A 51,545-nucleotide genomic window follows, 5' to 3' on the forward strand; every position below is an offset into this window, starting at 1 on the left:
CAATCATGGGTAATGGATTAGCTGAGTTTGCAGATTAGGTACTCAGTTACACCTAAAAATGATTCGTTATGGGTATACATATAAAAATAATGGTGCCTAAAGATTAAAAACCTAACTATGTAGTTTTTTAAAAGTGACCAATTTTGTCACTCTTAGACCACCACAATAACTATTTGAAGTAGATCACATAATAATATGCACTATATCACATCATCATGTATAACCAAGGCGAAGAGTATTCATCACTGATTTACTGATAAAAATCACTGAAAATGAAGCATCCTAATACCTATATAAAGAAAGTTGTTGTCTATACTTGTCGGTTAATCACTCCTATTGAGTACCTAGGAAAATGAGGCTTATTCATTGCACACTAGTACTAAGCATCACTATTGCTAATTCTACTTGGGCAACAGATCCAGGCGTTACAGATTCACAGCTTATTTTTGGCTCTGTACTTGCTTTAAAAGGCAAGGCAAAAGGACTGGGCCTAGGCATGCAAAAAGGGCTCAATGCAGCATTGGAAGAACAAACAGTTAAAGGCAAAAATATCATAATAAAATACCTCAATGACTTTTATGAACCTAGAAAATCAAGAAACGCCACAATTACCTTAATTGACCAGGGAATATTTTTAATGATTGGCAATGTTGGTACACCAACAGCCAAAGTCACATTACCTTTACTTGCAAAAGCTAATATTCCTGCTGTTGGTTTTTTTACTGGTGCCGGTATTTTGCGGCCAGCACCCGGACCTGTCGTTAATTTTCGAGCAAGTTATATTCAAGAAACAGCCGCTGTAATAAACCAGGGAATTGCTAATGGACTAAAACCCAATGAAGTGTGTGCCTATGTACAAAATGATGCCTATGGGATGGCAGGTTTAGTTGGTATTCGTCAAGCACTTGCTGAACATAATGCAGATACTGATGTGTTAACCTTATACGATAAAATAATCAAAATGGAAGGAGTAATTCCAGCCAGAAATGGTATTGGGCCTATTGGCGTTTACCAAAGGAACACTAATAAAGTTCGTCCAGGTTATCAGTCACTCGTTGATTGGGAACAAAAAACCGGAAAAAATTGTAAGCTTGTCGTTACTGTTGGCGCCTACGGAAATATTGCTCATTTCGTTCGGGTGGCAAATGTTGTCAATAAAGAAAAATGGATTATTTCGGCTGTCTCATTTACTGGTGCTGATAATTATAAAGCAGACTTAACAAAGTACAAAGCAACAGAATGAGTATTGATGACCCAAATAGTTCCTTTACTCAATTCCAAACTACCAATTGTTGCCGAGGCTAAAAAAGCCTTAAAAAATGACTTTGGCTTTGTATCACTAGAGGGTTATATTGTCGGAAAAATGACACTGGCTATTCTTAGTAATATTAATGGAGAACTAACTCGTGAAAACTTTATGAAGCAAGTGCAAACCACCAAATTAAGCCTCGGGGGACTAACTATCGATTTTACCAGCAACCCTTATCAAGGTTCCAACCTGGTTATTGTTAGTCAGCTTAAGGATGAACATTATATACCTGCCACACCTGCTACTTGGCAAGCAATGATGAAATAGATAGGACTCTTGCTGTATATAATATGAATATATTAACCAAGGTCACTCTCTATAGTATTTTAAATATACTCATTATTCTTAGTGTGGCTGTTATTAGTTATACCCTCTCATCTAGATCAACTGAGAAGACTGTTGCAATTATTGAAGAAGAAGTTGATCCTATTCTTTCTGCGCAAAACCTTGATACTCACTTTACTCAAATCATGCTCTATGCCATTACTCATATGACATTAACTGAAGAGCAAAGCATGTTAGAGGTAGAACAAATTATTGAAGAGGAACGTCGTCTTTTTGAAAATTATGTAGATGACTACAGAAGTAATATAAAAAGTAGTCTCTTGCAAAAAAAGATAGATCATTACGTTGAAATAATTCATGAGATGGATACAACCATAGATCAAGCGATTCATTACAATAAAAATTTCGATCAAGAAGCAGGACTGAATTTATTACTTGGAAAAGGAAAGCTACAACTGGAAAGTGCTGGCGATTTAGTGTTACAAATGAAGAATATCCATCGCCTGAAAATTGATGAAAACAAACAAACGGTGTTAAACAATAATAAGGTTCTGGCCAAATCATTAGCGTTAATTGGCTGTATAACGTTAATTATTTATATTTCTCTTTTCATTTATATAAAAATAGTTTTTATAAAGCCAATAAAACAGCTGTCAAACATGGTAAAAATTGCCAAACAAGGCGACTTGACTTCAGTCGTTTCTGTATCAACAAAAGACGAAGTTGGCATGATGACTCAATCACTTCAAGAACTGTTTCATGATCGAATATCTCCTGTCATACGGAATACCCAATCACTAACAAACAGCCAAGCCCAACAAGCGAGTGAGTTTGCTCAAACCTTTACAGACATTGCTACAAGCTCAGAATCCCTTAAAATGCAATCAGGCAAAATATCAGATAGTTCTAATGTCATGGCAACCAATGTCATGTCAGTTGCCGATGCAACAGTCAGCACTTCTAAAAATATTAGTGAAGTCAATCTTTCAATAGAAAAGTCTGTGTCATTACTTAATAATCTAGATAAATTAACAAAAAACAGTGTAAAAGATATTGATGAACTAAGTGAAATATCAAAAAGTATTTACGATAGTATTCACCAAGTGACAAGACAAATGAACCAGTTTTCAAATGATATAAGTACGATTAATGCCTTGTCAGAGCACTCCAGTCAAGCAGCTACCCGTTCACAAGCAAGCGTCCAGTCAACACTTAAGGTACTCGGCGAACTCGAAAATGTAACAGATGAAATTTTTGGCTTCATTGACCAAATTGCTGAAATTTCCACACAAACCAATGTACTTAGCTTGAATGCAGCAATAGAAGCTTGTCAAACAGCTGATGATATGGGCGGGTTTAGAGTGGTTGCGGGCGAAGTAAAAAAGCTGGCAACCCAAACTCAGCAGGCCAATGTAAAACTGGCTACCCTGGTAAAAACAGCCCAAACCAGGTTAACTGTTGTCATGAAAAACTGTGATAATGCCTTTGACCGCTCCACAGAAGTCAATGAAAATAACCAAAAAATAGCTGAGATGATGGCACAACAAGCTGAAACCATAACCGTTGTTTCTAGAAATATAGAATCTATCTCAACGTCATGCACTAATGCAGACACAATTACCAATAGAGTAATTAATAATTTTAAAGAAATATCTCAGTCAGTCGAGAATAACTTTTTAGCCACGAAAACTATGAGTAAAAATGCCAGAGAATGTGAGAGCCATGTGATGGCAATAGTTGAGCTTATAAAACAAGCGTCTGAAGAAGCAACTTGTGTCAGCAAAAACCTAAAAAGTATTAATAAAGAAATTGTTGAGATTGATAGCAATGTTGTAGAAAGCCAACAAAGTGCTCAAGTCATGTTTGATGCCGCTAAAGAGTTAAATGTATTAATGGCTTTTTTTAAAGTTTAATCATAACCCAGAAATAGCTCTCTGAAATATCTTTCAAGCGATGCTATAAACTGGCTAAAAATAGAAAAAGACTAAAAATCATTCACAAATCGTATAGTTTCAGGCTAAATATTTTTCTAGCTGTTGCCAATGATTTGGAACCCATTTACTAAATAATTTCCACTTTACATCAATCCACCTTTTTTTTCGTGGAGAAAGGTTTTTCACATGTAAGCCCACTTTATAGGTAATTTGTCTCGGGCTATACCAACCAATGGGTGGCTGATTCATAGTCATCCAACGCTCTCGCCAAAAGCAAGGAGCTACTTCATAGCGATAAATGGTATATAGTGTTTGCCGTTCGACTTGAGCGGCTTGTAGCTCATTAGCGATACTTTCCAGCACGTGTTCCGATGGCATCACCTCTGCAAAAAGCTGTGCCAAAGCCACCCATACCTGTAAACGTTTACTCTCAGACAAATATAAATCCAACTTATTCATTACAACCGAATATGAAAGCATACTATATTCTTCGCGAATCATTTCTATAATTGCCAACCTAGCTTACTTTCGGCTAGCTAAAACCCATCTCACGGGAAAAATCAACATGCTTACGACTAGTTTGCGCGGCTAGATTTTAATCCTAACGTCCATTTTTTTAAAGGCTTTAACTAATATATACCGTGTTAATTAGGTTAATACCATTCTAACCGATCGGTAGCCATGCAATGACGGTAAATAGAAGTATTGAAACCAAAGCGCTTTACAGTAAGTAATTTTACACTCTCAAACAAGGGATTGGAATATGGCAGGTAACTATTAAGCAGTGTAAAAGCACTTCATAACGGAGCACTTTTACATTCAAGCGAATAAATAGCCTTATACTTTAACACCAAATGTAGTATTCATTGTGGGAGCTTGGCTTTGCTCTAATGATGGTTCATTACCCGTTTCTACTGTCTGTACCTGTTCTTCCACTTTGTTAATATAAGCTTCTAACAGTTGGAAGAGCTCAGCGTCATCCGTATTCCCTAGGTTAAGCTGAGTCCATAAAATAATATCATTGCTCATATCATCAATGGCCGTTAGCATGGGAGGAAACTGCGCATTGAATAAATTGTTGCTCAGCAACTGTTTTGCTTGCAGAAAATCACCTTCCACTAATTTTCCGACACTACTAAAAAAGGTAATAATTTGGCTATTATCCGTCATACCAATGTTAATGGTGAGTTTATCATCAATACTTAAGCTCACTACAGGTTCATTTGGCAGCTCAACATCACCCATACCTAACATATTGAGCAGGGCTTTTATACGTAGCCTTACTTCAGCATTCATATAATTTCCTCAGCACTTGGCCTTGAATTTTTCACTTGTTGCTAAAACTTTAACATATTCAAAACTTTTTACTTATCATCAACAGCGGTTTTTTTTAAGCAAAGCTTGCGGTTACAGCTTAAGCAAACGTCAACTCAGACAAACATTGACTACCCAACCATAGGCTATTCAGCTTACACTATTTATCACATGCCTTTTCATACCGTAACAGGTCACCAAATCAATGGACTATTGGCTTACGACAACTTTCGCCTTTGTGATTATTTTGATCGGCTCAGCAGTGCAAACGGCTATAGGCTTTGGGATGGCTATCATTGCTGCACCATTATTATTTCTGATAAACCCCGACTATGTGCCTGGCCCCATTATCCTGGCAGCACTATTTAATTGTTTAGCAAATACTTATTACTTCCGACATTCAATTTCAATGAGAGGATTAACAGCTGCAATGTTAGGACGTATTCCCGGTTGTATCGTAGGTGGTGGTATATTACTCATACTATCCCCATCCTTAATTGCAGCTTCACTCGCCATCCTGATCGCCTTTGCCTTGCTAACAAGTCTTGCCAATTGGTCTTTCCAGGCTACCCCTAAAGCGCTGTTTATCGCTGGGTTTGCCTCAGGTTTAACCGGTACCAGTACTTCTATTGGTGGCCCTCCAATGGCACTGATTGTACAAAATGAAAGCACTGACTTTATCCGAGCCAACCTTGCAGGGTTTTTCCTTTACAGTTGCATCACCTCATTAATTATTCTAGTAATAATGGGCAAATTTAATTGGCAACACTTGCAACTGGGTCTACCACTGGTTCCTGCAACTTTATTAGGTAACTGGCTTGCCTATCGATTACTTCACTTTATTAGTAAGGCGCAAATTCGCCAATTCACTCTCTGCTTATGCTGTATTGCGATTATTAGCTTACTATTTGAGGTGTTTGCCTAACCTGGATGAATCGATTAAGGTAAACTTCTTGATTAGTCTAGAGTGATATTCCATGTCTCAAACTGCCCGTTTATCTGCAATCACCGTTTACCCAATCAAATCAACCGCGGGACTCTCTATCAGCCAAGCAATGGCTAATCGTGAAGGACTAGCATTTGATCGCCGGTTCGTCTTAGTAGATGACAACGGGCTGTTTATAACTGGACGCCAATACCCTCAACTGACCTTGGTTAAATCGGCCATTGTTCCTACAGGTTTGCAAATTTCAGCCCCTGGCATGCCAACCTTAACCATTAAATATTCTCAATTTACCAGCCAATACCAGCCGATTACTATCTGGAAAGACACCATTCAGGCTCAATATTGTTATCCAGAGTATGACCAATGGTTTAGTAAATTTTTAGGTAAGGCTTGCCATTTATATTTTTATGGTGAAAATTCACAACGCCCCGTCAGAACACGTCCTAATGATCAGGTTAGCTTTGCGGATGGTTATCCTTTACTACTCATTTCAGAAGCGTCATTAATTGACTTAAATTGCCGAACCGCAGAACCTATTGAGATGGCTCAATTTCGACCGAATATCGTAGTCAATGGTACTGGGGCATTTACTGAAGATAGCTGGCAACAGATCAAAATTGGTGGAGTACATTTTGAGGTTGTTTCCCCTTGTGCCCGCTGTATTTTTACAACTGTTAATCCAAATAGCGCCACTAAAAGCCCATTGAAAGAACCCGTCACTACGTTATCTAATTATCGCAGCGATGAAAATTATAATATTTTCTTTGGACAAAACCTAATTGCATTAAATGAAGGCCTAATTACCATAGGTGACTCTGTTGAGGTGATCAAAACCAAAACACCTGCAGTTTATATTGATAACGCACCAATCAAACGAAAGCCAACCCAATCCACCCGGCAAAGTAACCCTACAACTGACATACAGCTCACCTGTCAGCAGGTTATTGAAGAAACGCCTACGACTAAAACATTTTTATTTACGAGCGCAAATAGCTTACCAAACTATTTGCCTGGCCAGTATTTGGCCATAAAACCGGTTATTAATGGTCAAACGATTACCCGCACATATACCTTGTCCTCTTCACCTAGTAGACCAGAGCACTTCGCTATTACAGTAAAACGCGAGGAAAGCGGCGTAGTATCTAATTGGCTTCATAACCAGTTCGCAGAAGGAGATCAGATCACAGCTCAACTACCCAATGGTGATTTTCATCTCCACCGCACCACTAACAATAAACTACTATTATTAGCAGCCGGCAGTGGCATTACCCCCATGCTGTCGATTCTCCGCTGGCTAGCCGATCGTTTGGAAAAAGTTGATGTAGTGTTAATTTACTCAGTACGCAGTCAAGCTGACATCATTGCTTATCATGAGCTGCTGTTACTTGCCCAACAAAACCCCTGCTTTACTCTTCATATAACATTAACTCAACCTACCCAAAAACCAGCATGGCCAGGTTATCAAGGTCGGCTCAACCAGGCTATGCTACAACAATGTGTACCTGATTTAGCCGAGCGCGCTATTTTTGTTTGTGGCTCTGCCAGTTTTATGGAGCACTGTAAAACTCTAAGCCAACAATTAGGTCATGATGTAACTGATTATTATGAAGAACACTTTTTTACTCCACAACAAGTCCCAGCAGCGACTACTCCCAAAAAGCCCGTATCAATACTCTTTGACTCCTGGGATATAATGGTTGAAGGCGATAACCAAACGTCTCTCCTAGAACAAGCTGAACAGGCCGGTATTGCCATTCCTTATATGTGCCGAGCCGGTATTTGTGGACAATGTAAAGTAAAAATCGTATCTGGCGATTATCAACGCCTAGCTGACACGCCTTTATCAGAGACAGAAAAAACAGATAATATAGTGCTTGCTTGTAGTTGTTTAGCAAATAGCAATTTAGTCATTAATGCGATATAACGGACACCTCTAATACTCTTTTTTTGAGTATTTTTTATAAATGCCTCTTTGGGCATTTATAAAGCCCTCTGCTCCTAATGCCTACCTCCAAACACACTCTTCACGATTTTTACTATTGACAAACATCAGGCCGTTACCTAGTTTTCATACATAATTATAGGTAACTATTTATCTATAAACCCTCCAAACGAAAGCTGTTATATTCTATGCACGGAGAATTCATCACCTCTGCCAAGGTATTAATCGTTGATGATATGGCAACCAATCGGGAGCTTGCTAAAACTGCGTTATGTAGTGCAGCTTATCAAATTGACGAAGCAGAAAATGGCCAAGAAGCGTTAGAAAAAATTAAAAATAATCATTATGATGTGGTACTACTAGACGTTCTAATGCCAGATATTGATGGCTTGGATGTTTGCAAAAAATTACGCCAAGAAGCAGACTTTGCACTATTACCCGTTATTATGGTAACCAGCCTTGAAAGCCCTGACGATGTTATTCGCGGCATGTCTGCAGGCGCTACCGACTATGTACAAAAGCCATATTTTCCAGCCGAATTAGTCTCTCGGGTTAATGCAGCAGTCAGACATAAACGTATTATTGATCGTCTAGACGATATTGAAACAGCTTTTTTTACCTTAGCCCGTATTATAGAAGCAAAAGATGCCCATCAAAATGGCCCTTATGATCGCTTAGCCCACTTATCATTAGTCTTTGCCCAAAATTTAAAGCTTACCTATCAACAAATCGATGCATTATGTCGAGGCAGCATTCTGCATGATATTGGAAAACTGGGAGTGCCTGACCATATTTTATTAAAGTCTTCCCAACTCAACGATAGTGAATGGGAAATCATGAAACAACATGTCATCATTGGCGAACAACTTTGTAAACCTTTTAAAGCCCTTCAAGATACCGTCGAAATTATTAAATATCACCATGAAGCCTGGGATGGATCAGGTTATCCAGAAGGTTTATCAGGTAAAAACATCCCCCTATTAGCACGTATATTTCAAATAGTCGATATTTATGATGCACTTAGTTCCAAACGCCCATATAAAGAAGCATATTCAGAAGAAACCACCATTAATATTTTAAAAGAAGAGTCCAAGAAAGGTTTAAGAGATGCCAAGCTAGTAAAAGAATTTATTGCACTATTAAAAGCAGAGCCAAAATTATTTCAAACGCACAAAGAGCCAGTCACTTTATCAAAAAGTTGTGAGTTAACAGAAAAGGTAATGAAACTTGGTATTTCTAGTTGGTATCAAAAGATCATCAACTCCTCATAAGCTGATTATTATGATTGCTACTCACCAACCCGCTGTACCAGCACACACAACCTTAGTAACCCTAACTGAAGGTGGCTATGTTCTTCATTTTATGGTTGCAGATGTACAGTGCTGTTTACCTGTTGATCACATTAAACGTATTATTACATTAGCCGACTTATTTAAAACCCCAAAAGCTCCTTCTTACATGGTGGGCATGTTGAATCTACATGGGCAAGCGATTCCAATCATTGACCCTTGCATGTATTTACAGCTTGGAACGCCCACACCCTATAGCATTGAAACGACTATTATTATTTGCCGTTATAATAAACATTTATTTGGTATAACTGTTGGCCAAGTAATGGATATTGATAGTATCCGCTCAGAAAACTTACAATATGTTGAAAGCAATCAATCTCCCTTTATTGGTACCGTAAATTTTAATAAAACAATATCATTTATACTCGATGTCAAATACTTAGCACAAAGTTGTGAAACAGTTTAAGTATAAATAGGTATACTCACCAAGAAGGATATTACTGAATTTTGAGTAGCGCTGTTTTAGCAGGTAATGCCATTATTTTCTAATAACTTCATATCACTATGAAAATTACAAATCAAACTGAACAAGCGGTTACTGAGTTTATTGCTAACAAGTTCGGTATTCACTTGCAGTCATATCAAATTCCTTATTTACATGATGCTATAAGCAGTGCTTGCGAAAAATTTAATTATCAATCTCCCAGTGAATACCTAATGAACTTGACCAGTGCAAATTATGATGCACCCGAGCTTTCTCATTTGATTAATGCTATTACCATCAGCGAGAGCTACTTTTTTAGAGACACAGAACAAAACCAATTACTAGAAGAAGAGTTATTACCTCGACTCATTCGTCAACATCGAGAAAACCAACAGCTAAGTTTACGTATCTGGAGTGCTGGATGCGCCAAAGGGCAAGAAATATACAGTATCGCGATTATTTTACATAAACTATTACCCGATATAGAGAGTTGGAATATTCATTTATTAGCGACAGATATCAATCAAACTAATTTAAGTGATGCGATTAAAGGACAGTACAATGCTTGGTCAATGCGTTCTACACCAGAATCAATCATTAATCAATTCTTTCATGTAAATGCATCACCAACCGAAAAAGTTTATCAAATTAATGACCAACTAAGAGAATTAGTCAAGTTTAGCTTTATAAACTTATCTGAAGACCATTTTCCAAATATTTGGAACGAGACCAATAATTTAGATTTAATTATTTGCCGAAATGTTTTTATCTACCTGAGTAAACTAGCTAAACCAAGAATTATTGAAAAGTTTATAAGCTGTCTCAGGCTTAACGGCATCCTAATATTTAGCGCGTCAGACCTCATTAATTACCACTCTCCCTGGTTAAATAAATACCAATTTTTAAATAGAGAGTTTTTTGTTAAAGTAAAACAACCTGACTTAACAAATGAATTTATCAAAGACTCCCTTACCAGCTCAGCTAGTTACTATTCCCCAGAACCCACCATTGAAGAGCCACCTTCGGTTCAAAAAGAAAATAATAACCAAACACTGCTGACAACAGTTCAAACCATGATGAAATCTGGACATTGGGTTGAAGCTTCAAACCTATGTGATCAGTTACTTAATAACACGTCACTATACCCAGTTGCTATACAGTATAAAGCAAAGGCATTGGCAAATATCGGTAAGCTAGATGAAGCTAGTCACTTATGTTTAACCTATATCAAAACTAAACCTCTTGATAAACATGGTTATTTAATTTATAGCTTGATATTAATTGAGCAAAGTAAGTATCAACAGGCCGTTGATCAACTTAAAAAAGCAATTTATATCGATAGTAAATTTTTGGAAGCTTATTATCACTACGGCCTGCTACAAATCCGGTTAGGGAAGATAAAACAAGGCATTGAAATTTTAGAGTGTGCAGCTAATCTAGTAAACCAACAAAATGCTCATTATATCGTCCATAATACTGTAGATGAAACCTATGAACACCTTGCTCATACTATCAAAGAAGAAATTAGTATGTACCAATCACTTCATAAAGTAGCTAAGAGCTAATTGGTTGGCAGGCATTGACTCTTTCAATCAATATAGAAGAACTCAATAACCTTGTTGAATATCCTGCTACTATTGCCTAGTTTTATAAGATAGCCTTCACTTTCTCAATATAACATGCCTCTATACTGCTATGATTACTTCCAGAAGCAGTAGAAGTGTTATCCATTTGAATCAAAACTAGCATGAAAGCAGTTATGCCTAAAAACAATAATAATAGTGACAACCCTCTTCCCTCTTCGTCCCCACAACTGACTTATACAAGTGCCAATGCATTATTACCTGCTGATGATAAGCAAAAGAAGATTCTTAACAAAAGAGCAGCTGAACTCGCTGAAACAAAAACTGAAATCGCATTTAAAAGCACCGATCAAGAAGAGTATATCCGGTTTAAACTGGGTAAAAGCGAGCAGTATGGAATTCCATACCATTATTTAGAAGAAATTACTTATGCCAATAACATATCAAAAGTGCCTTGCGTGCCCTCTCACATCGCGGGTGTTATTAATTGGCGAGGCAATTTACTAGCAGTGTTGAATCTAGCGTTTTTTTTCAATATAGAAGCAAATGAGGTGAATGATGAAAGTCGGGTAATCATTGTTACAGCAAGTAACATGACTGCTGGTATTTTGGTCAGCGAAATAGAAGAAAATAATACGTATTCTCCCAATATGCTCGCCCCTCCTATTTCATCTGAACGGGTAACCAACATTGACTATGTTAAAGGTATCTATAAAGGAACTATCACCATTATTGATCTTACTGCTATCTTTAGTGATAAAGCTTTAGAGGTCAATCAATAAAGATTTTCATCACTATTTTGAGGTAGTTGTAATGGATACGAGGGTGCAGTCTCTCAACGAGCAAATGGGAATAGATACAAGGCAACAGCTTGCTCGAAAGCAGTTTATGGGCTTTTCAGACACAGACGAAAATATACTATTAGATATGTTACCAGAGGTAAAAAGCCGGCTTGATATAATTGTTGATGACTTTTATCAAAACTTTCAACGCTATCCTGAACTAAACAATATAATCACTAACGCCGACTCTAGTATTGATCGACTAAGGCAGTCCATGCGTAAATATTTGCTTGAAATGTTTCAAGGCAATTATACTGCTAGCTATTTTGAAAGCCGTTGTCGTATTGGCTCTATACATAGCCAAATTGGTGTTACCCCTCGCTGGTTCATCGGCAGTATGCCAATTTACCTTCATCATTTTCATCATATCATTGAGGAAAAGTATCACTTCCGATCTAAATTACGCCAACAGGCAATGGCTGCAGTGGGAAAAATATTCTGCCTTGACTTGCAGCTCGCGATGGATGCCTATACCTATAATTTAATAGCCGATCTTAGCAAGTCCAAAATACATATAGAAACTCATGTAAAAAAATATGGTTCTTTTATAGGAAAAGTTGCTGCCGGAAATTTAAAAGATCGCATTGAAATCAGAGGTGATGATGAAGTAGCTATTTTAGGACAAAACCTTAATAATATGACCGCTAAACTTGCAACCATGGCAGGTCAAACCAAAGAAGCTAGCCAAGCAATTATTACAACCCTTAATCAAGTCAAAGGTGCCATTACTTCCCAGTCTTCAGGTGCATCTGAACAAGCCGCTGCCGTTATTCAAACCACCGCAACACTGCAAGAAATAAAAGCGACTTCTAGTCAAACGCTAGAAAAAGCAAAACTGCTTGGAAAAATGGCAGAGCGTACTCATGAGGAAAGCGAGCAAGGTCTGGAGGCAGTAAAACGCTGTGTTGAAGGCATGAATGCTATTCGTGAGCGAGTAGAAGGAATCGCCCATACGATTTTAGCGCTTAGCGAGCAAACCCAACAAATTGGTGATATTACAGCAGCGGTTACTGGATTAGCACAGCAACTCAAAATGCTAGCACTCAATGCTTCAATTGAAGCAGCTAAAGCAGGTGAGTCAGGCAAAGGTTTTGGTGTAGTTGCTTCTGAAGTGAAAGAACTTGCCGAGCAATCACAACAGTCAACGGCCCAAGTACAAAAAATCCTTCAGGATATTCGCCATGCCACAGACCGAGCCGTAATGGCCACAGAAGAAGGAAGCAAAGGAGTAGACCAAGGGGTTGAGCTGGTTGCTCAATCGGGAGAAACGATGCAAAAGCTAGGTGAGGTGATTCGTGAAACCACAATGGCAAGCCAACAAATAGTGGCAGCTGTCGGCCAAGAGGTAGCAGGAATTGATCAAGTCACCATTGCAATGAGGGAAATAAAGGAAGTCACTAGCCAGTTTGTCAGCGACACTGAACAAACCAAGCAGGCTACCAGTAAATTAATGGAACTGGCTGAACAACTCGGGCAAAATGTAAGCGCTTTTAAACTCTAGGTAGCTTTATGCCACTAGATAAAGACCTTATCCAACGTTTACTTGTTACATTTGCCATTGAACTTGAAGAGCAATGTCAAATAATTACAGATAAACTGCTGTTTACCGAGCAAAATCCATGTAATGAAGAAGAACTGAATAACAATTACAATATTATTTTTCGCGCTGCTCACAACATAAAAGGGGCTGCAACCGGTATTGAGCTACAAGAATTAGCAGATATTGCCCACCATATCGAATCAATCATTAGTCAACTTAAAGAAAATAAACAACCACCTCAGTCTGACACAATTGACTTATTTCTTAAATCGCTGGATGGAATGAAAAATATTTTATCTGCAAAGCAACAGAATACTGATATAGCTGATAATATTACACCACTTATTGAACAATTAACTCAACATAACGTATCAGCAGATGCTTTATTAACCAACCCAGAAGCAAGTCAACCAACTGAAGAGACTGATCGTCCATTGCCGGAGGAGCTACCAGCTACTCTCCAACCAGAACCGGCGCTTATTGAAAAGCTAACCAATAGCATCACTAAAAACAGCGCAACATCTTCAATTTTTAAAAAAAATGAAATTGTAAAAATAAACTTAGACAAACTAACAAAAATAGATGCATTATCCGAAGAGTTACAAGTTACTAAAATTGAGATGGAGAATAATCTTGTATTACTGAACAATTTTCAAGTAATAGTAAGGGATTTTTTATCTGTTTGGAAAAAAGCTCAGCCTGCTTGGTGTAGAATGGCCACTGAAAAGCTACCCGTCGAGATATCTCAATTACTTTGCGATGGTAATAAAACTATTTCACTGATTAATAATATCACATCAGCCCTATATAAAAATTTTCGTTCTACCAGTAATCAATTAGGAGTCCTTTCAACAGCACTGCAAAGTAATGTACGGATTATGCGGTTAGTTCCTGCTGCTACCCTCTTCACACCTTTAACAAGAACAGTTCGAGATATTGCCAAAGAGCTTGGCAAAGAAGTGAATTTATCTGTAACAGGAGATGATATTGAAATAGACCGAAGTGTATTGGAAGGTATTCACGACCCAGTGGTACACTTACTGCGAAATGCTATTGACCATGGTATAGAACTACCCGCTAATCGAGTAAATAATGGTAAGCCCAAAGCAGGTCAATTAACGGTAACCATCCAAAGTCATGGAAGTGAAATTATTATTGTTATTAAAGATGATGGTACTGGATTAAATGTAACAAAAATTGCTAGCGTAGCTTTAAAAAATAAAATCATTTCTGAAAAAGCATTAGAAAAGCTAAACGACGATGAAATTATAGACTTAATTTTTTGCCCAGGTTTTTCCACTAAGGAGACCGTTACAAAAATTTCTGGTCGTGGTGTTGGACTTGATATCGTTCGAGAAAATATAAAAAATTTAAAAGGCAACATTTTAGTTTCAACAGAGGAAGCTAAAGGTACTAGCTTCACACTACACTTACCCGTAACACTTGCCACAGAACATGGATTATTAATTCGAACCAGTGAAACCATCTTTGCCATTCCCACTACCGCAGTCGAGCGAGTGAGAGAAATTGATCAACACCAAATCATACAAGTAGAAGCCTGTCTTGCAATTTTATATGAAAATAAAGCTGTACCCTTGCGCAAACTCACAACGATTTTAAACTTGCCAGAAAAAAATTCAGCCCAAGATGACAATCACTATTCAGTCGTGATTATTGCCAAAGGCTGGAGTATGGTCGCACTCATGGTAGATGAAGTCATTGGTGAGCGAGAAATTATTATTAAACCCTTACAACCTCCTTTAATTTCTGTCAAAAATATCATTGGAGGAGCCTTTATGGGCAGTGGCAACATTGTTATGGTGTTAAATCCTGCAGACTTGGTTGATTCTGCCTTAAGCTCAATCATACACATTTCCCATATTACAAAACCCAATATTCAAGAGAAAAAAAAGCAAGCACGTATTTTAGTTGTCGATGATTCCATTACCACTCGGACCCTGGAACAAAATATCTTGGAAAGCGTGGGCTATAAAGTCAGTGTGACTGTAGATGGTTTACAAGCCTGGAAACTACTACAGCAGGAGTCATTTGACCTAATTGTTGCAGACATTCAAATGCCAGAAATGGATGGGTTTCAACTGACTGAAAAAATTAAATCTAATGAAAAGTATGCCTCAATACCTGTTATTATTGTTAGCTCGTTAGCCAATGAGGAAGATCAACGCCGTGGCTTAGCCGTTGGTGCAGATGCTTATATCGTTAAAGGTCAGTTTGAAACTAAAATATTATTAGAAACTGTATCCAGGGTCTTAACAACTTATGGATATCAAGCAGCCTAGTCATTTTTCGTATAATAATTGCTTACTCAGCATCTCTTTAAGTAGCACCATAAATAGAGTTTTTACCAATGATCAAGGTACTGATTTGTGATGATTCTCAGGTAATTGTCGAGCTACTGACAGCTATTTTAGAAAGCACAAATGACTTCCAAGTAGTCGGAAAAGCTTTTAATGGCAAAGAAGCAGTTGCTATGGCGAAGCAACTAAAACCCGATATTATTACTATGGATATTCGTATGCCAGTGATGAATGGGTTTGAAGCGACTCGCCTCATCATGGCTGAACAGCCTACGCCAATAGTGGTTGTTAGTGCGAGTGTAAACACTTCAGATTTACAAATAACCTTTAAAGCTTTAGAAGCAGGTGCTTTATCCGTTATCGAAAAGCCTCAACTATCATCCAATAATGCCTATCAGTCCATCAACCGGGAGTTACTAGACACTTTGCATGCAATGGCAGAAATAAAAGTCATTCATCACCATTTGCATTTAAAGTCACTCATAAACAGTCCACATTATGGGCCAGCAGAACTAGGCACTTTACAAGTTGAACATTATGAACTCATTGCCATTGGTTGCTCAACAGGCGGGCCTATTGCACTAATTCAGCTATTAAAAAAACTGCCTGTGAACTTTCAGTTACCTATCCTCATTACGCAACACATCTCCCCAGGGTTTCTAGATGGTTTGATTGAATGGTTAAATAGTTATACAGCACTATCTGTATTAAAGGCTGTAGATGATGAAAAAATAGAACCAGGTTATATTTACTTTGCACCTGACCATTACCATCTAACAGTCATTAAAAAAAATAAACATTTATACTGTCAGCTTATTGATGCTCCACCAGTTAAGGGGATCAGGCCTTCTGTGAACTACCTATTCAATTCTATTGCCGCTTGCTGTGGTCAACATGCTATTGCCATCTTATTAACAGGTATGGGAGATGATGGCGCTATTGGGATGGAGGCTATTCATCAAGCAAATGGTTATACGATAATTCAGGATCGACCCAGCGCTATAGTATATGGTATGCCTGAGGCAGCCTTATCAAGAAAGGCTGTAAGCGCTGTCGTCAAATTATCTGAAATGACCGAGTTTATCATCCGTCTTTTATATCAGGATTCAAAGTAAAACTAATCAAAAAAATGCTTTGACAACACAAGAATCAACCCCATTATTTGAAAAAACAACGCAATATTACTTAAGTCATTATTTTTCTGCTCTAGCCCCCTAGCCTGAGCTAACAAATCTAGTTTTTCACCATAAATCGTATTAATTTGATCAGTAGTATGTTGTTTATACTGGGCAATACTATTTAAAAACAAAGTGTATAGTTGCTCACTATTATTCTGCATGTTTGAGGGGATTGCTACATTAATGGTGTTTAACACATCTGAAATAAAGTTAATAAGATACTTCTGTGAGGTTTCCTGAGCAACCAATAAAGTTGCTGTATCTTTTTTCAACTCAAACAACTGATAGTCCTGCCAAAGTTGCATAATGGTTTGTTCTATCGCCTCAGCTTGATCGTGAAGCGATTTAATGTTGTCATTATTCTCTGTTACTAAATAATTGTTCATTACTGCTGAAATGACCGTCATCATTACTCCTGACAAAATGAGTACAACGGATGTCAGGTATTTAAGTCGTTTTTTCATTATTTCCTATCCCACGCATCCTTGTTGATATCTAAGTATAAAGCCAGGTAAGCTTAACGGCTTCATGCAATGGAAAATAACAAATGGACATGACAGCCACTTCTCACTTGTCACCGAGCCACTCCCAATCAACGTCAACCATAGAACATTTGGCTTTACTTGACAGCGCTTACTACAATCCTGACATTGCTCCTACCTTACCTTATCAGCGCACCTGGACAAAATGGCATATCGCTGCACTTTGGGTAGGTATGGCCATTTGTGTACCCACCTATATGCTAGGAGGCGTTCTTACAAGTTATTTTGGCCTAAGCATAAGCGAAGCATTACTGACAATATTGCTTGCCAATATTGTCATTCTTATTCCTTTAACACTAAATGCTTGCCCAGGCACTCAGTATGGCATTCCATTTCCTGTCGTATTACGCTCTTCATTTGGCATAGTGGGTTCTAATATACCCTGCTTAATTCGCGCTTTAGTTGCCTGTGGCTGGTTTGGCATTCAAACTTTATTTGGGGGACTTGCTATCCATATCCTGTTATCTACGCTTTTTGATGGTTGGGCAAATTTAGCATCAGTAGGGGAAGTTATCGGCTTCTTTATTTTCTTACTATTAAACCTGATTGTCGTGATTAAAGGTGCCAATTCCATTAAATGGTTAGAAACCCTTTCTGCACCACTGCTATTACTGGTAGGTATCGGACTAATGGTCTGGGCAATGCCCCACATCTCAATGGCACAATTGCTCGAAGAGCCCGCTAAGCGTCCAGCAACAGACAGTGTTTGGCACTATTTTTTTGCAGGATTAACTGCGATGGTTGGCTTTTGGGCAACCCTATCGTTAAATATCCCTGATTTCAGCCGTTATGCCCAAAGCCAAAAAGCACAAATTACTGGCCAAATTATAGGCCTGCCACTTACAATGTTTTTCTTTGCTGCACTGGGTGTTGTCATGACAGCCGCATCTCCCACATTGGTCGGGGAAAGCATTGCCGATCCAATCCATTTAATTGGCAAAATAGAAAACCCTGTCATTGTTGCGATTTCTATGGGTATTTTAATTATCGCCACACTTTCTACTAATACAGCCGCTAATGTGGTTTCTCCCACCAATGATATTCAAAATATAGCGCCAAAATATATCAACCAAACCACAGGCGTACTACTAACAGGTTTGATTGGAGTGTTACTAATGGGTTGGGAGTTATTAAAAAAGCTAGGCTTGACTTCTTCAACAGTAAGTTTAGAAAGCCTGTATTCCAACTGGCTGATTGGTTACTCCTGTTTATTAGGCCCAATCGCCGGCATCATGATCGTTGACTATTTTATTATTAAACAACAACGGCTTGATATTCACTCACTGTATACAGTAGACGGCCATTACCCTCGATTTAACAAAGCAGGCTTTATAGCCTTGATAATACCCACGCTCATCACGTTAGCTGCCATCGTTTACAATGTCATACCCTGGTTTTATGACTATGGCTGGTTTACTGGGTCGCTAACCGGTGGGCTAATATATTACCTGGTTAGCCCCAGTTCACAATCCCATTATCAGTTAGTAACAAAATCATCATAAAAATAAGGCTAACTCGCTAGCCCAGCAGCAACTCGTAACTGATATTTTTCTTCTTCTGAAAAATCATCCCAATGCCGGTCTTGCAAAGCACCTTCTAGTGAGTACAAGTAATAGCAAACCGGCAAACGTTGTCCGGCATCCGAAGATAACATTTGGTAAGCCGTGGCAGAGCCTATTTTTGCCAAATCGTCTGGGGTCTTAATATTGATGCTGGTTAGCCGTTCAGCAACTGTTTTTCCTATATTACGTAACTGGGTTAGCTCACTTTGTTTCATATCGTTACCTGCTCCTTATTTCACCAGAATAATCTTGGCCTATAATTTTATAAATGCCCAGCACCTGAAGGAAATGCTTACCATTGTCCTCCACGACTCCCCAGCTGTTCTACCAAGCAACCAAGTTATTTACCATTTGTCATATATTGCCGATTATCTTTTGCCACAACCTTTATGCAAATGAAACAGTCAAAATCTGTGATGATGATGGTGAATGGCCTCCTTTTATTTACTACCAAAGAGTGAATGGTAAGCCAGACAAAAGCAAACTCACTGGCGCCTCTGTTGAACTAATTGATGCTGCTTTTAAACTAACCAGTTTTACTTATAGTTTGCAGCTACTCCCTTGGCAACGCTGCCTTGATGAAGTGAATCACTTTGGAAAACGAGGCAACTTTGAAGCACTCACTAATGCGAGCTTTAGCATGGAGCGTGCGAAAAAGTACTATGCAACCACTTCAATCTATGAATTACACAGCGGTGTATTCTACTCAAAAGAAAAATTCCCTGATGGCCCTGTCATTAATAAGCCATCTGATCTTAATAACTTTAAACTCTGCGGAGTGTTAGGTTACAATTACGAATACCTATACACAAAATATGGGCTTAATAAGAACAAAACCATTGATACAGGCGCTAATAATATTTTTTCTGTACTTACAATGATTGCTAATAATCGCTGTGATATTTTTGAAAATAGCCTTGAACCAATATATGGCGCTGTACTGGTAGGTAAATACACTTTACCCAGTAATATTGCCAGTGCCCCATTAGCCAATGTTGATAAGATTTACTATCATATCCATATTGCTAAAACGTCTCCACGTGCTTATAAAATACTCACTGAGCTTAACCAAGCCATTTTAATTTTACAACATCAAGGGGTATCCAAAAAAATATTTGATAAGTATTTAAAGTCTCTCAGGCGTTAACTAACTAAGCTAAATTTGTTCTTAAAGCTTACCCCTTTAATATTGCTCTTTTACTGGTATGCTAATTTTTCTAAAATACTTGCTAATTCAATCTTGCTTTTGAAGACTATTGCAACTAGCCCTTCCTCCTTGTGGCCAGGACGTTCTTTTACTACTACCATCAGTCCAGTCTTTTGATTAACCGCTTTACCAATATCTTGATACGATTTATCAATAACACTGAATAAGCCATCCTTTTTTTCTTTTAAGTGCTTAACTTCCATTTCCAGTTTTCTCACTGACCAGTGATTTTGAGCCGCAAGGCGAATCAGTTGCATCTGTATTTGTGGCTCCTTTAAAGTCACGATATGCCTGATATAAGAAGATTTAAATCGATGAACTTTAAGCAATGCTTTTACCATCGGATTTAATGTAGCAAATCTTGACCAGTGAGATATTTCCGACCTGGACACCCCTAGCTGGTTGGCAATTTGCTTTTGTGTCAATCCTTGAGCTTTGAGCTTTTTGCACTCATCTACCCGTAACCAAAAATCATCCATAGCAGAACCCCAAAACTCTGTGTAGCAAATGCTACTGAGTGTAATACCGAATGACTAACTTTTAAAATAATGGATAGTTACAAGCAGTGATCACGACAAAACAGCACGCTATCAAAAAAGTAAGCACTTATATCTATCTATAAATTTCTTTAATAATGCTACAGCGCATGATCATGACTTAAAACACATTTAAGTTATTACTTACTTTTTAAGTAAAAATTTATATTCAACTTTAGCATTTATTGCTTTATATCAAACATACGACATTTGCTTCTAAATACACGTACAATATAAAAATTAATATTGTAAATTTTGTCAAGATACTTTATAAAGTGCCGCGATAAATACTCAAATGAATATACCGGATGTATTGAGTATATTTTTAACCGTATTGTGAGACTCAATAAGTGAGTTGAACATAGGAGGTTCATTTATGGCACTTAAAAAAATGCTGGCCCTTGCATTGACAACCGCGTTATCTGCTTCCGTCTCAGCTAACTCCACTGATCCCTGGAGTGAAGACTTCACTAAAGACTTTAAGCCAGAAGTCGCCACTTACTTAGCTAGATGGTATAAGAATAACTATAACGATTATACTTATATTTACCGCTATTTTTGCTTCTGTGCAGAAGCAGGTAAGTCATTTACGGTTGATGTAAGAGATAATAAAGTTAAAAAAGTCACCTATACAGATACTAACCAAGAAGTTCCTGAATCCTTTATGAGTATGTTTAGTACCATTGATGGACTTTTTGTTGACTTAGTCAAAGCCAATAAAAATGCTCATAAAATTAATGTTCAGTTTAATAAACGTCACGGCAACCCAACCAATGTTTATATTGACCAAGACCCTCGCATTGCTGATGAAGAGACAGCTTATGTGATCGATCGAATATTTCCAATACTACCGTAAACAGCTCATTTATATACCTATCATAAATCATTTATAGGTATATAAATTAAGCGAAATATACTCAAAATGAAGGGTTAATTCCCAAACAAATATAATTTTTTCACTAAAGGGCACCTCTAATTATTGTTTATCTTTAGTGAAAGATGTAACCATGCCAGCTAAGTTTTAGGCATTTTCTTCTCAAGAAAATCAGTGCGTTCCTAAGCCAACATTTATTCAAGGAGAAACGTATGGCTAAAATATCAACGATTATTAAAACGATTGGCACTTGCTTTATTGCATTACAACTGCTGCTGCAAATGACACCTGCCACTGCACAAGAAAATATAGCCGCTGTTGTTAAACCCAAAGGTATTTGTACACTCGATTACAACCAGTGTGGTAATTCAAGTATCTGTACTTGCCCTGATGGTTACAACTATGAAGCAGCAATTGGCTACTGCATTATTTCAGATACAAATAATGCTACAGTAGCTGGAATAGATAAAAGAGCAGTCAGAAGCGCGTGTTCGATTATGACATCATCTGTTGGAGCAGCTTGTACCAGAGACATCAACCGTTTCGGTAATCCAAGCGTTTGTAACTGCCCAGGCAGCACTGAATATAACGAAGTACTAGGGCATTGCGTAGATTCTGCACGTTAATTTTAGTCTTTCGATAAGTGTTTAACCACAAGGTGAGTGGCATTCTTCACTCACCTTGTGGCCTTTCCCTTCCAGATTACTCTCGTGACAAGCGTCTCACTTACCCACCCCTTTTAGTGATCCACATTAATAAAGTGTGAGACTAATCAAACAACCCATCATTTTTAGTTTTTGTAATACCGTTATGATTGTAAATAAGCCACACTATTAAATGAGTTAATAATTGATTATTACACATTAGGGTTATACTACTTTGAACGATCAATCACGATACTAAAAAACCAGCAGCTAAAAGGCAAAGCAATGAACATACGCCCTACCCAGCCACCTCTACATGCCGACATCACAAGTAGCCACTCACACACCTCTAATCAGAATTTAGACTCCCCTGCTCACACTAAACCTAATGAGTTAAACACCGCTAAGCTGGCCAAATTACTCTGGCTTATCGCAGGAGAGCTGGCTAAAGCTCCTTCAACTCGCTCAGACCAAACTGATACCTAAAATACGATGGGTGCTTTGTACTTATCAAATATCCGCTTAACTTCTCCTGACTTAATCAGTAACTTTAACGCTGCATCAAACTTGTCTCTATCAACATAATGTGGAGAGCGTTTGGCAATAGCAAAATAATTTGGAATTTTGCTTTCATGCTTATAATCTAAATATCGATAAGGTAAATTTTGCTCATTAATAGGCAGCTCAATTTGGTGTTTATCTTGCTCTAAAATAGCAAGTATGTTTACTTCCTTGCTTGCCAAACCCGCTACCATAGCAGAAAAGCTACGGTAGGCTGTTTTACTGATCTCTGAAGACTGATCTAAGGCTTCAAAATAGGATGTTTCAAGTTTAACACCCAGTTTAAACCGTTTTAAGGTTTCAAACTGGCTCACCATTATTGGGCTACCTTGCAAAACGATAAAAAGAGTGTCTTTTTGTCGATATCCAAGCGGCTTTAAAAAGTGAACAATCGATTCTCTTTCTTTGGAATACGATACCCTAGGAATAATATCGATCAGGCCTCTACGGGCATCAGTCATACTTTTTTGAAAGGGTACTTTTCGCCATACTAATCGATAATTTAGCTGCTTAGCCAGTAATTCAAGTATATCCACCATAGGACCAGCCATTTGCTTATTTTCTAAAAACATCAATGGTGGCCGTTCACGGAAATCTGCCCGCAACACTTTAATATTCGCAAAACTTAATGTTGGTTGAATAAACAACAGAAGCAGTACAACAAGCATCTTCTTCATTATTAGTCTCTCGCTTTCTCGACAAGGCTACACCTTTTGTTTTGGCTATACCCTTCGCATTGGGCATATAAGGCCAAAAATCTAGCACTTTAATTCACACTCAGCACCTGACGTGCAAATACAGCTGATGTATAAGTTATCGGCTAAATTTTACACAACAGCGTACCTTGAATTATTATACGGCTCAAAGGAACATTTTAATATAAACGTTCAAATTGTTATGCATCCTCTGATAGTATCCACCCATCTTAAATTAACGCACTAGTTAACCTAAATGGCTTTTATGAACCCTATGAACTTTATGAACAAAACACTCTTTAAGCACATAATCTTTTCATTTACTCATTGCTTGGTAATGTGTCAACGGTAGTGCTGAAAAATAAATATTAAACGCAAGGAGTCACTATGCCAATTATTTCTCAATCTTTCCGCTGTCGATTTATCCAACTCAAAGCTTCTCTCTGTGCTGTAACGCTAGCGTTAAGCGTTAATAGTTATGCAGAAAAAATAACCGATGTTCACTTTCTTGTCCCAGGTGGCGCTGGTGGTGGCTGGGATTCAACAGCTCGCGCTACGGGCTCAACACTCAAAGAAGCTGGTTTAATCAATAAAGTATCCTATCAAAACCTTTCAGGTGGTGGTGGAGGTAAAGCCATCGCTTATCTAATAGAAACAGCCAAAAAACAGCAAGATACGTTAATGGTTAATTCTACACCCATTGTTATCCGCTCATTGGCTGGCGTATTTCCCCAAACGTTTCGAGATTTAACCCCTATTGCTGCCACTATTGCCGACTATGGTGCATTTATTGTTAAAAATGATGCCCCTTATAAAGACTGGAAACAGTTAATTACAGAGTACAAAAAAGCACCTGCTAAAGTTAAATTCGCTGGTGGTTCTACCCGTGGAAGCATGGACCATTTAATTGCGGCCGCTGCAGTCCAAAATGAAGGACTAAATCCACGTCAACTGCGTTATGTACCTTATGATGCAGGAGCCAAGGCCATGGCAGCATTACTCTCTGGTGAAACCCAAGTGCTTTCTACAGGTTTTGGTGAAGCACTGGAATTAGCCAAGTCAGGTCAAGTCAGAATATTAGCGATTACTGCACCAGAACGCCTGAAAGCCGCACCAGATGTCCCTACTTTAAAAGAAATGGGTAATCCCACAGTCTTTGCCAACTGGCGTGGTTTTTTTGCAGCACCGAACATTGCCAAAAACAAAGCAGAAGCGCTAGCAAAATTACTTGCAGATATGCAGCAAACCCCTGCCTGGAATAAAACCCGTGATCGCTATGGCTGGATTGATAACTATAAAGCCAATGATGACTTTATTGCATTTCTTAATGACCAAGAAAAAACCATGCGCACACTCATGCAAACACTTGGTTTTCTAAAAAAATAAGTGAATTTTCAGGAGCTATACTCCCTCACTAACCAGAACCGTATAGCTCCTTATAATAATAACTCGTAGGAATTCCCCATGCTCACCACCGATCGAATTGGCGGAATGGTATTTTTAGCATTGTCGCTGGGCTATGGTTACTGTACCACTCTTATTCCAGATTACCCTGGTTCTGAGTTTGAACCAGTGACAGCAAAAACCTTCCCTTATATCCTTAGTGTTTTGGGCTCTATTATTGCTTTTTGCTTACTTGTAGCCCCTGCCTCAAACAACACCAAGGAACAAGCACAACCGTTTAATTGGTATACAACGATTGCTTTACTGTTAGCAATGGGCGTATATGGTCTTATAGTAGACTGGGCAGGCTTTATTTTAGCCACTATTTTATTTCTCATCACAGGCTATCGCATCCTAGGAGAAAAACGACTACAGGTTTTATTACTTGCTTCCATACCCGTCGTTATTATTTTTTGGCTATTTCTCACCCAGGCATTGGATGTATACCTGACACCTGGTCAGCTGTTTGATGGATTAGGGGGATAAACCAATGTGGGATGGTATTGTATTAGGTTTTAGTACCGCAACTAATCTAACCAATATTTTCATGGTTATTGTGGGCTGCTTTGTTGGCACACTGATCGGTATGTTACCAGGGCTTGGGCCTATTTCTGCGATTGCACTGATGATTCCAATTACCTATGGCGTCGACCCAGCAAGCGGTATCATTTTAATGGCTGGGGTTTATTATGGTGCAATTTTTGGTGGTTCTACTTCTTCAATTTTAATCAATGCTCCTGGTTGTTCAGCTACCGTTGTTACTGCTTTTGATGGATACCCTTTAGCCCAAAAAGGCCAGGCAGGCAAAGCTTTAGCATTAGCAGCTTATTCTTCATTTATTGGTGGTACTTTAGCAGCACTCATCTTGCTGGTAGCGGCTCCTATGCTAGCCTCAGTATCACTAAGCTTTCAATCCAGTGATTATTTTGCCTTAATGGTGGTTGGCCTTACCGCTATCGCCGCTTTTGCTGGCAAAGGTCAATTTTTAAAGTCTTGCATGATGGTGGTGCTTGGCTTAATGCTATCCACCATTGGTACCGATCAGTCTTCTGGTATTCAACGCTTTACCTTTGGGCGCCTTGATTTGATTGATGGTTTAAGCTTTTTATTACTGGCAATGGCTACCTTTGCTCTAGCTGAAGCCTTAATTGCAGCTCAACAATACAAAAAAAATCCCTTAGCAAACCAGTCAGTCTTGACTAAAAAACCAACCTTAAAAGATATGGCTTTAACCAAACAAGAAGTTAAATCCGTTGCTCCAGTTGTGGGCAGATCTTCTATTTTGGGCTTTTTAATTGGTGTTTTGCCAGGGGCTGGTGCAACCATCGCCGCATTTATGGCTTATGGTACTGAGCGCAATTTGGCTAAAAAGGCAGCCAGAGAAGAGTTTGGCAAAGGCAGTATTAAAGGGCTGGCTGCACCTGAGGCTGCTAATAATGCCGCATCAACCGGCTCATTTGTTCCCCTTCTCACTTTGGGTATTCCAGGTTCAGGCACGACCGCTATTATGCTAGGTGCATTAATTTCCTATGGCATTCAGCCAGGACCACGACTGTTCCTGGATAACCCAGAAGTCTTTTGGTCAGTCATTGTCTCAATGTACCTGGGTAATATTGTATTATTAATACTTAACCTGCCACTTATTCCTTACTTAGCTCGATTATTAACAATACCGCAACAGTTGTTGATTCCATTAATTGTCTTTTTCTCTTTAGCTGGTGTTTATTTAGTGAGTTTTAATAGTGTAGATATTTTAATCATGACACTATTTGCTGCTGCAGCGATTGGATTAAGAAGACTTAACTTTCCAATGGCTCCTTTACTACTAGGGTTTATTCTTGGTGGTATGCTAGAAAACAATCTACGTCGAGCATTACTGATTAGTGATGGCAGCTTAAGCTTTCTTTGGGAACGGCCACTCACCCTGAGTTTAATGGTTGTTGCAGTATTACTGGGATTACTCCCAGTCATTCGACACTGGCTTGGTTACCGACTCAATAAAAAGCAAGAACAACTAGCCGATTCAACTGTATCAGCTGGATAGTTTGGCTCATTACACCCAATGATATCATTTCCTTTTACTTTAGAGGTTGTCACAAAACGCTAGCGGATATGGGGTGTTCTGTAGCTAAGGCATGGAATATCTTCTTTCGGGCCTACCTACATCCCCATATACCAACGAACACTGCAACTGTCCACAGCTCACTAAATATTCTAAATAACGCCGAGCGGTGGTTCGACTAATACCAATCAACTCACCTACTTGCTCTGCATTTAAAATAACATCTGGTTCTTTAAAAACATTTTGTACTTTTTCTAAGGTAGGTTTCTGCAGCCCTTTAGGCAACACTCGCCGTTTAGCTTCTACTGGCATAGTTGGGGTAATCAGCTGATCAATATCTGTTTGTTGTAGTTGTTCCAGTTGATTTAACTGACACCAGTAACTTTGGTATTTTTGCAACGCCTCAGCAAACCGCTCAAATATGACAGGTTTGATAATATAATCCACTACACCACCCCGTAACGCCGTTTGCAACGTGGTAATGTCTTTTGCTGCAGTAATTAGAATCACATCTGACTTAGCTGCTTCAGTGCGTAATTGCTGTAAAAATGATAAGCCACTGCCATCTGGAAAGTACACATCCAGTAACACCAGCTGTGGTTTCAACACGCTGATCAGGGCTTTTGCATCTGCTAAATTATAAGCGATACCCACTACCTCAAACCCATTGATTTTTTCAACAAACAACCGCTGAATTTCTGCAATATCCGGATCATCCTCAACAATTACAACACTAATTAATGCGGCCATAGGCTAAATACTACTCTTATTATTTAGGTATATAGACAACAAACCGAGTACCTGTTGGTGACGCGGCTTCTATAGTAATCATCCCCTTTAATCTTTCTACTGCCTGCTTGACTAAATACAAGCCAATACCATGGCCTAACTGGCTTTTAGTTGATGTTCCTTTTTCAAAAATACTATGTGATAAATTATCAGGGATACCTATACCATTATCCTCTACTTCAAAAATGATTTCATTCCCACTATCAGTCACCCCCAACTTAACAACAGGATTAACCGTTGTTGTTTGCAGTGCTGCCTCAAACGCGTTATTGACTAAATTGCCTAATATAGTGACTAACGCCATACGGTCTAAGGTAGCAGGAAGTCCTTCTAAATAACTATCTTCTTCTATTAATAAGGTGACTCCCAGCTCCTTAGCACGATGATAGTGTCCCAGTACAATAGCTGCTAGCTCTGGATCCGGTATTGCGTTACGTAAAAAGCTCATAAAAGCCTGGACGCCACTGGTTTCCTGCTTGATTAATGCCAATGCGTTGCTGTGTTCTCCTAACTGAATCAAACCAGCCAAAGTATGTAGCTTATTTGAGTACTCATGACTTTGTACCCGTAAGGTATCAGAATACTGCTTAACCTGGCTTAACTGCTCAGCCAGCTGACTCATCTCATCCTGGCACCTAAAACTAAAGACCATACCACCATCAGAAATAGGCTGACCATTGACAATGATAGGTTGATCATTGACTACAAGTGCTAAATCTTTTACCTGCTTACCTTGTTGCTGCATGGCTAATAGGATGTCCCCTTCTGTACACAAGGTTTTTACTGGCTGCTTTAACTTATTCGTTAACCATTCCTTTGGCAGTTGTAATGTATTAACAGCAGCTAAATTAAACTGAGTAATAAAGCCATTGTTATCTAAAGCCAAAATGCCTTCTGAAACAGACTGCAAAGTAGCACTTTGTTCTTGATACAGACGAGTAATTTCTTCAGGTTCTAAGCCTAATATGGCACGTTTGATATGAGTGGCAATTAATACCGCCGTGATCATAGCCAATAAAATAACCCCTGCTAATAACCCATATAGTAAAAACTGGTGCTGAAAAACCACACTATCAACATCTGTTTGCAAATACCCCACTGATACCAGCCCTATAATATTACCTGAGTTTGAAAAAACAGGGGTTTTGCCTCGAATAGATGGCCCAAGGGTTCCTACCGCCTTTGAGATATAAGACTTTCCTTGTTGTAGTGCCGCTTCATTATCACCACCGACCATCCTCCCCCCAATGCGTTCAATAATAGGGTGAGATAAACGCCGACCAGAAACATCCCCCACCACAATAAACTCAGCTTGGGTGATTTGCCGGATGGGCTCAACCAATTGCTGTACACGATTAGCATCTTGTTTTAGCAGAGAGTCTCGAATGTCAGGCAGTTGAGCCACCGCTTGCGCAATAGCTAATGCTCTACCACCTGTTAAGTTTTCAATGGTTTGGGCATGTTGAGCTAAAAACACTCCTCCCACCAGGCCGATTTGCAATACACTCATCATTGCAATCACCACCATGATGCGCCCTTGAATACCTAAATGATATAGCGATAGAAATAAACGCATAATTGACTACACAACACTTTAAACCACATTTATAAATTAAATAGCATCTTATCCAGAAAAGCTATCGACGAATATGGGAGATTGATCTGAAGATACCTTCAGCGAAGAGTAGATTTCATCAAGCCATAAAGTACTTTTTGCAGGCAAAAAAAAGCTGCAAATTAATACAGCTGGATAGTTAGAGAGTACGTAGGCATTTTATTAAGGCAAGTTAGCTCATCCAAGCAACTTGACACTTTTTATTTTATTGTGTTTTATAACCTGATAGCAGAGTTTGCATGCTATTCATTTGTTCCTGAATGGATTTTTTTAATTTATTAATTTTTATTTGTTCTTTTTCTTTATCTTCATTAGTTAAACTAATGACTTCAAAATAACGTAAACTTTCATGAACTTCACTAAAACGGTTTTCTAACTCAGCGATTAAACCAGTTAATTTAGCGCTTTGTTGTGCGACTAACTGTGAAACTTCTGCTTCTAAATTCTGGGCAGGCTCTTCTTTTGCAGCTGATTGCTGCTCAGCCTTATACTGTTGATAGATATATTTAAGGCCAGCACTTATGTCATTTGCCAGCCATTGGGACATATTTTCTAAGAAGGTGTCAATCGGACTGTTGACTTCTTGTTTTCCAGTTAAAATACTGGAGTTAAGTTGTGAGCGTATATGAAAATTTACTACTTTACTGATATCTTGAGTATCTGCATCAACCTGCAAACTATCTTGCAAGTTATCTTGTAAATTATCCTGAAAACTCTCAGTAGCTGGCGCTTCTTGAAAGCTGTCAATACTGGCATCAATATCTGCAGTCGCTGATCTGTCTAAAGCAGAATTGTGTAAGCTCACAGTTGGCATAGCTTGGTTCCCTTGCGTAAATTTATTCGCATACTACAATTGGTCCGTTACTCTCATGGGCTAGCAATTGTGCTATATGTAGTATTTATTGCGTTATCTATGTTATAGAAAGTACTCAAAGCACTTCTTTGTTATAGGTTGACCCTACACACTATTATTTTGAATCTTTGTTACTAGTTCAACTCCCTAATGTGGAAAACATGACCTGGTCACAAAAATAATTGCTTATAAATAACCCATATAAAATATAGTGCATAACAACCAAGCATTTGCGATTTCATATATGGGCTATAAACAGAATGAAAAATAATTTTCTGCCATCAACACCCTAACAATACACTTATATATAAGCGTATATTCATTATCAACGACAAATAAAAACCCCAGGCAAACTGTTACTAAATTTTACATATTATCCACTACACCTTTTTTCTAGACTCAAAATATAATAAATCACAATACCTGAAACTCTTTTTGTATAATAAGCTAAATCCCGTCAATTTAAATACCAATATGTTAGGATGGTCTAATTTTAAGAATATTTTACATCTCATCATAAAATACTTGATAAACTGAATAAAAAAATCACTTCTTACCTCATTTTGGTATAGCAGACCTTTAAATGACCAACTAAAGTCTCTTTGCATAGCAACTGGTAAGCCGTCAAAACCTTTTACATTTATCTAAATGATTTTAAATAGGATAAAAACAGGCTTACCTGCTCATGGAGGAGATTAACATGCTACCAATGCCTTCTTTGATAAAGCTTTTCACAGGAAAACCTTCAATATTTTTTACAAGTTTATCGCTATGTCTCACCTGTTGGTCTGCTGATATGATCTTAATTAACTTGACACCAACAGAGTCAAACCAAACAATTCAGCAGCTTCTAAACCTACCTGAAGATGAAAACATACAACTTATTCGCTCAGTCAACATTGCCAAATCCCATCGAAAATTGCGTTTTCAGCAACAATTCCATGACATTCCTGTCTGGGATACTAATATTACAGCTGAGCTGAATGCTAATGGGGAACTCATTAATATTAGTGGCTACTTATTAGAAGGCATTGCCGCAGATATTCCCAACCCTATCACTCAGTTATCAGCTACCGAGGCCCTGCAATTAGCTATTCAGACAGCCAATATCCCTAACAACAAAGTAGCAGCCCTTGAAAACCAGTCAATCAAGCCATTTATCTATCAAGATAAATCGGGGACTGCTCGCCTGGTGTTTAGAGTCTCCTTCGTTAGCCATGACCCTCAGCCTAAACGTCCTCATTACATTATTGATGCAGTCAGTGGCGAGGTCATTGATTCCTGGGAGGGTCTGACCCACGGCCAGGCAACAGGCCCAGGTGGTAACGAAAAAACAGGCTTATATGAATACGGTATTGATTATGGTTTTTTAGTCGTAACTGATGATTGCCAGATGTCTAATAAACATGTAGAAACCATTAATCTCAACCATAAGCGCTCAGGAGGAGTAATACATCAATTTGAATGTCCAAGAAATACTGTAAAACCTATTAATGGTGCCTATTCTCCCCTTAATGACGCACATTATTTTGGTAGTGTCGTATTTGCTATGTATAACGAATGGTTTAATAGCTCCCCCCTCTCCTTTAAATTAAAAATGCGTGTCCATTATAGTAATGGATATGAAAATGCTTTTTGGGATGGCAAACAAATGACCTTTGGCGATGGACGCAACCTGTTTTATCCTCTCGTAAGCTTAGATGTAGTATCTCATGAAGTATCCCATGGTTTTACCGAGCAACATTCTAATCTTATTTATCGCTATCAATCAGGGGGAATAAATGAATCATTTTCTGATATTGCAGGTGAAGCCGCTGAGTATTACATGAAAGGCAGCAATGACTGGATGGTAGGGTCAGATATTTTTAAAAGGTCAGGAGCACTGCGCTATTTTGATGACCCCACGAAAGACAAACGCTCCATAGGCCATACCAAAGATTACCGTAAAGGCTTGGATGTCCACTACAGCTCTGGTGTATTTAATAAAGCTTTTTATTTACTTGCCACAACACCTGGCTGGAATACTCATAAAGCATTTGAAGTATTTGTTAAAGCCAATCAGCTTTACTGGCGTCGCTCAACTGACTTTAATGAGGGTGGTTGCGGCGTAGTCACTGCTGCTAAGGACCTGACTTATAATGCTGACCAGGTAGAGGCAGCCTTTGCGAAAGTGGGCGTAAATGCCAGTTGTGTATCGCCAAATGATGAAGTATTTACCTTGGCTAATGGCAAAATCATGCCTGATTTAACAGGCAAACAAGACCAAAAGCGTTACTACAAGCTTAATGTGCCTTTTGGTATGCATAATTTACAGTTTATCAGCTGGGGAGGCACTGGTAACGCGAATTTATATGTGAAGCATAAACAAATGCCGACTCGCCATATTTGGGACTGTCAAGCAACTAAAACAGATAATAACGAAGCTTGTGTTATTGATAAGCCCAAGGCTGGTACTTATTATTTAATGCTACATGGTAGGGCCGCTTACCAACAAGTATCGTTGGTTGGGCAATATGAAATGCGAGTGAAAAACTTAGAAAATACAACTGACTATAACATCCCTGATCGAGATTTTGATGGTGTAAAAAGCCATATCAATATAGGTTTAGGTAATACCGTGATTCGTGCCAGAGTAACCGTTGATATTAAACATACCGCAGTGGGAGATTTATCAATATACTTAATTAGCCCTGATAATAAACGTCACTTACTTAAACCTTTTTCAGCAGGTGATACTACTGAGAACCTCAAACAGTCCTACGATATTCTATTAGCAGATTTACAACAAGGCGGCACCTGGTCATTGTATGTCAAAGACATGTTAAGTAAAGAAGTTGGTTATATCGACAGCTGGCGACTAGAGTTATTTGATCGTTAAGCTACACTCTTGGCAGATACTTGAACCAGTAGTTACAGTACTTTTTATTAGCTACTGGTCAAAAACACCCCAACAACATTAAAAATAGTTATTATAATATGTAAGCGCCATCCTTTTACAATGCTAGGCTGATTAGAAGTCGCTGACTCTTTTTTAATCACTAATTAGCAAAGTAATCCTCATGACTTTCTTCAGTACTAACCGTCATCACATAATCAGCCAGCACTTTTTATTAGTTGTCATACTCTTATTTACTCCTTACTCAGCGTACTCTAATGCAAAAGAAATTAATCTTACTATTTATGGTGGAAGAAACTCAGCTTATTTTCATGAGTTACTCATAAGCTCTTTACAACATGCTGGCCATCAGGTGTCTATTACTAAATTATCTGAGCAATACAATCAAAAACGTTTAATGGCCATGTTAGCTCAAAATGAAGTTATTTCACTGATGTGGCGTGGCCAAAATCCAAAGTATGATGGACTGTTTCAGTATGTTGATGCGCCCTTAACACTAGGACTTAAAGGATATCGTATCTTTTTTATTCGTCAAGGAACTCAACATAAATTTAACGATATCCAAACTCTGGAAGACTTCAGACACTCCAAACTTGTGGGTGGGTTTGGTTTCGGCTGGTCTGATACCAAAATATGGCATCATAACGGGCTGCCTTTTAAAGAAAAAGATGGCAGCATCGATCCAGATCTTTATTTAATGTTGCACTCAGGGAAAAGAGGTATTGATTATTTCTCCCGAGCCGCATTTGAGATAGGGCCTGAACACAAAAAACATAACTACCTGGATATTGAAAAAAAACTCGTATTTATCTACCCTCGTGACTTTCGTTTTTATTTAGCTAAATCATTTGAGCACCTAAAGCCTACCTTAGAGCAAGCTATCAAGGACTACTCTGAACAAGGGCACGTAAAGCGCTTAATAATGAAGCACTTCCCAGAAATATATGACCCTAACGGACTTAACTTAGATAACCGAATTAAAATATATTTAAGTATGCCCTGGTAGTCAGTCGTTTTCCTCTTCACTTTTTTGTTGACCTGTAGAATCATTAAGAATCCAATTATTACCGCAGTCACGACACTTCAATTTGCCTCTACGATAAGGTAATGGGATATGGAAAATAGACAGACCTAAAAAAGCTATTTTCCAGCGTGTACGCTGCTCTTCTACCTGAACACTATTACATTTGGGACAGTGAATTTTAAATTCATCTTCAATAGCGTATTGGCCACTCGCTAAATCGGCCAAAATTTGCTTTGCTTGTTCAGCTTGATCAGCAGGTACTTGAACTTTAACCCCTCCTAGCGCAATAGACAGAAACCAATTAGCCCAAATATGATGCTCGTGTGCTACCGTTGCGAAAATTCCTTCTGCCTCTAGCTTGCCTCGTACTAAATGTGCTTGAATGGCATCGGTATAGCTACCCACTGTCACCAACTGTTTGTTTTTCTTCATAAGAATCTAATAGTGAATATACTGTGAAAATATTGTTTGATAAGTGCCGTCCTGCAAAATACTAAACAAGGCTGAGTCAAACAAGGGAATAATAGCATTTAAGTGGTCTTTCTTAGCAAATACAACATAAGCAGGCGTTGAGCTTAGTGGAGGATTAATAGGGATAATCTGATCATAGCCATGTTGTTTTACCATATAACTGCCAACATGATAGTTGGTTAACACCGCATCTATTCGTTTTCTTTTTAACAACCCAAAACTTTGAGCATCTTCTCTCACATCCACCTGACGTATTTTTTGCTCTGCCACTGCTAAAGCAAATGCAGGAGTAGTTTTAAAGCCTCGATTAACCGCTATTGATCGTTCATACAAGTCTTTGAGAGAGCTGTAAGTAAAGCGATTTTCCTTGTGGACAAATAAAGTATATTGAGTAATATGGATTGGCATTCGGGTATAATATAGATAAGGCTCACGGTCTGGGGTCTTAAAATAGGCAATAACACAATCTTCCTTTCCTTGCTTAACCCTTTTACCGATTCGCTTCCACGGTTTTAGCGCAAATTTAAAGTTAATATTAATCCTTTTACCAATGGCTGCTACCACGTCAATATCAATGCCCTTAATATTACCTTCCTGTTCAATGACAAAAGGCTCATATACAGTACTAACACATGTGACGGTCAGTTTTGAGTCTGCCGCAGCGGACTCTAGTATATTACCAAACCAAAACAGTCCTATTACGACCAACTGACTGCAAACACAACAACACCTTTTGATACTCATTGACACTGTAGCAATATAAATGACAAAAGTGGTGGTGTTTCAGTATAGTTGATCAGCACCGGATATGCTGGTACTAATCATTGACTATATAGGCTACCCCTCCTATTCTATAGCGACTTTAAAAAATCAATCACTGATTCTCGTTTTCCTGTTTGATCGGCAAAGAGTTGCCTAAGTCAATCGTTATCCAATGACCATCGGTAAACTGACTGGACCAACGAGTATCAAGCCTACCCTCCACTGCAAAGCGTGCATCCAATTGATAGCTTTCAACAGAAGAAACCCAAACAGGCTTATTGAGAGAAACCGGGTTAGCCTGCGCCAGTGTCGTAAGAATGAAAAAAGCGCCCAAAATAATATACAAAGTAGGGTAACACTTATCCAATGTGTGGGTTGACGAAGAGTAACAGTACTCACTGCAATAGTCTCCTGATCCTAACATGTTAGGCCAGCATAGCGAAATCACTATTACAATACTGGTAAACAAAAAACAAACTTAGCCCACAAATATTGCCTATTTTGGGATTTGTGAAAGATATAACCAAAGTAAAAGAGTATTTGCATTATGGTTGACCAACAAAAAATCATGCATATTCAGTTAAAAACCATATTAAACAAAGATACATTAAAATTTATTTAAAATAATATTTTAATTTTCATTCAATGAAGTGTTAAGTTCAAATAAACACTGAAGATGAAGAAGCGAAGAGGATAATAATTTGTAATACATTAAGAAACGTACATCACTAGACCAACATTATGTTCAGCGGCATTAAAAATAAATGATTGCAATTTCATTAAATAATTACGTAAATAGACTATCGATTTATCTCTCCCCCAGTTTTCCCACTCTACGGGATAGATTGCTAAAGCCATCCATTCCTGGCAATCAAACCCTCCAAATAAGTCAACCTGATCAACCTTGCTGATCGCTGTCGCAATCGTCTGGGTTTGACATTCATCAAACATTCTTACAGGGCCATAGCCAGTATCTGTTTCTGGCACAGGTATCCCTCCATTAATGATAAAGTTCATTGGCGGCTTTCCTCCCCATACTGAGCGGGTAAGTAAATAATGTAAACCATGCCATGCTTTACCAAACTGCTCACGAACGCCTTCTCCCTCAGCATAGTCAAAGTCTGGTGCTGGTGCTGTATCATCAACTAGTTGATTATGCTGAGGAAAATTCATCAGCTGGGTAAATTGGCCGACTTCATACCAGAAATACCCAGGCTCATCAGGCGCTAATACTCGCCAGATTAAAGGCGGATAACCCAAAACAGCCTCAATGTGTTGTCTACCTAGCGTCGTCATTTCAAGACACATGGTCATATTCAGCAATCCCTTGCTTATGAGTACCTCTAATACTGTCCAACAATAAGGCCTTTCCGCACTTTTTATTCAAGCGGCTACCAACGTGACAAATAGAATTCCTTATTGCCTTTTAGCCAATACTATTTATATTAGGCTATGTTTTTTAAATGCTCTTAAAACACGAATAGAAGTACAGACATAACATGACAACTAATCAGTTCAGAGTAAAACTAACTGGCTATGCAACAGGCAGTAAAGGTCAGTACTATGTGGAAACAGACTTTGCTAAACTATTTAAAATTTCCCATGACAAAGCAAAGACTATCTTTAAATCAATTCCTTATACAATCAAAGAGAATCTGACAGCAGTCGAAGCCGATCAGTATAAAGCTGCTATTGAAAAAATCGGTGCCACTTGCGTTGTTGAAAATATGAAGCACAACCTGGATGGGTTATCCATTATTGATGATTAAGCAGATGGGGTAAGGGTTTACCAGGGGATATCCACCTCCCCTGTTTTATAAGTATGCTATGAACTCTTTATATTAAAATTTATTAACGTAAGTTAATTATTGTCTGAGTCACAGTATCTTCTGTTTCAATGGTTTTTGCATTAGCTTGATAGTTACGCTGGGCAATGATCAATCCCACTAACTCTTCTGCCACATCCACATTAGCTTCTTCCAAGGAGCCAGCTCTCAAACTACCTAAAGTACCAGTGTTTGGAGTGCCCACCACAGGCACACCTGAGTCAAATGTCTCCATCCAGGCTGTTTTTCCAATGGGCTGTAAACCCTGCGAGTTAGCGAAATTAGCTAACGCCACTTGGCCTAACGTAGTATTTTGCCCGTTGGAATAGCGCCCGAATATAATTCCAGTTTCACTCACACTCAGATCAGTCATTCGCCCGACGCTGTAACCGTTTTGCGATAAACTTTCAATGGCAAAAAGACTGCCAAACTGAGTTGAGTCAGCAATATTAAAAACAAAGTTAGAGCTGGTAGGAGGGTCTGGCAACGGTAATATATTGCCTCCAGCAGAAACATTGATTGGTTGTAATGCATTGATAGGGTTACCATTGCTATCTAAAGGTACCCAGTTGGTAATCACAATGGGGTTAGAACTCAATAAATTACCATCCCGGTCAAATTGCACGGAAAACCTGGCTCGAGTGGCTGCCCCACCACTCGCAACAGGGTCTCCAATATCTTCTCCATCAATCAATAAATACATGCTCCAATCAGACGCATTGGGCGTTAATGGGTTTGCCTCTTCCTTTACAAAATAGGATGTCAGTGTGTGAGGATTACCCAAACTATCAAAAATTTGTACTTGGGTAGCATGGTTATAGGTAGCAGGTTTATTCGGATCAAACTCATTTTCAGCAAAAGGGGTATAGGTTAGTGGAATGGTAAAGATATTTGGTAAAGTCGCTGGCGCAGGAGCTGCCGCTATTTGCAGATTATTTTCAAGCTGCATTGTGACTTCCCCACCCACAGTCGATGTCGCTCCATCGGCTACATTGACAGCTGCACCCGCATTGGTAAAAGCAGCACCTGTTGCTCCCTGAACAGCCACGTTAGTTCCCGTGTTATTTAACGTAATAGAAATATTATCACCGGTATTGTTGTATACTCTGATTTCATTAGGTGCAGATGAGTCAATTTGTGCGTTAACGCCCGTTAAATTAGATATAGCAATTGCAAGTTCATTTATACTATTCACAGAACTTAAAGCAATTGCTTGATTATTAATACTAATAGAAGCACCTGCAGGTGCCGAAGAACCAAGCAATGCAGCAAGGTTAGTCGCATCCACTTTTACCCGAGTATTGGCAGAAGCACTCATTATCCCATATTGTTCACCATTACTAACTAATTCACTAGCAATAGTACTGGCCTGCATATTCGCAGCACTTGGTACATTTAAAGTCGCTACTGTAACAGCTGGTGATTGCGAAATATCTTGTAAAATAAAACTACCGGTACTATAGCCATTGGTATTGGCTAGCTGAGCATTGGCAACAACAGCTGTGTTATTCGATACCGTTAAACTTCCCCTTCTAGCTAATACTGTCTCTCTGGAATCTAAATTAAAATCAATATCCACCCCACTGGTTTGACGAGGATCGAGATATTGAGCATTAATTTGTAAATCAGATAATGCTCCTGGAATAATAACGCCAGAAGCATCTGCAACAAAGCCTTGTAAAAAATCTCCTGTATTTGTCACTATATAACCGTCTTTATTCAGACTAAAAATACCTTGTCTAGTATAAGCAAGGCCATGTGGATTTTTTGTAACAAAAAATCCACCACCATTAATGACCATATCTAAGTTACGATCTGTTGATCTAATATTCCCCTGATTAAACTGCTGAGCAACCGTCTGCACAAAAACACCATTACCTGCCTTACTATTACCTCCCCCTAGCATTGCTTGAGAGTATAAATCATGAAACTCAGCGCGAGATCGCTTAAAACCAACAGTGCCTCCATTGGCGATGTTATTACCAATCACATCTAAATCTGAGCTGGCCGCCCTTAAGCCACTGAGTGCGGTATTAAATCCCATTGAGTACCTCCCCTGGTTATGGGCATCACATGTTGTCAACGTAACAAATATTACTGTACCCTACACATAGGGTATTATTTAATTCGGCTATAGCAGTTGAGTGTTTGGACAAGTAAATAATATGTGTATTCCCTTTCTAAGCAAACAACTATCCCTTCAAATTGGTTAATAACCCTACCTGTCACTACGAGGCATCAAGTTGAATATTAATATAAGTCACAATATGTATAAGCAATAGCTGTTCCATAAACCAATATTGAGTAAATTCAAAATATTAGCAAAATTCAGGTGGCAATTATTTTCCGCCCACTTGGCGACAAGTTTAATAAAGTTGTAATCAGCTAGAGGTTTTTTTGTTAATTAACTATTAAAGCAGCCATAAACATGCTGTCGTATGAATTACTTTTTAACACTTCAAATTTAAGGGAAAATCGAATACCAAAAAGTCAGCCATATACAATGACTGACTTAATGAAACCTACCGGGTTAAAAGAAAAGTATACTATTTAATCAAACGAATAGTGAGTGGGTAACGATAACGTTCTCCTTTAGAAGACTTAATTATCGCAACTATTGTTACAACCAGTCCAAAAATAAATAATATTGGCAACAATAATAATCCGATCAACACCCAACTGAGTATCAGTAATACTCCAAAAGCAATCAACATGGTAATTTGAAAGTTTATTGCTTCTTTACCCTGGTGATCCACAAAACCAAACTCATCCTTTTTCATGAGCCAAATAACAAGTGGTCCAAGGATACTACCAAATGGAATCAGAAAACCAACAAATGCAGCCACATGACAAAACATTCCCCACTGTTTTTCTTCATTGGTCATGCCAATATCAATAACATCTTTCATATCACTGCCTCAATAATGATGAACTTGAGATACTCAAATAAGACTATCAACCCTATTCTTTACTACTCAAACAGCCCCCCTCTTTAAAGGGCTAATGCCTGATGAAGCCTCATTTCACCATGAAAGACATAATATGTCAATATCTTACCTGTAAGATCATTCCTGCAAATGAGTAATGATGAACTATGCTTAAACAGAATCACCCAAACATCAGGCTACTGCAGCCAAGCAGTCTAATGAGTTTAGTAGGGCCTACCATAGCTAATGTGAGGGGAATATAGAGTGAACATTGAAGAATTATTAGAAGACGACAGTGAACAAAAGCGCCGCTATCCCCGCAGACCTATTAAGTGGAAAGCTCTGATAAAAGATACTTCTCAAGATAAAGTGGTACCTGCAACCACTGTCAATGTTTCAGCACAAGGCGCACTTTTACAATCAATATTCTGCTTTAAAAAACTACAACTGCTCCCTATTATGATCAAAGTGAATTACCAGGGAAATAAGCTAACTATTTATGCTAAAGCAGAAGTCAGGCATATTATCATTAGAACCTATGATTTTCAGCTGGGGTTGCAATTTAAAGATATTCAAAAAGATGACCAACAGTTTCTATCCCGTTTTGCTGAAGGTATTTAAGTAATAATGAATTATAATAAAACACCCCTCTCATTGACTATAACACTTGCTATTTTATTGTTAACCTTAGCAAATGCTTCATCGGCCAATAAATGGCAACAGGTTAAAAACAAAGAAGGAGTAAAAGTTTACACCAGAGTAATACCAGGCTCTAAAATTCACGAATTTAAAGGTGTAACCACTATCAATACCAGCTTAGCAAGTCTTATTGGAGTATTAGATGATATTAGTGCCTGCCCACAATGGGTATTCCAATGTTCTCAGCCAACGCTTATCCAGTCCATTAACTTTCACGAGCGTTTTGTTTATCAAGTGAATGACTTTCCTTTTCCCTCAAAAAACCGAGATATTATCTTACATGCAAAGCTAAGCCAATCACCTTCAACAAAAGCAATCACCATTCAGCTACGTGCTGCACCTGACTTTTGTCATAACAATAAAAAAGCCGTCTGTAAAAAAATCAACAAATCAAAATTAGTTCGTATTAAAAAGTCTAAAGGCTTTTATCTGATAGAGCCTTTAACTAAAAACAAAATTCAAGTCACCTGGCAGCACCATGCAGAGCCAGGTGGCAACCTACCGACCTGGTTAGTTAATAATTTAATTACCGACACCCCTTTTTATACACTAAAAAAATTAGCTCATATTGTACAGAAAAAGAAATATCAAACAGCAAGATTAAAATACGATACAAAAGGCCTTATTGTCGGCTTTGAGGTTAAAAACTGGTAATGAATACATTATCTTCAATCAATCGCCCCCATCAAAAACCGCTCAAGTTGCCACCTTATTTGAATTTAACTAAATTAGTTTTCACGTCATTTATATATGTAAGCTTTCTCTTCTTTAGCAACAACAGTCAGGCAAAAAGCCTAAATCCACTCTGCACCGAAGACGATGTATTATTAGGTGGCCAATTATCAGAGCCTTATCATACCCGCTTAAGAGATGGCTTGGTTGATCAATATCTACAACTCATATTTGAAATGCTTAATTGTCAATTAAAAATTATTAGCCTTCCAGCTGAGCGAGCATTATTAGAAGCCAATAGAGGCAAAATTGATGGTGACTTTGTGCTGCTATCAGATATAGATAAGGCCAGCTATCCCGAGTTACTCAAAGTAACACCCAGTTACTTTTCCTTTTTTATGGCTTATGTCAGCTTTGATGACATTAAATATGAAGAACTTTCCAGCTATCGTATTGGCGTAATTACTGGCATGCCCATTGCGGCAGAGTCACTCAGTAACATCAAAGTGGTTAGGGTCAAGCACTATGAACAGTTAATTGAATTACTCCGTCGCAAACGTCTTCATGTTGCTGTACTACCTATCGCAGTTGCTTATTATTATAAAAAAATCTCGTGCTTGAATAATTTAAAAATAGAAGTTAAACCAGAACTAAAAGTTAACTTATATATTTACTTAAATAAGAGGCGCGCTAATTTAGTAGAGCCACTTAGCACAGCTATTGAAAACTTCAAACACAGTAGAAAATATCAGGAGCTAGTGAGAAAATTCCTTAAAAAAGGCTTAGAACTGAGCGCGCCAAGCTGCGAGTAAGAATACAGCTAAAAGTACCCTTTAAAATCGTCTTTTATTGAATGCCATGCAAATAATATTGATATAGCCTAGCAACTTCACCATTACGCTTCAGCTCGGCTAACTTATCATTTAAGGGCTTAAGTTTACTTAAACAAGCAGACTGTTTAGAAAACAAAATATAAACATCAAGTTTTGCAACCTCTTGATCTAGAGGAACAATCAAATCACTTAGCCCCATTTTTTTAGCTGTTGCAATACCATCAAACTCAGCAAGAACTACATAATCAGCTCTCCCTTTCTCGATCATCTTCATCATTAACTGATGGCTTTTAATTCTGCCAAGATGAAGGTATTGTTTATCAAAATGATCAAACTGATCGCCATAACTGCCACCAAATGGTCTAATACCACGCTTACCAATTAAGTCTTGTAAAGTATTAAAAATAAATTGATTATTTTTATGGACAAAAATTTTTATCGGTTCAGTAACAATAGGGGCACTATAAACAAACAATCGAGCTCGCTCATTATTATAATAAGCCCCAAAAATTGCATCTATTTTATGTTTTTTCAATTGATCAACAACTCTTGTCCAAGGATGTACAGGAGAAGAAAACAGTTTTATATTCAGCGACTTTGATACCTGAAGCATAATATCATACATCAAGCCAACATATACCCCTGCATCATCTACATAGGATATTGGTATCCACTCGCTAGCTCCAGCATACCTGATTTGATCACAACGCTCTTCAGCCAAGGTAATGGTTGTGAAAAATGAAACAACAAGATACCTATAACAATACTTAATTATTTTACCTTTTATACAACACATATCATTGTGCTTGGCTTTAGAAACTCTGTGTCTGTAATTACACTCACTATATTATAGCTAGTTAGAATACACTTTAAGCTAAAAGTTATGTGTATTGCCATAATCAAGCAGGCAGTTGAGCGTGATGTTGAACATGTTAGCGTTTACATTTCATTCCAATAGCTTATTACTAACTCCTTTATTAAAAAAATCTTCTTCATTTTCTCATATACAAACAGTAGCCTATCCTTGTAACGAACCAAGCGAAGTCAGCCATGAACATACTAACCAATCCACAGCAGTCAATTAACACACAATAAACATAGCTACTTCAAATAATAAGCTCTCTTCCATGCAGCCCATAACGAGATAAAAGGGCTGCTATTACCTGCTCTTATCAACACTAATCAGACCAAGCAACCTGATATTTTTGTGGTAAATGCCCTCCCTCATAATCAATTCGTCCTTCAGCCTGTAGTCCATCAAGTAATATGACTTGTCTGACCATTTCAGGAATCATTTCAGCCCCCACATATCTCCCCAAACATTGATGCTCACCATAACCAAAGTGAAATTGATGATACCAATTTCGACCTGGTTTAAACGTCTCTGGGTCATCAAATGCCCGTTCATCAAACATCGCCGACTGGGTGACAGCTAAGACATAAGCACCTGCTGGAATGGTTGTCTCACGATCAGTCCCTCGTGCAATGACAGCTTCTGTCGCAGCCTGCCTAAATAAATACAGTGAGATTGGTACGAAACGTAAGGTTTCCCAAACAATATCATCAAACGCCGTCGTGTCTGTTTGTGTGGCCATACTTTTAGCTTTTGCTAACCACTCAGGATGGTCTAACATGTATTGAACCGACTGAGCCACGGCTTGTGATGTGGTTTCAATAGCTCCAATTAACAAACCACCTGCATTAACCCCAACCCGCTGTAAGTCAAATTCAACCGTATCGGCAAAGTGACTTCGAATCATTCGCGTCACAATATCATCATTTAACACTTCTGGTTTTTCGCCCATCAAGTGCCTTACTAATTTACGTAGCCCATACCAAAGGGCAAAAATAATATTAGTTGCTTGCTCAGATTTAACCGCCAACACACGGCGTACCATTAGCTCCGTAATATATTTAGCTAAAGCGGTACCCGTTCTTTCATGTTGCTCTCGAATATAGTTGCGCTGATCCTCAGTGTGATTATCAAAAGGTTGATTATAAAAGGTATCTGCCTGGTTCCAGTAAGACCACTCAATCAAATCTTCACGCTCAACCCCAGTTAAACCAAAATAATTTTGTACTAACGTTGCAGGCACCATCCGACAATAACTACCGACTAACTCCATATTACCCGCAGCCTGACTCAATAAATCAATGCAAGTTTCTCTTACCATGGTGCGCACTCGCGGTAAATCATTTCGATTCAAAAAGCCTTGCATTATCGATTTTTCACGGGTGTGGAAAGCATCATCGTCATGGGACATTAAATAATTGTCCATTTTCGGCTCATACAAGGCCACCGTAAAAACCTTGGGTTGATTCAGCACCTCTACACAATCATCTAAACGAGCCACTAACGTGGCTTTAGGGGTAACAAGAATAGGTCTGTGATCACGTAACGCTTGAAAAAAAGCCAGCGGCTCATGGTCAATCCATTGCCTGACTAAGGTAAATTTTTCGTCATCATCAGCTGCATCCAACTGAGCTAAATAGCTGTCATCACTTGTGACTATCCTGCTAATCTCATCATTCTTAGTAACATTCAATGTGGCTAATCGATCAGACATGGCGCATTCCTTGCGTTGTACTTTAACAGGCAGATGTACGCATTTATTTCTAACAGTTTAGGCTATTTCTCAGTTAAAACTATTTACAGAAAAAAGAAGTCAAGTCAATGCTTAGTAAACAACAGTCACCATCAACCCACAAAATGCCTAACAATCAAACAAAACACCTAAAAATCTCATTATCAGTTCAGGTACCCACAAGTTGGTACAGACTTATCGTGATAGTAGCCGCTAATAATCGCCAACAATACTACTCTAGCCTTCAATAAAGCTGGATTTTATGAAGGTGGTTAAGCAACAAAATAATATGATATGGATAATGCCATAAAATATGCGATAGTTTTTCAAATCTGCTCTTGTGTTTTTGCTGAGTTATCAAGATAACCATATCAGTAAATACCATAAGCAGCTCCTTCTAGCACTGCCCTTTACTGATGATAGTTACCCCCAATAGCACACCCTCTTTTAAGACTTCACTGATAGAAATTATTTAAAGTGACACGACAGTACTCAACAATTAACAATAGATGCCATTAATTAAAGTCAAAATAAAAGAGTTAGTTTGATTTAAATATTTTATTAATTAATGCTTCTAATTAAGCAGATAAAATGCAAATTACGTCAAATTATTTATTAACGATCGCTAAATAAATAGTTTATAGTCTGCTCCCATTTTATATAACCAAACAGTTGGTATATATTCCAACTCATTTAACCCTTAACAAGTAAACCTTTAAATCAAAGTAAATTATTACTCATAAAAATAGTTATTACTCACCTATTTATTTTTTAAAATATTTACAAAAAAAATTTATTTATTGGTTTTAATCATCATTTTAATTAGGTACCATTATCCTGCCAATTACCCCTGAGTACGCAGTACAGGATAATAATTAATAACTTTATAACATTAGCTTTCGGCTTATGCGTACTAGTTTTACCCTTGTTTGGGATTAGCAGTTGGTTGCTAACATGCCGAATTACTAACGGGAAATGGAGATTTCAATGACCCAATTAAAAAAAACGCTTTTAGCTTCTGCTGTTTGTTTAATGACTGCAGCTACATCTTCAGCGGTTTCTGCAGCAACCATTGTTGATGATTCAGTTCATTTAGATTTAGCTCAAGTCACTATTAAAAGCATCCAAAGCTCCGGCACTGGCTGTCCAAATGGCACGGTTTCCAGCACTGTTGCACCCGATGGAAAGTCTTTCGTTCTAGGCTTTGATGAATATATTGCTGAAGCTGGGCCAGGAATTCCAAGACGAGAAAATCGTAAGGTTTGTAACTTAACTGTCGTGCTCAAAATTCCTAATGGCTATGCTTACACAATAGCTGATGTCAACTATCGTGGCTATGCTGACCTTGACCGCAACGTTGAAGCAATGCAAAAGTCGACTTATTTCTTTGCAGGCAACCCAAGAGAAGCTGCACTCCGTTCTACCTTTAAAGGCCCTATTTCTAAAGATTATACCATCAGTGACCGCTTAGGCATCAACAGCTTGGTTTGGTCATCTTGTAATGCTACTGCACCAGTTGTTATTAAGACTGAAATTAAAGTAGATAATAAGCGGGCTAGAAGAAGCAGCGGCTTAATTACTACTGACACTATCGATGGTAAGCTAACTCATCGTTATGGTTTAATGTTTAGAAAGTGCTAATTTAACCTAGCCTATAAAAATTAACCGGATAGTTTATTTAATAGTAGCTATCCGGTTTTTTATTAATGACGAAAATCAAAAAAACTGCTCATCAAAGAATGATAAACAGTTTTTGGGGTGAGGTAGGTATTTCTTTCTAATTGCTTTGTAATTGGTGCTCAATGTCACTTAACTGGTTAACCATATCCTGTTGGGTATAATCAATTTCAGATACGGTTTTTAGCACTTTTTCCAGATTAAAGTTAATTTCATACAACTGACGGCTTATTTCACGAGCGTGTCGGTCGTTAATATCTGCTGCGACACGATTCATTCTACCTGGGTTTACTTGTAAACTAATTACCATTTGAAAATCACGGTATACCACTCGCTGGCCATGCTGCTGAGTTTGCCCTGGCGCTAAAATGCTTTGTCCTGATGGTAACTCAAGTAAAAATAAGTCATCTGGTAAACCGCTTTGCTGGTTAACTGGCTGAGGAAACTGGCCAGGCTGACAATACTGAGAAATTTGATGATACTGCTGTATAGGTAGTTTCACATAAGTATGTTGTTGTTGATTAACCTCTCCTGTTTGAGCGGTTTGTTGTACCGTAACAGGATTTCCTGATTGATCAACCGTTTGCTGCCATTGCTGTTGTTGTAAATCCACACAGTATACATCAGTTGCATGAGCGTTTTGGTACCCCAAAGCGGCGGCTGAAATAGCGATAAAAAATAATTTTATTTTCATTATTTAGGTCCTTCTAAACCATTGTTAGAATGAGATTTTACTATAAAGCATTATTCAGCAATTTGTAAATGAGGTCTTGCAAAGGCTCTCTTTAAAAGAGCCCACTTTACTATAATGCTTAACTTGTCAGCAATTGATTGATATAGCTCAATAGATACCTAATCATTTATAAAAACATAAACTCATAGGGCTTCATCACTCGACGGCCGCTCCTAAAAGCATTCGCTTTGGCTATAGATATCGTCAAAATAAAAATTTTCACTTTTTAAATGGCTGTCGCTTCCTATAAGCCAAAGTGCGCCATAACCACTCAGCTGGGCCATAGTAAAAATGCTTTACCCACCAGTTTGACCAAATAAACAAGATAATCCATACAATGAGCACAATAAAAAATAATATCGTTAGACTAACTTGACCATAAAAACCAAAGCCATAAAAAAATAAGGTGCAAATTAATGACTGTAACAAATAATTGCTAAAAGCTAACTGACCTACTGGGATTAAATAACGGTGCAGCCAGCCAGCCCTTTTCAGTTTATAACTTATCAACAAGGGAGCAGCCCAGCAAAAAGCCATTAATGGGGCAGCAATATTCAGCAAGAAATAGCCTATACTTAAGGTGCTTATAGGTTCCCAGTTGGCCAGTTGGATATAAATCAAACTGGCCAACGTAATGGGTAAGCCTACTAATAGTGCCAAGTAAATTAACCCTATATAAACTTGATTAGCTGCTTCTGCAGTAAAAACCCCCGTTTTAAAACAAGCCATGCCTAACATCATTAACCCAACAACTATTGGAATAATGAAAACCCACATGTATAAGTAGGTAATCAACAATTCGTCCAGTCTTGCCATCAGTTGTAACGAGTAAGCACCAGTAAAAGTAGCCTGGTCTTCTGCAATAGCTGTAGCAGTGGGCTGCCAATAAGCATTGATCCACTCATCTAGCTCCGTTGGTGATTCATCAAGTGCAGTATAAGTAGCATGATCCAAACTCAATACCAACAAAATAATAGTCACACCAACTGTTAACAGTTTATGAGCAGACCAGTGACGACATGAAAATACTAACAAACCGCTGATAGCATAAGTGAATAAAATATCACCACTCCAAATAAAAATGCCATGAATAAGTCCAAACACGCCTAACCAAAACATTCGCCACTTATGAATCTCCCATGCATTGACTTGTTTTGCTTCCAATCGCTGAGTCTGCAAAACAATCCCTGCACCAAACATCATGGCAAACAAGCTAATAAACTTTACATTAAATAAGATAAAACTAATTTTCCATAACCAGATATCTAGCCCTGCCAACAGACCTAACGCATGTGGATTTAAATAAGCTGCATCATGCTGCCCGAATGATTGAATATTCATCAACAAAATACCCAACACCGCTAACCCTCGTAGACTATCAAGCGAACTAAATCGCTGAGTTGTCGATTGGTTTTGACTACTGGCTTCTGTCATACGGCTTTTACCTTTTAGTACGGGGCATAAAATAGCTAAAATAATCGTTTTATTTGGGGCATGTTAACATTTACGTCAACAAGTCCTGAAAGTGTTAGACTATTTTATAGTGTGTTTTTCTGATGAGGTTAATGATGATCCAGCATTGTAGACTACCCCAGTATCTTTGCATCATGCTGCTAGTGGTGATCACTCAACTGGGATCAGCAGCAGAGGTAGGAAGTTTAACCAGTTCGACCAATGCCTCTTCAGAAACGGTTGATCAGCTTTATGAAAGCCGCCCCAGCAATCCACAACAAGTGTCAAATTATGTTGCACCACTAGATGACCAACAAGCTCGCGCTCTACTCATTAAAAGCTTATCAACGCAGGCAGCAGCAGATGCAAAAAAACAAAATGTGTTATCAGGGTTTCAGCAAAAACAGCGTTTAAAAGCCTCATTAAAACGACTTCATCAACAGCTCAACGATGCCCGAGTGATATTTTACAGCTTATTCTTAAAAGCCAGTGGCGATCAAGGATGGCCAGGTATTCTCTGGCTAGTGGTCGTCTTTTTAACCATGTGCGCGATTGGCTGGGTGGCTGAAAAATTAATGGGGAGCAAATTGCAGGCGCTAAATCAACGTATCTCACTTCAAGAAACCCACCAGTGGACCACTTTACTGGGCTATTTTTCCCTAAGAACTTTATTTGACTTGATCAGTATTGGTTTTTTTGCTGCCACTGGAAGCCTCACTGTAGTTATCTTTTTCGATCTACCCAATGATATGGAGTCAACATTATTTAATTACTTTTTTGCCCTGATCAATTTTAGAGTGATATACGTTTTATCAAGAGCACTGTTTGCTCCTTATAGTAAGGGCATTCGCCCATTACCCTTACATTGTAATGATGCTCGCAAGTTCCACCATTGGGTATTGCTGTTTACTGCCGTGTATGTGTTTGGGGTTTACACATCAGACCTCTGGTTTGAACTAGGCATGCCACTTGAGTTACAGCGCTTTCTCACGGTTACCTGTATGGGCTTAAGTTTAGCTGGTATCTTGTTACTTTTTACTTGGATAAACCGGAAACAAATTGCCAACCTATTCAGTGATCAACCACTCGCATCTGCAACTCAACCTGTGTCGCCAGTTACAGATGATGAAGATAGTACTGGCAAGCAGTCTACAACACAGTCAGAAACAGTTACCTCCTGTCAAACAACACTCACCTCCTTGCCTAAGCAACTACTCAGCCAAGTTTGGCCATTTCTGTTTACCTTATGGATTGCCGCTTTATGGTTTGTGTGGGCATTTAATTTCTTTTTAGATAATGAAGCTCTCTATCGACGAGTAGACTTAGCCTGGTGGCTGACCCTACTATTTCCCATTGCAGATCGTTTATTTCATAAACTACTCACTAAGCTTGTTACCATTAAATGGCTACAAAGCCGAACCTTTCCAGAACGATCACATCAATTTATTCATATTATCCAAACAGGCTTCCGTACCTTGTTATTTGGTACTGCTATTGTTGCTTTAGCAGAAGCCTGGGGATTTGGTGCCCTAGCCATTATTAATACAGAATTTGGTCAACGGATTATATCCGCTGGATTAGATATTCTTATTACTCTACTCACAGCGTATATTCTGTGGGAAATTATTCATTCAGCCATTGAGCGTCACTTACCAGAGCCAGTGACTGAAGAAGGAAGCAGTTTGGAAGGCGAAGGGGGCGGTGCTGGAGCCAGCCGTGTAGAAACACTGTTACCTTTGTTGCGTACCTTTTTATTAGCCATCATTGTGGTTTCAGTGATTATTTCAATTTTACACTCACTAGGTGTACAGATTGGCCCATTGCTCGCTGGTGCTGGGGTAGTAGGTATTGCCATTGGATTTGGTGCCCAAAAATTGGTGCAGGATATTATTTCTGGTATTTTTTTCCTATGGGACGATGCCTTTCGACGTGGTGAATATATTGAAGCCGGCGGTTTGCGTGGCACTGTGGAACATATTTCGGTGCGCTCCATGCGACTAAGACACCATTTAGGCGCTGTACAAACCCTGCCGTATAGTGAAATTGCTACTGTTAAAAATTTAAGCCGCGACTGGATTACCATGAAGCTAGAGCTTCGCTTGCCCTATGATACTGACATTGAAAAAGTAAGAAAAATTATCAAAAAAGTGGGGCAAAAAATGATGGAAGATGAAGAAATGGGCCCCAATATGATTTTACCTTTAAAGTCCCAAGGGGTATTACGTGTCGAAGAATCGGCTCTTATTGTCAGGATGAAGTTCACTTGTAAGCCTGGAGAACAATGGGTCATTCGTCGTGAGGCCTATCGCCGGGTTAAAGAAGCGCTAGAAGAAAATGGTATTTACTTTGCCCATCGAGAAGTGAAAGTAGCACTACCCAAAGAACTTGAAGAAAAACTTGTTGGCAACCAAGAGGACGGCTCAGCAACACCAATTACTTTACAAAAAGCAGCTGCCGCTGCAGCCGACAGTATTATTGCTTCAGATGAGCTAAAAAAACAAAACCGCATTGATGATGAAAAAGCGGATGATCTTGGCAGCGATGAGGGGTCTGCCTAAATCATACCAATCATGGTAAATAATCTGTAAAATACCTGGTCACAGTATTTCACTTAATTTGACTAGGAATTTAATAATGG

The 51,545-nt window shown here is 38.5% G+C and carries 47 protein-coding genes; 28 read left to right on the top strand and 19 right to left on the bottom strand.

Annotated features, from left to right (window positions below):
• Positions 1–352: 352 nt before the first annotated feature.
• Genes ORQ98_RS22005 through ORQ98_RS22015 form a run of 3 tightly spaced genes read left to right on the top strand, consistent with a single transcriptional unit; the run spans position 353 to position 3,507 of the window.
• Positions 353–1,243, top strand: a complete 891-nt coding sequence (locus tag ORQ98_RS22005; protein WP_274690985.1) for an ABC transporter substrate-binding protein — start codon at positions 353–355, stop codon at positions 1,241–1,243.
• A gap of 6 nt (positions 1,244–1,249) precedes the next feature.
• On the top strand, positions 1,250–1,576 hold the full coding sequence (locus ORQ98_RS22010) for a type 1 periplasmic-binding domain-containing protein (RefSeq protein ID WP_274690986.1): 327 nt from the start codon (positions 1,250–1,252) through the stop codon (positions 1,574–1,576).
• Between the two features lie 23 nt (positions 1,577–1,599).
• Entirely contained in the window at positions 1,600–3,507 is a 1,908-nt protein-coding gene (locus tag ORQ98_RS22015; protein ID WP_274690987.1) for a methyl-accepting chemotaxis protein, read from the top strand.
• 99 nt (positions 3,508–3,606) lie between these two features.
• Here ORQ98_RS22015 and ORQ98_RS22020 read toward each other — a convergent pair whose 3' ends face one another.
• Together ORQ98_RS22020 and ORQ98_RS22025 are read right to left on the bottom strand one after the other, a co-directional pair.
• Complete coding sequence (locus ORQ98_RS22020) at positions 3,607–4,008, bottom strand: DUF7079 family protein (protein ID WP_274690988.1); 402 nt, start codon at positions 4,006–4,008, stop codon at positions 3,607–3,609.
• Between the two features lie 357 nt (positions 4,009–4,365).
• Positions 4,366–4,824 carry a type III secretion system chaperone gene (locus ORQ98_RS22025; RefSeq protein WP_274690989.1) on the bottom strand — a complete coding sequence of 153 codons (459 nt, stop codon included), beginning with the start codon at positions 4,822–4,824 and terminating at the stop codon, positions 4,366–4,368.
• A gap of 223 nt (positions 4,825–5,047) precedes the next feature.
• Here ORQ98_RS22025 and ORQ98_RS22030 point away from each other — a divergent pair, with 223 nt between their 5' ends.
• From ORQ98_RS22030 to cheB, 9 genes are all read left to right on the top strand, one after another.
• Positions 5,048–5,767: a sulfite exporter TauE/SafE family protein gene (locus ORQ98_RS22030; protein WP_274690990.1), complete on the top strand. Its 720-nt coding sequence runs from the start codon at positions 5,048–5,050 to the stop codon at positions 5,765–5,767.
• A gap of 52 nt (positions 5,768–5,819) precedes the next feature.
• Positions 5,820–7,712, top strand: a complete 1,893-nt coding sequence (locus ORQ98_RS22035) for a hybrid-cluster NAD(P)-dependent oxidoreductase (RefSeq protein ID WP_274690991.1) — start codon at positions 5,820–5,822, stop codon at positions 7,710–7,712.
• 206 nt (positions 7,713–7,918) lie between these two features.
• Complete coding sequence (locus tag ORQ98_RS22040; RefSeq protein ID WP_274690992.1) at positions 7,919–9,001, top strand: HD domain-containing phosphohydrolase; 1,083 nt, start codon at positions 7,919–7,921, stop codon at positions 8,999–9,001.
• A 10-nt stretch (positions 9,002–9,011) separates the two neighbouring features.
• A complete protein-coding gene (locus ORQ98_RS22045; RefSeq protein WP_274690993.1) occupies positions 9,012–9,488 on the top strand; it encodes a chemotaxis protein CheW in 477 nt (158 codons plus the stop codon).
• Between the two features lie 98 nt (positions 9,489–9,586).
• Positions 9,587–11,071, top strand: a complete 1,485-nt coding sequence (locus ORQ98_RS22050; protein WP_274690994.1) for a CheR family methyltransferase — start codon at positions 9,587–9,589, stop codon at positions 11,069–11,071.
• Between the two features lie 194 nt (positions 11,072–11,265).
• On the top strand, positions 11,266–11,871 hold the full coding sequence (locus ORQ98_RS22055; RefSeq protein ID WP_274690995.1) for a chemotaxis protein CheW: 606 nt from the start codon (positions 11,266–11,268) through the stop codon (positions 11,869–11,871).
• Positions 11,872–11,902: 31 nt separating this feature from the next.
• Positions 11,903–13,432 (top strand): protoglobin domain-containing protein, encoded by a 1,530-nt coding sequence (locus ORQ98_RS22060; protein WP_274690996.1) that lies wholly within the window; start codon positions 11,903–11,905, stop codon positions 13,430–13,432.
• Positions 13,433–13,440: 8 nt separating this feature from the next.
• On the top strand, positions 13,441–15,771 hold the full coding sequence (locus ORQ98_RS22065) for a hybrid sensor histidine kinase/response regulator (protein WP_274690997.1): 2,331 nt from the start codon (positions 13,441–13,443) through the stop codon (positions 15,769–15,771).
• Between the two features lie 68 nt (positions 15,772–15,839).
• Entirely contained in the window at positions 15,840–16,904 is a 1,065-nt protein-coding gene (cheB, locus tag ORQ98_RS22070; protein ID WP_274690998.1) for a chemotaxis-specific protein-glutamate methyltransferase CheB, read from the top strand.
• Between the two features lie 2 nt (positions 16,905–16,906).
• Here the strand turns inward: cheB and ORQ98_RS22075 are convergent, their stop codons facing one another.
• Positions 16,907–17,431 carry a hypothetical protein gene (locus ORQ98_RS22075; protein WP_274690999.1) on the bottom strand — a complete coding sequence of 175 codons (525 nt, stop codon included), beginning with the start codon at positions 17,429–17,431 and terminating at the stop codon, positions 16,907–16,909.
• 83 nt (positions 17,432–17,514) lie between these two features.
• Between ORQ98_RS22075 and ORQ98_RS22080 the strand changes: the two genes are divergently transcribed.
• Positions 17,515–19,011: an NCS1 family nucleobase:cation symporter-1 gene (locus tag ORQ98_RS22080; RefSeq protein ID WP_274691000.1), complete on the top strand. Its 1,497-nt coding sequence runs from the start codon at positions 17,515–17,517 to the stop codon at positions 19,009–19,011.
• Between the two features lie 8 nt (positions 19,012–19,019).
• Here ORQ98_RS22080 and ORQ98_RS22085 read toward each other — a convergent pair whose 3' ends face one another.
• Positions 19,020–19,286, bottom strand: coding sequence for a TfoX/Sxy family DNA transformation protein (locus ORQ98_RS22085; RefSeq protein ID WP_274691001.1), 267 nt, complete (start codon positions 19,284–19,286; stop codon positions 19,020–19,022).
• 83 nt (positions 19,287–19,369) lie between these two features.
• Here ORQ98_RS22085 and ORQ98_RS22090 point away from each other — a divergent pair, with 83 nt between their 5' ends.
• Positions 19,370–20,218 (top strand): substrate-binding periplasmic protein, encoded by an 849-nt coding sequence (locus ORQ98_RS22090; protein WP_274691002.1) that lies wholly within the window; start codon positions 19,370–19,372, stop codon positions 20,216–20,218.
• A gap of 50 nt (positions 20,219–20,268) precedes the next feature.
• Here the strand turns inward: ORQ98_RS22090 and ORQ98_RS22095 are convergent, their stop codons facing one another.
• A complete protein-coding gene (locus tag ORQ98_RS22095) occupies positions 20,269–20,757 on the bottom strand; it encodes a ParB/RepB/Spo0J family partition protein (RefSeq protein ID WP_274691003.1) in 489 nt (162 codons plus the stop codon).
• 433 nt (positions 20,758–21,190) lie between these two features.
• On the opposite strand from ORQ98_RS22095, the gene ORQ98_RS22100 reads away from it, so the two are divergent.
• From ORQ98_RS22100 to ORQ98_RS22110, 3 genes are all read left to right on the top strand, one after another.
• The gene (locus ORQ98_RS22100) at positions 21,191–21,670 is read left to right on the top strand and encodes a DUF6174 domain-containing protein (RefSeq protein ID WP_274691004.1); all 480 of its coding nucleotides are present in this window, start codon (positions 21,191–21,193) and stop codon (positions 21,668–21,670) included.
• Positions 21,671–21,900: 230 nt separating this feature from the next.
• A complete protein-coding gene (locus ORQ98_RS22105; protein ID WP_274691005.1) occupies positions 21,901–22,314 on the top strand; it encodes a hypothetical protein in 414 nt (137 codons plus the stop codon).
• Between the two features lie 303 nt (positions 22,315–22,617).
• Positions 22,618–22,818, top strand: a complete 201-nt coding sequence (locus ORQ98_RS22110; RefSeq protein WP_274691006.1) for a hypothetical protein — start codon at positions 22,618–22,620, stop codon at positions 22,816–22,818.
• Here ORQ98_RS22110 and ORQ98_RS22115 read toward each other — a convergent pair.
• A complete protein-coding gene (locus tag ORQ98_RS22115) occupies positions 22,815–23,570 on the bottom strand; it encodes a substrate-binding periplasmic protein (RefSeq protein WP_274691007.1) in 756 nt (251 codons plus the stop codon). The genes ORQ98_RS22110 and ORQ98_RS22115 overlap by 4 nt on opposite strands.
• Before the next feature lie 405 nt (positions 23,571–23,975).
• Here ORQ98_RS22115 and ORQ98_RS22120 point away from each other — a divergent pair, with 405 nt between their 5' ends.
• The 3 genes from ORQ98_RS22120 (at position 23,976) to ORQ98_RS22130 (ending at position 27,075) form a co-directional block, all read left to right on the top strand.
• The gene (locus tag ORQ98_RS22120; protein WP_274691008.1) at positions 23,976–24,974 is read left to right on the top strand and encodes a tripartite tricarboxylate transporter substrate binding protein; all 999 of its coding nucleotides are present in this window, start codon (positions 23,976–23,978) and stop codon (positions 24,972–24,974) included.
• A gap of 78 nt (positions 24,975–25,052) precedes the next feature.
• Positions 25,053–25,517: a tripartite tricarboxylate transporter TctB family protein gene (locus ORQ98_RS22125; RefSeq protein WP_274691009.1), complete on the top strand. Its 465-nt coding sequence runs from the start codon at positions 25,053–25,055 to the stop codon at positions 25,515–25,517.
• A gap of 4 nt (positions 25,518–25,521) precedes the next feature.
• On the top strand, positions 25,522–27,075 hold the full coding sequence (locus tag ORQ98_RS22130; RefSeq protein WP_274691010.1) for a tripartite tricarboxylate transporter permease: 1,554 nt from the start codon (positions 25,522–25,524) through the stop codon (positions 27,073–27,075).
• An 84-nt stretch (positions 27,076–27,159) separates the two neighbouring features.
• On the opposite strand, the gene ORQ98_RS22135 is transcribed toward ORQ98_RS22130, so the two are convergent.
• The 3 genes from ORQ98_RS22135 to ORQ98_RS22145 all read right to left on the bottom strand — a co-directional run bounded on the left by ORQ98_RS22135 (position 27,160) and on the right by ORQ98_RS22145 (position 30,311).
• Positions 27,160–27,843 carry a response regulator gene (locus ORQ98_RS22135; protein ID WP_274691011.1) on the bottom strand — a complete coding sequence of 228 codons (684 nt, stop codon included), beginning with the start codon at positions 27,841–27,843 and terminating at the stop codon, positions 27,160–27,162.
• A 19-nt stretch (positions 27,844–27,862) separates the two neighbouring features.
• Positions 27,863–29,458, bottom strand: a complete 1,596-nt coding sequence (locus tag ORQ98_RS22140) for an ATP-binding protein (protein WP_274691012.1) — start codon at positions 29,456–29,458, stop codon at positions 27,863–27,865.
• 244 nt (positions 29,459–29,702) lie between these two features.
• On the bottom strand, positions 29,703–30,311 hold the full coding sequence (locus ORQ98_RS22145) for a hypothetical protein (RefSeq protein WP_274691013.1): 609 nt from the start codon (positions 30,309–30,311) through the stop codon (positions 29,703–29,705).
• 835 nt (positions 30,312–31,146) lie between these two features.
• Here ORQ98_RS22145 and ORQ98_RS22150 point away from each other — a divergent pair.
• The gene (locus ORQ98_RS22150; protein WP_274691014.1) at positions 31,147–33,228 is read left to right on the top strand and encodes a M4 family metallopeptidase; all 2,082 of its coding nucleotides are present in this window, start codon (positions 31,147–31,149) and stop codon (positions 33,226–33,228) included.
• A gap of 181 nt (positions 33,229–33,409) precedes the next feature.
• Positions 33,410–34,252, top strand: a complete 843-nt coding sequence (locus ORQ98_RS22155; RefSeq protein ID WP_274691015.1) for a hypothetical protein — start codon at positions 33,410–33,412, stop codon at positions 34,250–34,252.
• Here the strand turns inward: ORQ98_RS22155 and ORQ98_RS22160 are convergent, their stop codons facing one another.
• The 4 genes from ORQ98_RS22160 to ORQ98_RS22175 form a co-directional block, all read right to left on the bottom strand.
• Positions 34,253–34,702, bottom strand: a complete 450-nt coding sequence (locus ORQ98_RS22160) for a putative signal transducing protein (RefSeq protein ID WP_274691016.1) — start codon at positions 34,700–34,702, stop codon at positions 34,253–34,255.
• A 6-nt stretch (positions 34,703–34,708) separates the two neighbouring features.
• The gene (locus ORQ98_RS22165) at positions 34,709–35,485 is read right to left on the bottom strand and encodes a substrate-binding periplasmic protein (protein WP_274691017.1); all 777 of its coding nucleotides are present in this window, start codon (positions 35,483–35,485) and stop codon (positions 34,709–34,711) included.
• Between the two features lie 130 nt (positions 35,486–35,615).
• Positions 35,616–35,927 carry a discoidin domain-containing protein gene (locus ORQ98_RS22170; protein ID WP_274691018.1) on the bottom strand — a complete coding sequence of 104 codons (312 nt, stop codon included), beginning with the start codon at positions 35,925–35,927 and terminating at the stop codon, positions 35,616–35,618.
• A gap of 287 nt (positions 35,928–36,214) precedes the next feature.
• Positions 36,215–36,817: a YfbM family protein gene (locus ORQ98_RS22175; RefSeq protein ID WP_274691019.1), complete on the bottom strand. Its 603-nt coding sequence runs from the start codon at positions 36,815–36,817 to the stop codon at positions 36,215–36,217.
• Positions 36,818–37,002: 185 nt separating this feature from the next.
• Here ORQ98_RS22175 and ORQ98_RS22180 point away from each other — a divergent pair, with 185 nt between their 5' ends.
• Positions 37,003–37,272: a hypothetical protein gene (locus tag ORQ98_RS22180; RefSeq protein WP_274691020.1), complete on the top strand. Its 270-nt coding sequence runs from the start codon at positions 37,003–37,005 to the stop codon at positions 37,270–37,272.
• An 82-nt stretch (positions 37,273–37,354) separates the two neighbouring features.
• Here ORQ98_RS22180 and ORQ98_RS22185 read toward each other — a convergent pair whose 3' ends face one another.
• Complete coding sequence (locus tag ORQ98_RS22185; protein ID WP_274691021.1) at positions 37,355–39,373, bottom strand: flagellar hook protein FlgE; 2,019 nt, start codon at positions 39,371–39,373, stop codon at positions 37,355–37,357.
• A gap of 502 nt (positions 39,374–39,875) precedes the next feature.
• On the bottom strand, positions 39,876–40,238 hold the full coding sequence (locus ORQ98_RS22190; protein WP_274691022.1) for a DUF4870 domain-containing protein: 363 nt from the start codon (positions 40,236–40,238) through the stop codon (positions 39,876–39,878).
• Positions 40,239–40,520: 282 nt separating this feature from the next.
• Between ORQ98_RS22190 and ORQ98_RS22195 the strand changes: the two genes are divergently transcribed.
• The 3 genes from ORQ98_RS22195 to ORQ98_RS22205 are packed head-to-tail and all read left to right on the top strand — an operon-like array spanning position 40,521 to position 42,439.
• On the top strand, positions 40,521–40,877 hold the full coding sequence (locus ORQ98_RS22195; RefSeq protein ID WP_274691023.1) for a PilZ domain-containing protein: 357 nt from the start codon (positions 40,521–40,523) through the stop codon (positions 40,875–40,877).
• Between the two features lie 6 nt (positions 40,878–40,883).
• Complete coding sequence (locus ORQ98_RS22200) at positions 40,884–41,609, top strand: START domain-containing protein (RefSeq protein ID WP_274691024.1); 726 nt, start codon at positions 40,884–40,886, stop codon at positions 41,607–41,609.
• Positions 41,609–42,439 carry a substrate-binding periplasmic protein gene (locus tag ORQ98_RS22205; RefSeq protein ID WP_274691025.1) on the top strand — a complete coding sequence of 277 codons (831 nt, stop codon included), beginning with the start codon at positions 41,609–41,611 and terminating at the stop codon, positions 42,437–42,439. The genes ORQ98_RS22200 and ORQ98_RS22205 overlap by 1 nt, the downstream gene beginning before the upstream one ends.
• Before the next feature lie 34 nt (positions 42,440–42,473).
• On the opposite strand, the gene ORQ98_RS22210 is transcribed toward ORQ98_RS22205, so the two are convergent.
• Both ORQ98_RS22210 and ORQ98_RS22215 read right to left on the bottom strand, forming a co-directional pair.
• Complete coding sequence (locus ORQ98_RS22210; RefSeq protein ID WP_274691026.1) at positions 42,474–43,256, bottom strand: substrate-binding periplasmic protein; 783 nt, start codon at positions 43,254–43,256, stop codon at positions 42,474–42,476.
• A 382-nt stretch (positions 43,257–43,638) separates the two neighbouring features.
• A complete protein-coding gene (locus tag ORQ98_RS22215) occupies positions 43,639–45,027 on the bottom strand; it encodes a cytochrome P450 (RefSeq protein WP_274691027.1) in 1,389 nt (462 codons plus the stop codon).
• A gap of 1,005 nt (positions 45,028–46,032) precedes the next feature.
• On the opposite strand from ORQ98_RS22215, the gene ORQ98_RS22220 reads away from it, so the two are divergent.
• A complete protein-coding gene (locus tag ORQ98_RS22220) occupies positions 46,033–46,686 on the top strand; it encodes a DUF4360 domain-containing protein (RefSeq protein ID WP_274691028.1) in 654 nt (217 codons plus the stop codon).
• Between the two features lie 136 nt (positions 46,687–46,822).
• Here ORQ98_RS22220 and ORQ98_RS22225 read toward each other — a convergent pair whose 3' ends face one another.
• Positions 46,823–47,416, bottom strand: coding sequence for a hypothetical protein (locus ORQ98_RS22225; protein WP_274691029.1), 594 nt, complete (start codon positions 47,414–47,416; stop codon positions 46,823–46,825).
• A 258-nt stretch (positions 47,417–47,674) separates the two neighbouring features.
• Positions 47,675–48,889 carry a DUF418 domain-containing protein gene (locus tag ORQ98_RS22230; RefSeq protein WP_274691030.1) on the bottom strand — a complete coding sequence of 405 codons (1,215 nt, stop codon included), beginning with the start codon at positions 48,887–48,889 and terminating at the stop codon, positions 47,675–47,677.
• A 173-nt stretch (positions 48,890–49,062) separates the two neighbouring features.
• On the opposite strand from ORQ98_RS22230, the gene ORQ98_RS22235 reads away from it, so the two are divergent.
• Positions 49,063–51,465 (top strand): mechanosensitive ion channel family protein, encoded by a 2,403-nt coding sequence (locus tag ORQ98_RS22235; protein ID WP_274691031.1) that lies wholly within the window; start codon positions 49,063–49,065, stop codon positions 51,463–51,465.
• Positions 51,466–51,545 lie beyond the last annotated feature (80 nt).

Origin of the sequence: Spartinivicinus poritis (genome assembly GCF_028858535.1) — a bacterium.
Classification (GTDB): Bacteria; Pseudomonadota; Gammaproteobacteria; order Pseudomonadales; family Zooshikellaceae; genus Spartinivicinus; species Spartinivicinus poritis.

Excerpts from the sequence above, each read along its gene's own strand:
- ORQ98_RS22115 (WP_274691007.1), bottom strand. The coding sequence starts at position 23,570 with ATGAAGAAGATGCTTGTTGTACTGCTTCTGTTGTTTATTCAACCAACA.
- ORQ98_RS22220 (WP_274691028.1), top strand. The coding sequence starts at position 46,033 with ATGACCCAATTAAAAAAAACGCTTTTAGCTTCTGCTGTTTGTTTAATG.
- ORQ98_RS22170 (WP_274691018.1), bottom strand. The coding sequence starts at position 35,927 with ATGTTAGGATCAGGAGACTATTGCAGTGAGTACTGTTACTCTTCGTCA.
- ORQ98_RS22145 (WP_274691013.1), bottom strand. The coding sequence starts at position 30,311 with ATGCCAACTGTGAGCTTACACAATTCTGCTTTAGACAGATCAGCGACT.
- ORQ98_RS22225 (WP_274691029.1), bottom strand. The coding sequence starts at position 47,416 with ATGAAAATAAAATTATTTTTTATCGCTATTTCAGCCGCCGCTTTGGGG.
- ORQ98_RS22200 (WP_274691024.1), top strand. The coding sequence starts at position 40,884 with ATGAATTATAATAAAACACCCCTCTCATTGACTATAACACTTGCTATT.
- ORQ98_RS22100 (WP_274691004.1), top strand. The coding sequence starts at position 21,191 with ATGGCACTTAAAAAAATGCTGGCCCTTGCATTGACAACCGCGTTATCT.
- ORQ98_RS22135 (WP_274691011.1), bottom strand. The coding sequence starts at position 27,843 with ATGGCCGCATTAATTAGTGTTGTAATTGTTGAGGATGATCCGGATATT.
- ORQ98_RS22010 (WP_274690986.1), top strand. The coding sequence starts at position 1,250 with ATGACCCAAATAGTTCCTTTACTCAATTCCAAACTACCAATTGTTGCC.
- ORQ98_RS22065 (WP_274690997.1), top strand. The coding sequence starts at position 13,441 with ATGCCACTAGATAAAGACCTTATCCAACGTTTACTTGTTACATTTGCC.
- ORQ98_RS22105 (WP_274691005.1), top strand. The coding sequence starts at position 21,901 with ATGGCTAAAATATCAACGATTATTAAAACGATTGGCACTTGCTTTATT.
- ORQ98_RS22095 (WP_274691003.1), bottom strand. The coding sequence starts at position 20,757 with ATGGATGATTTTTGGTTACGGGTAGATGAGTGCAAAAAGCTCAAAGCT.
- ORQ98_RS22025 (WP_274690989.1), bottom strand. The coding sequence starts at position 4,824 with ATGAATGCTGAAGTAAGGCTACGTATAAAAGCCCTGCTCAATATGTTA.
- ORQ98_RS22060 (WP_274690996.1), top strand. The coding sequence starts at position 11,903 with ATGGATACGAGGGTGCAGTCTCTCAACGAGCAAATGGGAATAGATACA.
- ORQ98_RS22180 (WP_274691020.1), top strand. The coding sequence starts at position 37,003 with ATGACAACTAATCAGTTCAGAGTAAAACTAACTGGCTATGCAACAGGC.
- ORQ98_RS22030 (WP_274690990.1), top strand. The coding sequence starts at position 5,048 with ATGGACTATTGGCTTACGACAACTTTCGCCTTTGTGATTATTTTGATC.
- ORQ98_RS22175 (WP_274691019.1), bottom strand. The coding sequence starts at position 36,817 with ATGACCATGTGTCTTGAAATGACGACGCTAGGTAGACAACACATTGAG.
- ORQ98_RS22055 (WP_274690995.1), top strand. The coding sequence starts at position 11,266 with ATGCCTAAAAACAATAATAATAGTGACAACCCTCTTCCCTCTTCGTCC.
- ORQ98_RS22210 (WP_274691026.1), bottom strand. The coding sequence starts at position 43,256 with ATGTGTTGTATAAAAGGTAAAATAATTAAGTATTGTTATAGGTATCTT.
- ORQ98_RS22015 (WP_274690987.1), top strand. The coding sequence starts at position 1,600 with ATGAATATATTAACCAAGGTCACTCTCTATAGTATTTTAAATATACTC.
- ORQ98_RS22160 (WP_274691016.1), bottom strand. The coding sequence starts at position 34,702 with ATGAAGAAAAACAAACAGTTGGTGACAGTGGGTAGCTATACCGATGCC.
- ORQ98_RS22075 (WP_274690999.1), bottom strand. The coding sequence starts at position 17,431 with ATGAAAAAACGACTTAAATACCTGACATCCGTTGTACTCATTTTGTCA.
- ORQ98_RS22130 (WP_274691010.1), top strand. The coding sequence starts at position 25,522 with ATGTGGGATGGTATTGTATTAGGTTTTAGTACCGCAACTAATCTAACC.
- ORQ98_RS22050 (WP_274690994.1), top strand. The coding sequence starts at position 9,587 with ATGAAAATTACAAATCAAACTGAACAAGCGGTTACTGAGTTTATTGCT.
- ORQ98_RS22215 (WP_274691027.1), bottom strand. The coding sequence starts at position 45,027 with ATGTCTGATCGATTAGCCACATTGAATGTTACTAAGAATGATGAGATT.
- ORQ98_RS22205 (WP_274691025.1), top strand. The coding sequence starts at position 41,609 with ATGAATACATTATCTTCAATCAATCGCCCCCATCAAAAACCGCTCAAG.
- ORQ98_RS22125 (WP_274691009.1), top strand. The coding sequence starts at position 25,053 with ATGCTCACCACCGATCGAATTGGCGGAATGGTATTTTTAGCATTGTCG.
- ORQ98_RS22085 (WP_274691001.1), bottom strand. The coding sequence starts at position 19,286 with ATGAAACAAAGTGAGCTAACCCAGTTACGTAATATAGGAAAAACAGTT.
- ORQ98_RS22185 (WP_274691021.1), bottom strand. The coding sequence starts at position 39,373 with ATGGGATTTAATACCGCACTCAGTGGCTTAAGGGCGGCCAGCTCAGAT.
- ORQ98_RS22020 (WP_274690988.1), bottom strand. The coding sequence starts at position 4,008 with ATGCTTTCATATTCGGTTGTAATGAATAAGTTGGATTTATATTTGTCT.
- ORQ98_RS22235 (WP_274691031.1), top strand. The coding sequence starts at position 49,063 with ATGCTGCTAGTGGTGATCACTCAACTGGGATCAGCAGCAGAGGTAGGA.
- ORQ98_RS22040 (WP_274690992.1), top strand. The coding sequence starts at position 7,919 with ATGCACGGAGAATTCATCACCTCTGCCAAGGTATTAATCGTTGATGAT.
- ORQ98_RS22150 (WP_274691014.1), top strand. The coding sequence starts at position 31,147 with ATGATCTTAATTAACTTGACACCAACAGAGTCAAACCAAACAATTCAG.
- ORQ98_RS22005 (WP_274690985.1), top strand. The coding sequence starts at position 353 with ATGAGGCTTATTCATTGCACACTAGTACTAAGCATCACTATTGCTAAT.
- ORQ98_RS22165 (WP_274691017.1), bottom strand. The coding sequence starts at position 35,485 with ATGAGTATCAAAAGGTGTTGTTGTGTTTGCAGTCAGTTGGTCGTAATA.
- ORQ98_RS22045 (WP_274690993.1), top strand. The coding sequence starts at position 9,012 with ATGATTGCTACTCACCAACCCGCTGTACCAGCACACACAACCTTAGTA.
- ORQ98_RS22110 (WP_274691006.1), top strand. The coding sequence starts at position 22,618 with ATGAACATACGCCCTACCCAGCCACCTCTACATGCCGACATCACAAGT.
- cheB (WP_274690998.1), top strand. The coding sequence starts at position 15,840 with ATGATCAAGGTACTGATTTGTGATGATTCTCAGGTAATTGTCGAGCTA.
- ORQ98_RS22035 (WP_274690991.1), top strand. The coding sequence starts at position 5,820 with ATGTCTCAAACTGCCCGTTTATCTGCAATCACCGTTTACCCAATCAAA.
- ORQ98_RS22120 (WP_274691008.1), top strand. The coding sequence starts at position 23,976 with ATGCCAATTATTTCTCAATCTTTCCGCTGTCGATTTATCCAACTCAAA.
- ORQ98_RS22155 (WP_274691015.1), top strand. The coding sequence starts at position 33,410 with ATGACTTTCTTCAGTACTAACCGTCATCACATAATCAGCCAGCACTTT.
- ORQ98_RS22080 (WP_274691000.1), top strand. The coding sequence starts at position 17,515 with ATGGACATGACAGCCACTTCTCACTTGTCACCGAGCCACTCCCAATCA.
- ORQ98_RS22230 (WP_274691030.1), bottom strand. The coding sequence starts at position 48,889 with ATGACAGAAGCCAGTAGTCAAAACCAATCGACAACTCAGCGATTTAGT.
- ORQ98_RS22140 (WP_274691012.1), bottom strand. The coding sequence starts at position 29,458 with ATGCGTTTATTTCTATCGCTATATCATTTAGGTATTCAAGGGCGCATC.
- ORQ98_RS22190 (WP_274691022.1), bottom strand. The coding sequence starts at position 40,238 with ATGAAAGATGTTATTGATATTGGCATGACCAATGAAGAAAAACAGTGG.